Source organism: Enterococcus sp. MSG3290 (assembly GCF_050555565.1).
Taxonomy (GTDB): domain Bacteria; phylum Bacillota; class Bacilli; order Lactobacillales; family Enterococcaceae; genus Enterococcus_B; species Enterococcus_B faecium.
In genome coordinates this window covers 2,285,515-2,341,427 of the sequence record NZ_CP187862.1, presented here as the reverse complement: position 1 = coordinate 2,341,427, position 55,913 = coordinate 2,285,515, and the positions used below count along the sequence as shown (strand labels likewise).

74 protein-coding genes and 1 tRNA gene (2 of these 75 only partly in view) are annotated in these 55,913 nt (G+C 36.4%); 60 read left to right on the top strand and 15 right to left on the bottom strand.

Annotated features, from left to right (window positions below):
* Positions 1-468 carry the 5' portion of an ABC-F family ATP-binding cassette domain-containing protein gene (locus IGL31_RS11380; RefSeq protein WP_086300256.1) on the bottom strand. It extends 1,065 nt beyond the left edge of the window, so the window shows 468 of its 1,533 coding nt (coding positions 1-468); its start codon is at positions 466-468; its stop codon lies off the left edge, out of view.
* A 233-nt stretch (positions 469-701) separates the two neighbouring features.
* On the opposite strand from IGL31_RS11380, the gene nagB reads away from it, so the two are divergent.
* The 3 genes from nagB to IGL31_RS11365 all read left to right on the top strand — a co-directional run bounded on the left by nagB (position 702) and on the right by IGL31_RS11365 (position 3,822).
* Positions 702-1,403 (top strand): glucosamine-6-phosphate deaminase, encoded by a 702-nt coding sequence (gene nagB / locus IGL31_RS11375; protein WP_002287787.1) that lies wholly within the window; start codon positions 702-704, stop codon positions 1,401-1,403.
* 254 nt (positions 1,404-1,657) lie between these two features.
* Positions 1,658-2,371, top strand: coding sequence for an MgtC/SapB family protein (locus tag IGL31_RS11370; protein ID WP_002287788.1), 714 nt, complete (start codon positions 1,658-1,660; stop codon positions 2,369-2,371).
* Between the two features lie 311 nt (positions 2,372-2,682).
* A complete protein-coding gene (locus tag IGL31_RS11365; protein WP_002298514.1) occupies positions 2,683-3,822 on the top strand; it encodes an AI-2E family transporter in 1,140 nt (379 codons plus the stop codon).
* Between the two features lie 88 nt (positions 3,823-3,910).
* Here the strand turns inward: IGL31_RS11365 and nrdF are convergent, their stop codons facing one another.
* From nrdF to nrdH, 3 genes are all read right to left on the bottom strand, one after another.
* Positions 3,911-4,876 carry a class 1b ribonucleoside-diphosphate reductase subunit beta gene (gene nrdF, locus IGL31_RS11360; RefSeq protein WP_002287792.1) on the bottom strand — a complete coding sequence of 322 codons (966 nt, stop codon included), beginning with the start codon at positions 4,874-4,876 and terminating at the stop codon, positions 3,911-3,913.
* Positions 4,877-4,925: 49 nt separating this feature from the next.
* A complete protein-coding gene (nrdE, locus tag IGL31_RS11355; protein ID WP_002319007.1) occupies positions 4,926-7,085 on the bottom strand; it encodes a class 1b ribonucleoside-diphosphate reductase subunit alpha in 2,160 nt (719 codons plus the stop codon).
* A 158-nt stretch (positions 7,086-7,243) separates the two neighbouring features.
* A complete protein-coding gene (gene nrdH, locus IGL31_RS11350) occupies positions 7,244-7,468 on the bottom strand; it encodes a glutaredoxin-like protein NrdH (protein ID WP_002287795.1) in 225 nt (74 codons plus the stop codon).
* A gap of 400 nt (positions 7,469-7,868) precedes the next feature.
* Between nrdH and IGL31_RS11345 the strand changes: the two genes are divergently transcribed.
* The 11 genes from IGL31_RS11345 to IGL31_RS11295 all read left to right on the top strand — a co-directional run bounded on the left by IGL31_RS11345 (position 7,869) and on the right by IGL31_RS11295 (position 17,689).
* Complete coding sequence (locus IGL31_RS11345) at positions 7,869-8,342, top strand: FeoA family protein (RefSeq protein ID WP_002298509.1); 474 nt, start codon at positions 7,869-7,871, stop codon at positions 8,340-8,342.
* The gene (feoB, locus tag IGL31_RS11340; RefSeq protein WP_086300257.1) at positions 8,339-10,471 is read left to right on the top strand and encodes a ferrous iron transport protein B; all 2,133 of its coding nucleotides are present in this window, start codon (positions 8,339-8,341) and stop codon (positions 10,469-10,471) included. Before IGL31_RS11345 ends, feoB begins: the two co-directional genes overlap by 4 nt.
* A 1-nt stretch (position 10,472) precedes the next feature.
* Positions 10,473-10,607 (top strand): FeoB-associated Cys-rich membrane protein, encoded by a 135-nt coding sequence (locus tag IGL31_RS11335; protein WP_086300258.1) that lies wholly within the window; start codon positions 10,473-10,475, stop codon positions 10,605-10,607.
* Between the two features lie 93 nt (positions 10,608-10,700).
* Positions 10,701-11,345: a GntR family transcriptional regulator gene (locus IGL31_RS11330; RefSeq protein WP_002287801.1), complete on the top strand. Its 645-nt coding sequence runs from the start codon at positions 10,701-10,703 to the stop codon at positions 11,343-11,345.
* A gap of 186 nt (positions 11,346-11,531) precedes the next feature.
* Positions 11,532-12,725 carry a quaternary amine ABC transporter ATP-binding protein gene (locus IGL31_RS11325; RefSeq protein ID WP_002287805.1) on the top strand — a complete coding sequence of 398 codons (1,194 nt, stop codon included), beginning with the start codon at positions 11,532-11,534 and terminating at the stop codon, positions 12,723-12,725.
* A complete protein-coding gene (locus IGL31_RS11320; protein WP_002287807.1) occupies positions 12,718-14,445 on the top strand; it encodes an ABC transporter permease/substrate binding protein in 1,728 nt (575 codons plus the stop codon). The genes IGL31_RS11325 and IGL31_RS11320 overlap by 8 nt, the downstream gene beginning before the upstream one ends.
* A 393-nt stretch (positions 14,446-14,838) precedes the next feature.
* A complete protein-coding gene (locus tag IGL31_RS11315; RefSeq protein ID WP_002304799.1) occupies positions 14,839-15,036 on the top strand; it encodes a class II bacteriocin in 198 nt (65 codons plus the stop codon).
* A gap of 1 nt (position 15,037) precedes the next feature.
* Positions 15,038-15,349: a bacteriocin immunity protein gene (locus IGL31_RS11310; protein ID WP_002287810.1), complete on the top strand. Its 312-nt coding sequence runs from the start codon at positions 15,038-15,040 to the stop codon at positions 15,347-15,349.
* 103 nt (positions 15,350-15,452) lie between these two features.
* Positions 15,453-15,599: an EntF family bacteriocin induction factor gene (locus IGL31_RS11305; protein WP_002294600.1), complete on the top strand. Its 147-nt coding sequence runs from the start codon at positions 15,453-15,455 to the stop codon at positions 15,597-15,599.
* 75 nt (positions 15,600-15,674) lie between these two features.
* Positions 15,675-16,922 carry a sensor histidine kinase gene (locus IGL31_RS11300; protein ID WP_002348775.1) on the top strand — a complete coding sequence of 416 codons (1,248 nt, stop codon included), beginning with the start codon at positions 15,675-15,677 and terminating at the stop codon, positions 16,920-16,922.
* 14 nt (positions 16,923-16,936) lie between these two features.
* The gene (locus IGL31_RS11295; protein WP_002325334.1) at positions 16,937-17,689 is read left to right on the top strand and encodes a response regulator transcription factor; all 753 of its coding nucleotides are present in this window, start codon (positions 16,937-16,939) and stop codon (positions 17,687-17,689) included.
* Between the two features lie 703 nt (positions 17,690-18,392).
* On the opposite strand, the gene IGL31_RS11290 is transcribed toward IGL31_RS11295, so the two are convergent.
* Together IGL31_RS11290 and IGL31_RS11285 are read right to left on the bottom strand one after the other, a co-directional pair.
* Positions 18,393-18,608 carry a Blp family class II bacteriocin gene (locus IGL31_RS11290; protein ID WP_002307138.1) on the bottom strand — a complete coding sequence of 72 codons (216 nt, stop codon included), beginning with the start codon at positions 18,606-18,608 and terminating at the stop codon, positions 18,393-18,395.
* A gap of 18 nt (positions 18,609-18,626) precedes the next feature.
* Positions 18,627-18,863: a hypothetical protein gene (locus IGL31_RS11285; protein WP_002303465.1), complete on the bottom strand. Its 237-nt coding sequence runs from the start codon at positions 18,861-18,863 to the stop codon at positions 18,627-18,629.
* Positions 18,864-19,120: 257 nt separating this feature from the next.
* Between IGL31_RS11285 and IGL31_RS11280 the strand changes: the two genes are divergently transcribed.
* Genes IGL31_RS11280 through IGL31_RS11260 form a run of 5 tightly spaced genes read left to right on the top strand, consistent with a single transcriptional unit; the run spans position 19,121 to position 24,631 of the window.
* Positions 19,121-21,274 (top strand): peptide cleavage/export ABC transporter, encoded by a 2,154-nt coding sequence (locus IGL31_RS11280; protein ID WP_002307140.1) that lies wholly within the window; start codon positions 19,121-19,123, stop codon positions 21,272-21,274.
* Positions 21,243-22,658: an HlyD family secretion protein gene (locus IGL31_RS11275; protein ID WP_050497150.1), complete on the top strand. Its 1,416-nt coding sequence runs from the start codon at positions 21,243-21,245 to the stop codon at positions 22,656-22,658. Before IGL31_RS11280 ends, IGL31_RS11275 begins: the two co-directional genes overlap by 32 nt.
* Before the next feature lie 32 nt (positions 22,659-22,690).
* Positions 22,691-23,725: a signal peptide peptidase SppA gene (sppA, locus tag IGL31_RS11270; RefSeq protein ID WP_002294607.1), complete on the top strand. Its 1,035-nt coding sequence runs from the start codon at positions 22,691-22,693 to the stop codon at positions 23,723-23,725.
* Between the two features lies 1 nt (position 23,726).
* Positions 23,727-24,248 carry an RDD family protein gene (locus IGL31_RS11265; protein ID WP_002294608.1) on the top strand — a complete coding sequence of 174 codons (522 nt, stop codon included), beginning with the start codon at positions 23,727-23,729 and terminating at the stop codon, positions 24,246-24,248.
* Positions 24,245-24,631 (top strand): DUF4064 domain-containing protein, encoded by a 387-nt coding sequence (locus IGL31_RS11260; protein WP_002294609.1) that lies wholly within the window; start codon positions 24,245-24,247, stop codon positions 24,629-24,631. Before IGL31_RS11265 ends, IGL31_RS11260 begins: the two co-directional genes overlap by 4 nt.
* Before the next feature lie 496 nt (positions 24,632-25,127).
* Here IGL31_RS11260 and IGL31_RS11255 read toward each other — a convergent pair.
* Positions 25,128-25,200 (bottom strand) — tRNA-Lys (locus IGL31_RS11255).
* A 380-nt stretch (positions 25,201-25,580) separates the two neighbouring features.
* Here IGL31_RS11255 and IGL31_RS11250 point away from each other — a divergent pair.
* The 7 genes from IGL31_RS11250 (at position 25,581) to IGL31_RS11220 (ending at position 32,778) form a co-directional block, all read left to right on the top strand.
* Positions 25,581-26,150 (top strand): DUF1836 domain-containing protein, encoded by a 570-nt coding sequence (locus IGL31_RS11250; protein WP_002322652.1) that lies wholly within the window; start codon positions 25,581-25,583, stop codon positions 26,148-26,150.
* Positions 26,137-26,997, top strand: coding sequence for a DegV family protein (locus IGL31_RS11245; protein WP_002294132.1), 861 nt, complete (start codon positions 26,137-26,139; stop codon positions 26,995-26,997). Before IGL31_RS11250 ends, IGL31_RS11245 begins: the two co-directional genes overlap by 14 nt.
* Positions 26,998-27,186: 189 nt before the next feature.
* Entirely contained in the window at positions 27,187-27,891 is a 705-nt protein-coding gene (gene yycF, locus IGL31_RS11240; protein ID WP_002288850.1) for a response regulator YycF, read from the top strand.
* Between the two features lie 4 nt (positions 27,892-27,895).
* Positions 27,896-29,731: a cell wall metabolism sensor histidine kinase WalK gene (gene walK, locus IGL31_RS11235; protein ID WP_002294131.1), complete on the top strand. Its 1,836-nt coding sequence runs from the start codon at positions 27,896-27,898 to the stop codon at positions 29,729-29,731.
* Complete coding sequence (locus IGL31_RS11230) at positions 29,728-31,044, top strand: YycH family regulatory protein (RefSeq protein WP_002318504.1); 1,317 nt, start codon at positions 29,728-29,730, stop codon at positions 31,042-31,044. Before walK ends, IGL31_RS11230 begins: the two co-directional genes overlap by 4 nt.
* Positions 31,045-31,914 carry a two-component system regulatory protein YycI gene (locus IGL31_RS11225; RefSeq protein ID WP_002288853.1) on the top strand — a complete coding sequence of 290 codons (870 nt, stop codon included), beginning with the start codon at positions 31,045-31,047 and terminating at the stop codon, positions 31,912-31,914. It begins immediately after the preceding gene.
* Between the two features lie 54 nt (positions 31,915-31,968).
* Positions 31,969-32,778 carry an MBL fold metallo-hydrolase gene (locus tag IGL31_RS11220; RefSeq protein ID WP_002288854.1) on the top strand — a complete coding sequence of 270 codons (810 nt, stop codon included), beginning with the start codon at positions 31,969-31,971 and terminating at the stop codon, positions 32,776-32,778.
* A 102-nt stretch (positions 32,779-32,880) separates the two neighbouring features.
* Here IGL31_RS11220 and IGL31_RS11215 read toward each other — a convergent pair whose 3' ends face one another.
* Positions 32,881-33,510, bottom strand: a complete 630-nt coding sequence (locus IGL31_RS11215; RefSeq protein ID WP_002288856.1) for an NAD(P)-dependent oxidoreductase — start codon at positions 33,508-33,510, stop codon at positions 32,881-32,883.
* Between the two features lie 169 nt (positions 33,511-33,679).
* On the opposite strand from IGL31_RS11215, the gene IGL31_RS11210 reads away from it, so the two are divergent.
* Entirely contained in the window at positions 33,680-34,972 is a 1,293-nt protein-coding gene (locus tag IGL31_RS11210) for a PTS sugar transporter subunit IIC (RefSeq protein ID WP_086300259.1), read from the top strand.
* Positions 34,973-35,047: 75 nt separating this feature from the next.
* Here the strand turns inward: IGL31_RS11210 and IGL31_RS11205 are convergent, their stop codons facing one another.
* Positions 35,048-35,710 (bottom strand): CPBP family intramembrane glutamic endopeptidase, encoded by a 663-nt coding sequence (locus IGL31_RS11205; RefSeq protein ID WP_002299792.1) that lies wholly within the window; start codon positions 35,708-35,710, stop codon positions 35,048-35,050.
* A 224-nt stretch (positions 35,711-35,934) separates the two neighbouring features.
* Here IGL31_RS11205 and groES point away from each other — a divergent pair, with 224 nt between their 5' ends.
* Both groES and groL read left to right on the top strand, forming a co-directional pair.
* The gene (groES, locus tag IGL31_RS11200; RefSeq protein ID WP_002288862.1) at positions 35,935-36,219 is read left to right on the top strand and encodes a co-chaperone GroES; all 285 of its coding nucleotides are present in this window, start codon (positions 35,935-35,937) and stop codon (positions 36,217-36,219) included.
* 49 nt (positions 36,220-36,268) lie between these two features.
* On the top strand, positions 36,269-37,894 hold the full coding sequence (gene groL, locus IGL31_RS11195) for a chaperonin GroEL (protein WP_002290607.1): 1,626 nt from the start codon (positions 36,269-36,271) through the stop codon (positions 37,892-37,894).
* A gap of 88 nt (positions 37,895-37,982) precedes the next feature.
* Here groL and IGL31_RS11190 read toward each other — a convergent pair whose 3' ends face one another.
* The 5 genes from IGL31_RS11190 to IGL31_RS11170 form a co-directional block, all read right to left on the bottom strand.
* Positions 37,983-39,122 (bottom strand): tyrosine-type recombinase/integrase, encoded by a 1,140-nt coding sequence (locus tag IGL31_RS11190; protein WP_002290609.1) that lies wholly within the window; start codon positions 39,120-39,122, stop codon positions 37,983-37,985.
* Between the two features lie 103 nt (positions 39,123-39,225).
* Entirely contained in the window at positions 39,226-39,927 is a 702-nt protein-coding gene (locus IGL31_RS11185; RefSeq protein WP_002318510.1) for a hypothetical protein, read from the bottom strand.
* Between the two features lie 127 nt (positions 39,928-40,054).
* Positions 40,055-40,564 carry a PH domain-containing protein gene (locus IGL31_RS11180; protein ID WP_010722186.1) on the bottom strand — a complete coding sequence of 170 codons (510 nt, stop codon included), beginning with the start codon at positions 40,562-40,564 and terminating at the stop codon, positions 40,055-40,057.
* A gap of 132 nt (positions 40,565-40,696) precedes the next feature.
* The gene (locus tag IGL31_RS11175; RefSeq protein WP_002326797.1) at positions 40,697-41,128 is read right to left on the bottom strand and encodes an ImmA/IrrE family metallo-endopeptidase; all 432 of its coding nucleotides are present in this window, start codon (positions 41,126-41,128) and stop codon (positions 40,697-40,699) included.
* A gap of 17 nt (positions 41,129-41,145) precedes the next feature.
* The gene (locus IGL31_RS11170; RefSeq protein ID WP_002326798.1) at positions 41,146-41,469 is read right to left on the bottom strand and encodes a helix-turn-helix domain-containing protein; all 324 of its coding nucleotides are present in this window, start codon (positions 41,467-41,469) and stop codon (positions 41,146-41,148) included.
* Between the two features lie 291 nt (positions 41,470-41,760).
* Here IGL31_RS11170 and IGL31_RS11165 point away from each other — a divergent pair, with 291 nt between their 5' ends.
* From IGL31_RS11165 to IGL31_RS11050, 24 genes are all read left to right on the top strand, one after another.
* Positions 41,761-41,952: a hypothetical protein gene (locus IGL31_RS11165; RefSeq protein WP_002321800.1), complete on the top strand. Its 192-nt coding sequence runs from the start codon at positions 41,761-41,763 to the stop codon at positions 41,950-41,952.
* A gap of 14 nt (positions 41,953-41,966) precedes the next feature.
* A complete protein-coding gene (locus IGL31_RS11160) occupies positions 41,967-42,722 on the top strand; it encodes a phage antirepressor KilAC domain-containing protein (protein WP_002326799.1) in 756 nt (251 codons plus the stop codon).
* The gene (locus IGL31_RS11155; RefSeq protein WP_002318516.1) at positions 42,682-42,981 is read left to right on the top strand and encodes a hypothetical protein; all 300 of its coding nucleotides are present in this window, start codon (positions 42,682-42,684) and stop codon (positions 42,979-42,981) included. The genes IGL31_RS11160 and IGL31_RS11155 overlap by 41 nt, the downstream gene beginning before the upstream one ends.
* Positions 42,982-43,028: 47 nt before the next feature.
* Positions 43,029-43,313 carry a hypothetical protein gene (locus tag IGL31_RS11150; RefSeq protein WP_002323127.1) on the top strand — a complete coding sequence of 95 codons (285 nt, stop codon included), beginning with the start codon at positions 43,029-43,031 and terminating at the stop codon, positions 43,311-43,313.
* A gap of 20 nt (positions 43,314-43,333) precedes the next feature.
* Positions 43,334-43,522: a hypothetical protein gene (locus tag IGL31_RS11145; RefSeq protein WP_002311421.1), complete on the top strand. Its 189-nt coding sequence runs from the start codon at positions 43,334-43,336 to the stop codon at positions 43,520-43,522.
* Between the two features lie 138 nt (positions 43,523-43,660).
* A complete protein-coding gene (locus IGL31_RS11140) occupies positions 43,661-43,789 on the top strand; it encodes a hypothetical protein (protein WP_010723662.1) in 129 nt (42 codons plus the stop codon).
* A 55-nt stretch (positions 43,790-43,844) separates the two neighbouring features.
* The gene (locus IGL31_RS11135; RefSeq protein WP_010723663.1) at positions 43,845-44,186 is read left to right on the top strand and encodes a hypothetical protein; all 342 of its coding nucleotides are present in this window, start codon (positions 43,845-43,847) and stop codon (positions 44,184-44,186) included.
* A complete protein-coding gene (locus IGL31_RS11130; RefSeq protein WP_010723664.1) occupies positions 44,179-44,850 on the top strand; it encodes a DUF1071 domain-containing protein in 672 nt (223 codons plus the stop codon). The genes IGL31_RS11135 and IGL31_RS11130 overlap by 8 nt, the downstream gene beginning before the upstream one ends.
* A gap of 5 nt (positions 44,851-44,855) precedes the next feature.
* Positions 44,856-45,542, top strand: coding sequence for a putative HNHc nuclease (locus IGL31_RS11125; RefSeq protein WP_002375505.1), 687 nt, complete (start codon positions 44,856-44,858; stop codon positions 45,540-45,542).
* Positions 45,543-45,545: 3 nt separating this feature from the next.
* Entirely contained in the window at positions 45,546-46,295 is a 750-nt protein-coding gene (locus IGL31_RS11120) for a helix-turn-helix domain-containing protein (RefSeq protein ID WP_010723665.1), read from the top strand.
* An 11-nt stretch (positions 46,296-46,306) separates the two neighbouring features.
* The gene (locus tag IGL31_RS11115) at positions 46,307-46,576 is read left to right on the top strand and encodes a hypothetical protein (protein WP_010726894.1); all 270 of its coding nucleotides are present in this window, start codon (positions 46,307-46,309) and stop codon (positions 46,574-46,576) included.
* Between the two features lie 161 nt (positions 46,577-46,737).
* Positions 46,738-47,040 (top strand): hypothetical protein, encoded by a 303-nt coding sequence (locus IGL31_RS11110; protein WP_010723668.1) that lies wholly within the window; start codon positions 46,738-46,740, stop codon positions 47,038-47,040.
* Positions 47,037-47,198, top strand: coding sequence for a hypothetical protein (locus IGL31_RS11105; protein WP_002353308.1), 162 nt, complete (start codon positions 47,037-47,039; stop codon positions 47,196-47,198). Before IGL31_RS11110 ends, IGL31_RS11105 begins: the two co-directional genes overlap by 4 nt.
* A complete protein-coding gene (locus IGL31_RS11100; RefSeq protein ID WP_086300260.1) occupies positions 47,195-47,506 on the top strand; it encodes a hypothetical protein in 312 nt (103 codons plus the stop codon). The genes IGL31_RS11105 and IGL31_RS11100 overlap by 4 nt, the downstream gene beginning before the upstream one ends.
* Positions 47,500-47,790, top strand: coding sequence for a hypothetical protein (locus IGL31_RS11095; RefSeq protein WP_002321686.1), 291 nt, complete (start codon positions 47,500-47,502; stop codon positions 47,788-47,790). Before IGL31_RS11100 ends, IGL31_RS11095 begins: the two co-directional genes overlap by 7 nt.
* Positions 47,790-48,104 (top strand): DUF1140 family protein, encoded by a 315-nt coding sequence (locus IGL31_RS11090; protein ID WP_086300261.1) that lies wholly within the window; start codon positions 47,790-47,792, stop codon positions 48,102-48,104. Before IGL31_RS11095 ends, IGL31_RS11090 begins: the two co-directional genes overlap by 1 nt.
* Before the next feature lie 176 nt (positions 48,105-48,280).
* Positions 48,281-48,595, top strand: a complete 315-nt coding sequence (locus IGL31_RS11085; RefSeq protein WP_010723671.1) for a MazG-like family protein — start codon at positions 48,281-48,283, stop codon at positions 48,593-48,595.
* Positions 48,588-49,142, top strand: a complete 555-nt coding sequence (locus IGL31_RS11080) for a DUF1642 domain-containing protein (protein ID WP_010723672.1) — start codon at positions 48,588-48,590, stop codon at positions 49,140-49,142. Before IGL31_RS11085 ends, IGL31_RS11080 begins: the two co-directional genes overlap by 8 nt.
* Positions 49,139-49,465 (top strand): hypothetical protein, encoded by a 327-nt coding sequence (locus IGL31_RS11075; protein ID WP_010723673.1) that lies wholly within the window; start codon positions 49,139-49,141, stop codon positions 49,463-49,465. Before IGL31_RS11080 ends, IGL31_RS11075 begins: the two co-directional genes overlap by 4 nt.
* Positions 49,462-49,692: a hypothetical protein gene (locus IGL31_RS11070; protein ID WP_002335857.1), complete on the top strand. Its 231-nt coding sequence runs from the start codon at positions 49,462-49,464 to the stop codon at positions 49,690-49,692. Before IGL31_RS11075 ends, IGL31_RS11070 begins: the two co-directional genes overlap by 4 nt.
* 6 nt (positions 49,693-49,698) lie before the next feature.
* Entirely contained in the window at positions 49,699-49,902 is a 204-nt protein-coding gene (locus tag IGL31_RS11065; protein WP_010723674.1) for a hypothetical protein, read from the top strand.
* Complete coding sequence (locus IGL31_RS11060) at positions 49,899-50,195, top strand: hypothetical protein (RefSeq protein WP_008274596.1); 297 nt, start codon at positions 49,899-49,901, stop codon at positions 50,193-50,195. Before IGL31_RS11065 ends, IGL31_RS11060 begins: the two co-directional genes overlap by 4 nt.
* 76 nt (positions 50,196-50,271) lie before the next feature.
* Complete coding sequence (locus IGL31_RS11055; RefSeq protein ID WP_002318885.1) at positions 50,272-50,688, top strand: ArpU family phage packaging/lysis transcriptional regulator; 417 nt, start codon at positions 50,272-50,274, stop codon at positions 50,686-50,688.
* A gap of 261 nt (positions 50,689-50,949) precedes the next feature.
* Positions 50,950-51,105 carry a hypothetical protein gene (locus IGL31_RS11050; RefSeq protein ID WP_002339938.1) on the top strand — a complete coding sequence of 52 codons (156 nt, stop codon included), beginning with the start codon at positions 50,950-50,952 and terminating at the stop codon, positions 51,103-51,105.
* Positions 51,106-51,108: 3 nt separating this feature from the next.
* Here IGL31_RS11050 and IGL31_RS11045 read toward each other — a convergent pair whose 3' ends face one another.
* Complete coding sequence (locus IGL31_RS11045) at positions 51,109-51,375, bottom strand: hypothetical protein (protein ID WP_002339939.1); 267 nt, start codon at positions 51,373-51,375, stop codon at positions 51,109-51,111.
* Between the two features lie 185 nt (positions 51,376-51,560).
* Here IGL31_RS11045 and IGL31_RS11040 point away from each other — a divergent pair, with 185 nt between their 5' ends.
* The 7 genes from IGL31_RS11040 to IGL31_RS11010 form a co-directional block, all read left to right on the top strand.
* A complete protein-coding gene (locus IGL31_RS11040) occupies positions 51,561-51,734 on the top strand; it encodes a hypothetical protein (RefSeq protein ID WP_165481382.1) in 174 nt (57 codons plus the stop codon).
* 229 nt (positions 51,735-51,963) lie between these two features.
* A complete protein-coding gene (locus IGL31_RS11035) occupies positions 51,964-52,176 on the top strand; it encodes a hypothetical protein (RefSeq protein ID WP_002293005.1) in 213 nt (70 codons plus the stop codon).
* A gap of 6 nt (positions 52,177-52,182) precedes the next feature.
* Positions 52,183-52,410, top strand: a complete 228-nt coding sequence (locus IGL31_RS11030; RefSeq protein WP_008274584.1) for a hypothetical protein — start codon at positions 52,183-52,185, stop codon at positions 52,408-52,410.
* Between the two features lie 53 nt (positions 52,411-52,463).
* On the top strand, positions 52,464-52,715 hold the full coding sequence (locus IGL31_RS11025; protein ID WP_002322716.1) for a hypothetical protein: 252 nt from the start codon (positions 52,464-52,466) through the stop codon (positions 52,713-52,715).
* 29 nt (positions 52,716-52,744) lie between these two features.
* A complete protein-coding gene (locus IGL31_RS11020) occupies positions 52,745-53,200 on the top strand; it encodes a terminase small subunit (RefSeq protein ID WP_002311445.1) in 456 nt (151 codons plus the stop codon).
* Entirely contained in the window at positions 53,193-54,491 is a 1,299-nt protein-coding gene (locus tag IGL31_RS11015) for a PBSX family phage terminase large subunit (protein WP_002322715.1), read from the top strand. Before IGL31_RS11020 ends, IGL31_RS11015 begins: the two co-directional genes overlap by 8 nt.
* Positions 54,492-54,503: 12 nt before the next feature.
* Positions 54,504-55,913 carry the 5' portion of a phage portal protein gene (locus IGL31_RS11010; protein WP_010723676.1) on the top strand. The gene runs 90 nt beyond the window's last position, so only the first 1,410 of its 1,500 coding nucleotides appear in the window; its start codon is at positions 54,504-54,506; its stop codon lies off the right edge, out of view.

The window sequence follows — 55,913 nt, the reverse complement described above, 5'->3', positions numbered from 1 at the left end:
CAGTGAATCTAAACCTAAGACATCGATCCCCAACCCGCTGCTCATCTCAGCAACTAAGGTGTCGATTTGATAAAACACTCCTTGGTCTAATTCCGTTTGGAGTTTCCCAGCTTTTTCCAGCAAGGAATCATCGAAGGTCTCACTATATGTTTGGTAAAGAAAAGCAATTTTTTCTTCCTTTTCGTATTCTTTTGCGTACGCAGTTTTTAGAAATTCTTCGATTGTTAATGTTTCATCGACTTCCACATATTGATCGAGGTAACCTTTGTGAATATTTTTTTGCCAATGGATCTGTCCGTCATCTGGTAAGATCTCACCAGTGATGATTTTAATCAATGTACTTTTACCGGCTCCGTTTTGTCCAATCAGCCCAAGATGTTCGCCAGCATTTAATTGCAGATCGACACCTTCATAGAGGATTTTGTCGCCAAATTGCTGGGTAATGTTGTTTAATGTCAGTATACTCATAATAACTCCTTTTTCATAAAAAAACTGCAGACATAAAGCGTCCACAGTGAATCACTTGCTTGGTTTTCATGCAACATGGATTGTTTGATTGAACCATCTTATGAAACCTAACACGGATTCCTATTTATTGTCAAGAAAATGAAAAAAATGCAATTTGGTCTATACTAATTATTGTAAAAAGAAAAAAAAAATGCTATAATTGGGCTATACCAAAATACAAAGGAGCAATCACTATGGAAATCATTCGTGTAAAAAACGCTGAAGAAGGCGGAAAAAAAGCATTTGAAATCATCAAAGAAGGTATGAACAAAGGTGCAAAAGTATTAGGATTGGCAACAGGAAGCACACCAGTTACTTTATATAAAGAAATGACTTCAAGCGATTTGGATTTCAGTGAAATGACTTCTGTAAACTTAGATGAGTACGTTGGACTAGGCGGTTCAGATGAACAAAGCTACCGTCATTTCATGGATGTCCAATTATTTGATAAAAAACCATTCAAAGAAACGTTTGTACCAGATGGAAAAGCAGAAGATCTGGAAGCAGCATGCAAAAAGTATGATCAAATCATCGATGCACATCCAATCGATATCCAAATCTTAGGAATCGGGCAAAATGGACATATCGGTTTCAATGAACCTGGTGCTTCATTTGACGGAACGACTTCAGTAGTTGACTTAACAGAATCAACAATCAATGCAAACAAACGATTCTTCGATAAAGCAGAAGATGTACCAACAAAAGCTGTTTCAATGGGAATCGGTTCAATTATGAAAAGTAAAGAAATCGTCTTGATGGCATTTGGCGAAAGCAAAGCTGATGCAATCAAAGGGATGATTGAAGGACCTGTAACGAATCATTTACCAGCAAGTGTATTGCAAAACCACGACAATGTTGTTGTGATCATCGATGAAGAAGCAGCAAGTAAGTTGTAATTTTCAATAGTAGGCTAAAGAGGTTGTGAAATCAGCGTTTTGACCTGAGTATTAGAGAAGACAAAGGAAAAATAGCTCCCCATATTTTGCCGTTTGTTGAGCTAATACCGAGGGTCAGCTGATTGAACACCGTTTATTCATAAAAAGGACTATGACAAAAATTTTGTCACAGTCCTTTTTTCGTAAGAGGTAAAAATTGCACTTTTTTTGTCTGCTCCTTTCAGACATGATATATTGGACTGGAGGGTGTTTAGATGAATGATATGGTATTGACAATTCCAGAGATTATTTTACGTTTAGGGATCGCTATGCTATTTGGCGGAGCAATCGGTTTTGAACGACAATATAAAAATCGTCCAGCAGGTATGCGTACGCATATTTTAGTTTGTATGGGAGCATGTATCATTGCATTGATCCAAGTTGAGATCGCTAGTGGTGCATTAAGAGATGCTTTAGAGTATCCACAGCTTGCTGGAACGATTCGTTCAGATGAAGCAAGGCTGATTGCTCAAGTGGTGAGTGGTGTCGGTTTTTTAGGCGCGGGAACGATCATCGTCACGAAACAATCGGTGACGGGACTTACGACTGCCGCTTCTTTATGGGCAATTGCTGGATTAGGGATCGCCATCGGCATGGGTTACTATTCCATTGCGATCATCAGTTTTATCGGGATTGCTATTGCACTCACAGTAGTGAAACGCGTGATCCATGTACCTACGACTAAAAAGTTAGAAATCCAATTTATCCATAGAAAAGAAACCAAAGATTTTCTTACCGATTATTTTGAAGAGAAAAATATCGTAATCGAAGATGTGAATTTTGACGTAAAATTCGTTGATGACTACCGAGTGTACAAAAATATCTATACGATTGATCTTCCAAAAGGGCTCACTTATGCCGATGTGATCGAGGAGTTGTCCGTACACAAAAATATCACAAAGCTGCATTTAGTCAGTATTGCGCAATAAATGATCTGAGGTTGTAAAATAGATGTCCTACATCAAGTAATAAGCCCAGCCAAATAAAAATAGTTCCTTATATTTTTCGTTTGGCTGGGCTTATTACGAAGATGCAAGCTTTTGAACACCGTTTATTTGGAAAAAGGGACTGCAGTATAATTTTTGTCACTACTCCAAACCGTGTTTTTGTTTAAGTACTCGTCTACTCATTAAAATATGTTTATTTTTTTTTTGTTTTTTTTTAAGCAAATGAAAATCTCAGCGCGTAACTCTTTGTTAAATGATAGAATAGAAGTATCAAAGGACCTTGGAGGAGATGTATGCAATCACGTTTTAAACAATCAAAACTATTTTTCTGGACAGTGGAGCTAGTACTCACGATCATCGGTGTGTACTTTATTTTACAAATGCCGAATATTTTTAGTCCAATATTGAAAATGCTTTCGGCTATTTTTTTACCATTGCTTGTTGCTGGTTTTATCTACTATATGTTCGATCCAATCGTTGTTTTTCTCGAAAAGCATCGGATCCCGAGAGTGTTCGGTTTTTTATTGACGTTTTTGGTCGTAATCATTTTAGTTGTTTTAACTGTCATGAATGTAGTGCCTCAGTTAATGGAACAGACAATTCAATTGACCCAGAGCTTGCCAACGTATGCAGATGAAACAAGCAAATGGTTAAATGAATTGGCGCAGCGGGAAGAGTTTAAAAATTTCAATTTGGAAGAACAATTAGCATCAGCAAATTTATCTCTTAGTAATTTGTTCAATATCATATTAGTCAGTTTATCTGCAAGTGTCTCAAAAATCATTTCATTTATGATGCAATTTTTTATTTTGTTATTTACCGTTCCATTTATTTTGCTATTTATGTTCAAGGATGGGCACAAATTTATTGATGCGTTGTCTCACTTCTTTCCGAAAGCGATTCGTAAAGAGTTACGCCAAACGGTAAAAGAATTAAACGAAACATTATCTGCCTATATTAGCAGTACGATCTTAGATGCTTTGATTATTGGTGTAATGAGCTTTTTGGCAATGAGAATATTCGATCAGCCTTATAGCTTGTTGCTTGCGGTCATTTGCGGAATCACGAATATTATCCCGTATGTCGGCCCTTTTATTGGAGCGGTACCAGCAATCATTGTCGGTTTGTTTATCTCTCCATTTCAAGCTTTGTATATGGCGTTGTCGATTTTAGTGATCCAACAATTAGATGGAAATTTGATCAAGCCGTTGTTATTTGGGAAATCAATGAATATCCATCCTTTGACGATCATCTTGGTATTGATTGGAGCAGGAAGTGTCGCAGGAATATTAGGCATGCTGATTTGCATACCTGTCTATGCAGTGATTAAGACGATAATATTAAATATCCGGAAAATCTATTTATTGAGAAGAATGGAACATGTTTCGGAAAAGTTAGACAGTCCAAAAGTGCTGGAAGAAACAAGTGAATAAGCATAAAAAAGAGTTCAGTGTACATTTAAAATATCTGTACGCTAAACTCTTTTTATTTTTCGAAAAATTTTTGAATTAAAATAAATCCCTATTCCAATCCAATCAAATAATCGTCGTCTTTCATCGCTTCTACATGACCTAACAAATAGCCGTTTCCGACTTGTGAGAAGAAGTCATGGTTGCTTGTGCCTGTTGAAATCCCGTTCATTACGATTGGGTTGACATCATTGGCAGTATCTGGAAAGAGTGGATCCATCCCTAGGTTCATCAATGCTTTGTTGGCATTATAGCGTAGGAATGTCTTGACTTCTTCTGTCCAGCCGATTGGATCGTATAATTCTTCTGTATAACGTTCTTCGTTTTCGTAAAGCTCATAAAGAAGATTGTACATCCAGTCTTTTAACGTTTCTTGTTCTGCTTCAGGTAACTCGTTGAATCCTAATTGGAATTTGTAACCGATGTAGGTTCCATGTACAGATTCATCTCGGATGATTAGTTTGATGATCTCTGCTACGTTAGCCAATTTGTTGTTTCCTAAATAATAAAGAGGAGTATAAAAACCTGAATAGAACAAGAATGTTTCTAAAAAGACGCTGGCAATTTTCTTTTCTAGCGGTGTACCGTGTTTGTAGATTTCATTGATACGCTCAGCTTTTTTTTGCAGATAAGGATTCGTATTTGTCCAGTCAAAAATTTCTTCGATTTCTTTTTTCGTATTCAGTGTACTAAAAATAGAAGAATAACTTTTGGCATGAACGGATTCCATGAATTGAATATTGTTCAAAACGGCTTCTTCATGGGGAGTGCGGACATCTTTACGCAACTGATCCATGCCACTTTCAGATTGGACAGTATCTAGCAGTGTCAAACCGCCAAATACATGTCCTACTGTATCTTTTTCCAATTGAGACAATGTACGCCAATCATCTAGGTCATTTGAAAGTGGGATACGTGTATCTAGCCAAAATTGCTCTGTCAGCTTCTCCCAAGTGGATTTATCAATGATATCTTCAATTTCATTCCAGTTTATTGCTTCATAATATGTTTCTGACATGAGAATGCTCCTTTAATTAAAATATGAATAAGCGAATCTATCTATGATATTAGATCACGCAGCTTTCACATTGATTGCTTCCGATTTCTTCTGCATCATCAGTAAAGGTACGTACGTAATAAATGGATTTGATTCCTTTATGGAAAGCGTAATGTCTTAAAATATTCAAATCACGTGTCGTTTGCTTCGTTGTTGTCTTCCATTCATAAATGCCTTCTGGGATTTCAGAACGCATGAATAAAGTCAAACTCATGCCTTGATCGACGTGTTGTTGTGCCGTTGCATAAACATCGATTACTTTACGCATGTCCATATCATAAGCAGAAGTGTAATACGGAATCGTCTCATTGGATAGATAAGGCGCTGGGTAATAAATTTTACCGATTTTCTTCTCTTGGCGTTCTTCGATCATGCGAGTGATAGGATGAATACTTGCACTCGTATCGTTGATATATGAAATTGAGCCATTTGGTGCTACTGCCAAGCGATTTTGATGATACAGTCCATCTTTCATTACTGCTTGTTTCAAAGCATTCCAATCTTCAGCAGTTGGGATAAAAATGCCTTCAAACAATGCTTTGACTTTTTCTGATTTTGGCTGGAATTCTCCAGTTACGTATTTTTCGAAATAAGTGCCGTCAGCATAAGCTGATTTTTCAAAATTATGGAAAACTTGTTTTCTTTCACGAGCGATATTGTTGCTTTCAACAAGTGTCCAATAATTCAACAGCATGAAGTAAATATTTGTAAAGTCTAATGAATCCTCTGAGCCATATTCCATTTGTTCTTTTGCAAGATAAGTGTGTAAGCCCATGGCACCTAATCCAATCGTATGATTCAGCTTATTTCCGTTTTGGATCGGTGGTACGACATCGATATCAGATGCATCTGTAATAAATGTCAATGCACGAGTCATCGTACGCACAGATTGACCAAAGTTAGGGCTTTGCATCAAATTCACGATATTTGTCGAGCCTAAGTTACATGAGATATCTGTTCCTAATACTTCATATTCCTGTTTGCCGTTAATCACAGAAGGCGTTTGAACTTGTAAAATCTCTGAACATAAATTACTCATGATGATCTTGCCATCGATTGGATTCTCGCGGTTCGCTGTATCAATATTGATTACGTAAGGATAGCCAGATTCTTGTTGTAATTTTGAGATTTCATTTTCAAGATCACGCGCTTTGATTTTTTGTTTGCGAATGTTTGGATTTGCAACTAGATGATCATACTCAGCTGTAATATCTACATAAGAGAATGGGACACCATATTCTTTTTCGACACTATATGGACTAAATAAATACATATCTTCGTTTTTACGTGTCAATTCATAAAATTTATCAGGTACGATCACGCCAAGAGAAAGAGTTTTTACGCGAATCTTTTCATCTGCATTTTCTTTTTTTGCTGAAAGGAAAGCAATAATGTCTGGATGGAAAACGTTCAAATAAACCACGCCAGCTCCTTGACGCTGACCTAATTGATTAGAATAGCTGAAACTATCTTCGAATAATTTCATGACTGGAACGACACCACTCGCAGCACCCTCATATCCTTTGATAGGAGCGCCGGCTTCACGAAGATTTGATAAAGTAATCCCTACGCCGCCACCAATACGGGACAATTGCAAAGCAGAGTTGATTGAGCGCCCGATAGAGTTCATATCGTCAGTGACTTGAGTCAAGAAACAAGACACCAATTCGCCCCGACGTTTACGTCCAGCATTCAAGAAAGAAGGTGTAGCTGGCTGATATCGTTGATGGATCATTTCGTCTGCAAGAGCAAGTGCTAATTCTTCATCCCCGTTCGCAAAGTAAAGCGCATTGAAGGCTACTCGATCTTCATAAGTTTCCAGATAAGCGGAACCGTCGTTGGTTTTCAACGCATATTGAGAATAAAATTTGTAAGCAGCCATAAAAGATTTGAAAGAAAAATGTTGCTCGTCCAAAAATTGATATAGCTTTTCAATAAATGATGGTGAATACAATTGAATGAATTCTGCTTCTATATATTCTTGATCGATCAAGTAATTGATTTTTTCCATAATAGATGGAAAAGTCATCGTATTTGGTTTGACATTTTCCTCAAAAAAGGCAACTAAAGCTTCTTTATCCTTATTCAAAGGGATTTGACCATTGACTGGCCGATTGATTTCATTATTCAGCTTGAAATAACTGACATCTTGTAAATTTTTAAGACTCATACGTACGCCCAACCTTCATTTCGTATTTGATGATGCTTGATTGCAAATCATTGCATTGTTTTTAAGCTTTAAAAAAGGATTTGGAAGTTTGCGACAAAAACTGGTGCTGTCTCAAGCCCTTCAAATCCATGTATCACGTTTTGATTCTTTTAGTCATGTTAGCTGGCAAGTTTACGCAACTGATCAGGACGGAATCCGATAACTGTTTCTGCATCAGAAGTAATGACAGGAACACTTTGGAATCCTTGTGCTTTCAACCAGTCTACTGCTTCAGGCTGTTCATCGATATTGACTTCTTCAAAAGCAATTTGATTTTCTGTTAAAAACCGTTTGACCATCTTACATTGCATACAATTATTTTTAGAAAAGATTTTTACGTTCATGGTGAGTGCCTCCTCTAACACATTCTTATTATCTATAATAGATAGTATAAAACTCTTAGTAAAAAAGTCAAACAACAAACACTACATATTGTGTTGTGGAAACTGTGGAATACTAAGTTTTGTGTTTTTGAAAAAAGAGCTGAAAACAAGTATCGTGTGGGAAAATAGCAAATTTAATAGAGAAAAAATTGTGGAAAACTATGAAGAAATATTTTTTTCTCATTTTTATCTATCAATACTAAAGATTCGCTCATAATATCACAAGTATAATTGACATTCTCAATTACCGAGAGTATTCTATGTGAGAATGATTCTCATTTATTTGCGTAATACGTAAGAAAATTAGAACATATAATGAATGATTTTAATACATGATTTATTTCACAAGAGAGGAATCAATATGCAGACCTTAGCGCAGGCAAAGCAAAATTTCGTTTATCAAGTCGAACGAATCGAAACAGAAGAAAAAACAAAACGCCATTTGCAAAATATCGGGATCGTTGCCGGAAGTAAAATCGTCGTCGTCAATTTATCAGGCAACAATGCCATTTTACTGGTAAAAAGTCATCGAGTGGCAGTAAGTCGGGAAATACTAGGTCAAATCTTTGTCAATAAAAAGACTGCTTCCTCTGATAGCTGGACTTCTCTTGATCAATTAAAAGCAGGAGAGACTGGGATCGTCGTAGCAATCCACGGACAAGGCGCAGTGAAGCGACGGTTAATGGATATGGGATTGACGCGAAATGTAAAAATAGTTATCCGAAAACTAGCCCCTCTGGGAGATCCAATCGAACTGACAGTGCGAGGGTATGAACTGACGTTACGAAAGTCAGAGGCTGAACTAATCTTGATACAAAGGGAGGAAAAAGAATGAATATCGCGTTAGTCGGAAATCCAAACAGCGGGAAAACTAGCTTGTTCAATCTCTTGACTGGTTCGAATCAATATGTAGGGAATTGGCCGGGCGTAACAGTAGAAAAAAAAGAAGGATCGTTGAAAAAAAATCCGAACATTCATATTCAGGACCTACCCGGCATCTATTCTTTGTCTCCTTATACACCAGAAGAAGTAATTGCAAGAGATTATTTGGTTCAGGAACAGCCTAAACTGATCATCAACATTATTGATGCTACCAATTTAGAACGAAATCTTTATTTAACTACGCAGTTATTGGATTTAGACATTCCTATGATCATTGGTCTGAATATGATGGATGTCATCAAAAAAGAAGGAAAAAAAATCAACCTAGAAAAGCTTTCCTATGGTCTTGGTGTACCAGTTTTACCAATCAGCGTATTGAAAAAGCAAGGAATCGAAAAACTAATCGAAAAGATTCAGGAGTCTGCAAAAAAGCGGCCTTCTATTCCTGTTCCCTGTACATATGATCCACGTGTAGAAGCAGCTTTACATGAAATTGAAGATGTACTAGGAGAACAAAGCGGCAAGAAACGCTGGTATGCAATGAAATATTTTGAACGAGATCAGAAGGTAAGAGAGGATTACGAGATAGCAGTTTCTCAGCAAAAAGAAATCGAACAACTGATCCAGTTGACAGAGAAACTATTGGATGACGATAGTGAAACGATTCTAGTCAATGAACGGTATGAATTTATTACCCAATTATGTACACTCTGTGTTGTGTCAAATGATTCTTTCCAATTATCGATGAGTGACAAAATCGATCAGATTGCAACGAATCGTTGGTTAGCCTTGCCGATCTTCGCATTTGTGATGTGGCTGATCTATTATCTGGCTATTCAAACAGTAGGAACAATGGGGACAGATTGGATCAATGACACATTGTTTGGTACATGGTTACCAGAACATGTTGGCAGATTGTTAGCTGAATGGCAAGTAGCGGGATGGATGCAGGAGCTGATCTTGAACGGCATCATCGCAGGCGTGGGAGCAGTGTTAGGATTTCTACCGCAATTGATCATATTGTTTTTATGCTTGAGCTTTCTGGAAGACTGCGGATATATGGCGAGGATCGCTTTTGTCATGGATCGACTTTTCAGGAAATTCGGTCTTTCAGGAAAATCCTTCATTCCTATGCTGATTGCTACAGGATGTGGAGTGCCAGGCGTCATGGCCAGTCGCACGATTGAAAACGAGCAAGATCGTCGTTTGACGATCATGGTCACAACCTTCATGCCTTGTTCTGCAAAGTTGCCGATTATTGCCTTAGTAGCAGGGGCCTTTTTTCCTCATCAATCTTGGGTAGCTCCTTCTGCCTATTTTATTGGTATGACTGCAATTATTTTCTCTGGAATCAGCTTGAAAAAAACACGTTTGTTTGCTGGAGATACAGCTCCTTTTATCATGGAATTGCCCGCATATCATTTTCCTCAATGGTCAGCGGTCCTAAGACAAACCTATGACCGCAGCAAGTCTTTTGTTAAAAAAGCAGGAACGATTATCTTTGTTTCTAGTATCGTGATCTGGTTCAGCTCTTCTTATAATTTTTATGCTCAACCTGTTTCTGAAGACCAAAGTATCTTAGCCTTTTTCGGGCGAATCCTGGCAGTTGTTTTTCAGCCGCTTGGTTGGGGAAACTGGCAAGGAACAGTCGCAGCGATTACAGGATTGGTCGCTAAAGAAAATATTATTGGCACATTTGGTATTTTGTTTGGTCATGCGGAAGTATCCGAAAATGGCAGAGAAATCTGGCAAGTGCTACAACACACATATACTCCCGCAGCAGCTTATTCATTGTTAGCCTTCAATTTACTTTGTGCGCCTTGTTTTGCCGCAATTGGGGCTATCCATCGGGAAATGAATGCCAAGAAATGGACTTGGATCGCCATAGGCTATCAATGCGGTTTAGCTTATTTAGTTAGTTTTGTGATTTATCAGTTGGGACACTTATTGGAGGGTGGACAGGTAGCGTTAGGGACGTATCTTGCTATTTTACTGATGATAGGACTCGTTTATGTTTTGTTCCGTCAGCCAAAATCCAAGAACCAGTTTTATACTATATTGTCATTAGAAGGAGAGGAATAGGATGGCGACATTCTTATTAAGTGTGTTAATCTTTGGAAGTGCAGGCGCCATTGTCTATACTCGTTTAAAATCCGATAAGAATTGTGATGACTGTCAAACAGCTTGCCCAGTAAAAAAGGAACAGATCAAGCGATGATCAGTCGTTGCAAGAGGCTATTCTCCCCTTTTTTGCTTATTTTGCTAGAGCATAGTAAGATGAGGGAAAGTAAAAAAAGAAAGAGGAAAGAAAATGTCTGGAAAGAAAAAAATCGTCCGCCCGCGCTACCAGCAGATTGCTGTTGATTTAGCCGAACGTATCGTTGAAAACCGATATAAAGTGGGTGAGAAGATCCATGCCCGCTCAACACTTGCCAGTACGTACAATGCTTCTCCTGAGACTACCCGCAAGGCTATCAATGTGCTGGTAGATCTTGGAATCATGGAAGTACGGCATGGAAGTGGGGCATTTGTTGCTTCGAAGGAAAAAGCAAAAGATTTCCTATTGCAATATCAAGATGTACAATCCATCCAAGATACAAAAGCAGAAATCATGGCAAGTGTGGAGAAGCAACAAGATGAGCTGAATCATTTTTCTCAATTATTGGATCAGCTGGTCAATCAAACGAAGCGAATACATAAGATGAACCCTTTACTTCCGTTTGAATTATCTTTATCAGAAAAAGCAATGCATCTGGACCGTTCGATTAGCGAGTTGAATATCTGGCAGGCGACTGGCGCCACAGTTATCGCAATTTCTCATAATGAAGAACTGCTTGTTTCACCTGGCCCCTATGCTAAATTTACGGCAGGGGACATCGTTCATTTTATTGGAAATGAATATACGCTACAGCGTATGACAAACTTTTTTTACCCGGAGCATCAGCTTGCAGAATGATTGTGTGAAATATTAAAAAAATATTAACTTGGCTAAACCTTTTATTTACAAAGATTTAGCCAAGTTTTTTTCAGTTTGGACAAGCAAATTTCTTTCATTTTTGACAAAGTGACTACATGATGTTAACATAGTGTGGTCACTTTTTTCAGAAAGAAAAATGAATTTACATAAAAAAGGAGAATTTGTTTGGTAAAAGTAGAAGTAAAACATTTAACAAAGATATTTGGTAAAAAGACACAAGCCGCTTTAGATATGATGAATGATCACCAGCCGAAAACGGAGATTTTAAAGAAAACCGGTGCAACGGTTGGTGTGTATGACGTGAATTTTGACGTAAAAGAAGGAGAAATCTTCGTGATCATGGGGCTTTCCGGGAGTGGGAAATCCACATTGATCCGTCTATTGAATCGTCTGATTGAGCCAACTTCGGGCAGTATCTATATTGATGGAGAAGATGTATCGAAGTTAAGCAAAGAAGAATTGCGAGAAGTCCGTCGTCATAAAATCAATATGGTTTTCCAAAACTTCGGTCTGTTTCCACATCGAACGATCTTGGAAAATACAGAATACGGGTTAGAAGTCCGTGGTGTACCTAAAGAAGAACGACAAGAAAAAGCAGAAAAAGCATTAGAAAATTCTAGTTTGCTTTCATTTAAAGACCAATATCCTAGTCAGTTATCTGGTGGGATGCAACAACGGGTTGGCCTAGCCAGAGCTTTAGCAAATGATCCTGAGATCTTGCTGATGGACGAAGCGTTCTCGGCTCTTGATCCGCTGATCCGTCGAGAAATGCAAGACGAATTACTGGACCTGCAAGCCAATGTTCAAAAAACGATTATTTTCATTACCCATGATTTGAATGAAGCTTTACGGATTGGGGACAGAATCGCCTTGATGAAAGACGGCGAAATCATGCAGATCGGAACAGGTGAAGAAATATTGACCAATCCAGCAAATGATTATGTACGTGAATTTGTGGAAGAAGTCGATCGTTCCAAAGTGCTTACGGCTCAAAACATTATGGTACCTGCATTGACGACGAATATCGAATCTGATGGACCAAACGTTGCATTGACAAGGATGCGTAATGAAGAAGTCAGCATGCTGATGGCTGTTGACAGAAAGAGACACCTGAAAGGGATCATCACTGCAGATCAAGCGTTAGAAGCTAGGAAGCAAAAACGTCCATTGATCGACTTCCTAGATGAAAATGTGACGGTGATCGGGAAAGACATGGTGGTAAGTGATATTTTCAATATTATTTATGACTCACCGACTCCACTTGCAGTTGTAGAGGATGGAAAATTAAAAGGTGTCGTCATCCGAGGTAGTGTGATTGAAGCATTAGCAGAAACAAGCGAGGTGAGTGAACATGAATAATCTATTGAACTATCAATTACCAGTGGCAAACTGGGTAGAAAATATCACAGAATGGTTTACGACAACTTTTTCTGGCCTATTTTCATTTTTACAAACGATCGGACAGGCAGTGATGTCGGGGATTACAAATTTACTGTTAGTGATTCCAGCTCCTTTGTTTATCTTGTTATTGACGGTAGCAGCTTTCTTTATTTCTAAGAAACGTCCAGGACTTACGTTGTTCACATTAATCGGTCTATGGTTTATTTATAACCAAGGTCTATGGAATGATTTGATGAATACTGTCACACTTGTTCTTTTATCTAGTGTGATCTCGATCATCATTGGGGTACCATTAGGGATCTTGATGGCAAAAAGCAGTAAAGCCCAAAGTATTATCAAACCGATCCTTGACTTTATGCAGACAATGCCAGGATTCGTTTATTTGATTCCAGCAGTTGCATTTTTCGGTATCGGGATGGTTCCAGGGGTATTTGCCTCAGTCATCTTTGCTCTGCCACCAACCGTTCGTTTTACGAATTTAGGGATTCGACAAGTTCCTAAAGAATTAGTAGAAGCTTCTGATTCATTCGGGAGCACAAGTCGTCAAAAACTATTCAAACTAGAATTGCCTTTAGCTAAAAGTACGATCATGGCAGGGATCAATCAAACAACAATGCTGTCACTTTCAATGGTCGTTATTGCCTCTATGATCGGTGCACCCGGCTTAGGACGCGGCGTATTATCAGCATTGCAAAGAGCACAAGTCGGGAATGGATTTGTCAACGGGGTTGCATTAGTTATCTTAGCAATCATCATTGACCGTTTTACACAGCATTTGAACCAGCCAAACAATAAAAAAGCTGCAGGAGCAACAACACAGAAAAGTAAAAAACGTCAAGGACTGATCATTGGTGCTGTAGTAGTAGTGATCTTAGGTGCGATTGGTATAGGGAGTTTTTCATCTGCCAAAGAAACAAAACGTATCAACTTATCTTATGTTGAATGGGATACAGAAGTTGCTTCAACAAATGTAGTCGGTGAAGTATTGAAACAAATGGGCTATGATGTAACGATGACGCCATTAGATAATTCAATCATGTGGAAATCTGTTTCAAATGGCGAGTCAGATGCCATGGTTTCAGCTTGGCTACCTAAAACTCATGGTTCACAATATGCACAATATAAAGATCAAGTCGAAGACCTAGGTGCCAATTTGACAGGAGCAAAAGTTGGTTTAGCAGTGCCAGCCTACATGGATGTAAATTCGATCGATGAGTTAACCGATCAGGCAGGTAAGAAAATCATAGGAATCGAGCCAGGAGCTGGTGTAGTTACGGCTGCTGAAAACACGATCCAAAAATATGACAACTTGAAAGACTGGAAAGTAGAGACATCTTCTTCAGGAGCAATGACCGTTGCACTAGGTCAAGCGATCAAAAAACACGAACCAATTGTAGTTACAGGATGGACACCTCATTGGATGTTTGCCAAATATGATCTGAAATACTTAGAAGATCCTGAAAACGGAATGGGAAGCGAAGAGCAGATCCATACGATGGTTCGAAAAGGATTGAAAGAAGACCAGCCAGAAGCTTACAAAGTATTAGACAATTTCCATTGGTCAGAAAAAGATATGGAAAAAGTTATGTTGGAAATCAACAATGGAAAAGATCCACAGCAAGCAGCAAAAGACTGGATCAAAGAGAACCAAGAATTAGTCGAAAGCTGGAAAAAATAAAAAGACAGACACGAAATAAATGGAGCTTCCAAAATTGGATCAAATATCCAAATTTGGAAGCTCCATGTTCGTCTCTATCTTTTTTGTCTATAAAAAAAGAGAATGCGTAGCTCATCTTCGAAACGTCCAAAGACGCCGACAAACTATTATGAATTTATGGGTGCGAGTCAAAGAGATCGATCGTAGGTATGAAAGACTAATGTGATTAAAGTTTATTATGTACGAAGTGCATTCTCAAAAAATATTAAAGAATATACATAGTTTATATACTTAAAAGTGATTAAATTCTTATTCAGGAATTATTTTGCTACGTTTCAAGAAGGAATTGTTTTTTGAAATTTAATGAATGTTAGAATAATAGTCTAAAAACATTAATTTAGGGGTGATTAGATTATGAAACATTTAAAAATTTTGTCTATTAAAGAGACACAACTTATCTATGGGGGTACCACTCATAGTGGAAAATATTATGGAAATGGAGTGTATTGCACTAAAAATAAATGTACGGTCGATTGGGCCAAGGCAACTACTTGTATTGCAGGAATGTCTATAGGTGGTTTTTTAGGTGGAGCAATTCCAGGGAAGTGCTAAAATGAAAAAAAATGCTAAGCAAATTGTTCATGAATTATATAATGATATATCTATAAGTAAAGATCCTAAATATTCTGATATTCTTGAGGTTTTACAAAAGGTATATTTAAAATTAGAAAAACAAAAATATGAATTAGATCCCAGTCCTTTAATAAATAGATTGGTGAATTATCTATATTTTACTGCTTATACTAATAAAATAAGATTCACTGAATATCAAGAGGAATTAATAAGAAATTTGAGTGAAATTGGAAGAACTGCTGGAATAAATGGTTTATATCGAGCAGATTATGGAGATAAATCTCAATTTTAATGATACTTATAATATTAAATATGTCTCAAAATTTTTTGATTAGAAAAATAGGTATATTGAATCAGTGCCATAAAAGTATTTATAGTTTGTAGGGGGAATCGTAATGGAAGAAAAAAATAGACTAAATGCTAAACAATGTTCAGATCAAGAGCTTAAAAAAATTAAAGGAGGTGCTGGAACAAAACCTCAAGGAAAACCGGCATCAAATTTAGTGGAATGTGTTTTTTCATTATTTAAAAAGTGTAACTAAAATTTTTTTTATGATATCCTAAAATCAGGAGGGGATCTCTTGATTACTATCGATACAAAAGCTTATCTATTAAGAATGTTCGTGGGAAACTTTTTCTTTTTTCTCTTATTTTATATGACTAATACTGATCTTAACAAAAGAAAATATCTTTTTGTATGTTTATTGATACCACTCACTTTTTTTGTTGAATTATTTACTGATGTTTCCGCAGCTATACCTATAATCGGAAGTTATTTTATATTAAAGGAAAAGAAGAAAACTAATATAGTGCTTTTAAATAAATTACTATTATGTATGCTTATTGATGATTTCAGATCTATTATTACTTCCATGGTTATGACGTATATGTTTTCATTTGAAGGGATAAAAGGGTATGGTTATGTAGTATTCCAGATAATGCTTGATTCTTTGTTTTTGCTGATGTTTATTTGGTTATATAGAAAATTAGCTATAAATAGGATTGTTGAACAGTCCAGTTCTAAACTTACTGCTATATTCATGATTTATTTACTTACAATTGGTTTATTTGTTTCTTATGTTGCTCATCAATATCAAGTATTTGATCATTTTGTGTTTGGTGTCTTAATATTTTTAATCATTCAAATGTTTGTTGTTCTATTTTTATTTATTAGAATAACTATTAGGCAACGAGAACAATATGAACAGCAATTGAAAAGAAAAGAATTGGTTTATCTAAAAAAATATACTGATTCACTGGAAAAAGATCAAGAAAAATTTGCCAGATTTAGACATGACTATAAAAATTTATTGCTGAGTTTAAAAGAAATCGCTAATCAAAACCATGATTCGATATTGGAAAAAGAAATAAAAGAATTAGAGATCTATTCTAATTCTTATCTAACCAATAAGTTTGAATATCGTTATTTAAAAAATATAAAAAATGAATATTTGAAAAGTTTGTTGATAGCGAAGCTATACCAAGCAAATAACAATAAGATTTGTTGTAAATTCGAATGTCCAAGTACTATTATTGAAGTTCCTGTTCCAATATTTGACTGTATTAGGGTGCTTGGAATTATTCTCGATAATGCAATTGAAGCATCTATAGAGAGTCAAGATAGAGAACTGTCTCTAGCTATTTACCGAGATGATAAACAGATAGAAATTTCGATATCGAATAGTTGTAGAGAGATACTACTCTCTATAGATACTCTAATGAAAAAAGGAATAACAACAAAAAAGGGACATCAAGGGTTAGGTTTATCTAGTATAGAGGAAATCAATAAAAAGAATCCCAATATGTTTGTGAACTATCAAAACGATCCGTATCAATTTACTACTCAAGTTATTTTGTTGTTTTGAGGGAAGGAGGATTTATGAGTTATCCAATAATATTATGTGAAGATCAAATTATACAATTAAATCAGTTAGAACGAATTATTGATAATTTCATTCTTTTTCACGATGAAGTATTTAAGATAGTATTGAAAACACAAAGTCCGTTAGAAGTTAAAAAATACCTCAAACAATTCCGACCAAAGCAAGGAATATATTTCTTAGATATTGATTTAAATCATGAAGTTAACGGTATAGAATTAGCAGAAGTAATCAGAAAATATGATGTTCAAGCAAAAATCATTTTTACAACTACTCATGATGAGATGTTACCCGTAACAATAAAAAGAAGAGTTGAAACGTTAGGATTTGTAACAAAAGATCAAACACTAGATGAGTATCGAAACGAGATTGTTGAGTTATTGTTATTAGCGCAAGAAAGGATAGATGCAACAAAACAGGTTACGAATCAAGCATTTGTTTTTTCCATAGGTTCTCAAACATTTACTTTTGATATAAATGACATTTATTTTGTAGAAGCTTCAAAATTACCACATAGATTATCATTGTGTACTAAAGATGGGCAGTACGAATTTTATGGAAGAATTAGTGAGCTTGAAAAGAAATATCCTATGTTAACAAGAATTAGTCGAGCGTGTTTAGTAAATATCTTTAACGTTAAAGAAATAGATTTTAAAAAACGTTCACTATATTTTGATTCAGAGTTGGCCAGAAACTTTACTTTAGGGAAAGCACAAAAAATTAAGGAGAAGTTGAAAGAAAGCACTGTTTAGTGGTTTTTTCTTTAGGGAGATTGCATTTTTCTAATAAAATAGATTCCTTCACTAGTGCAAATTTTTCTGAATCCTATTAAAGTTGTACCAATTTTTATAGCTGTTATTAGTTACGTGCATAACAGCAATATTAGTTACTGGAGGAATATTTCTATGGTCTGGAACCAAAAAAGGGCCAAATGAATAGTTCTTTTCTTGTTTTTATTAAGTACCATAAAGGGGAATTAAAATTAAATGTATGGTGGAAGATGCGAAAGATTTGGCAAATTCTACTAATTTTTAGAAAGTGTTTTTCATTTTTTAGTTAAAAAATTTGTCCTGTCAAGTGCAATCCTATGATTGTACTTGATAGGATTTGAGATAATTACTTTCCTGTTTTTATAAATTTAACTTGCAGGAACAGGCTTTAATGCACATCCGACAAGTACATTACCAATACCTCCTGTAACGGCCGAAATAGGTCCTCCTGCAGCACCAACTACAGCGCCGCCAAGTCCTTTTGTAAAAATATCTCTACCATTACATTTCCAAAGAATTTTTATCTGACTTTAATAAAAGATAAAAATTTAATATAATTATAAAAACTAGCACAAGAAGCTTTAGTAAAAAGTTCTGTCCATTCCAAACTTTTGAAAAGATAAAGAACATACCTATGTTCGTAATCGACACAAACCAATCTTGAGGTTTGATATTTTTTAATTGTTTACGCACCGGTCCACATGCCGAATCCAGCACCTAATAAAGCTCCACCTACACCACAAGCAGCTATTGCATAAGGTCCTCCGGCTGAACAAAGTTTTACTCCTGCTGTTGCCCCAGAAAAAGTAGTGCCTAAAACTCCCACGGCACTCCCACCTTGAATATTTTTCAACTCTTCTGAAGATAATATAAATGTTGTTTTTGTGTTTTTAATATGCATACTACTTATTCTCCTTTTTTATTTTTTTCGAGCATCCCAGCCAGCTGCAGCACCTCCAGCGACAGCTCCATATAACCCTCCAACAACACCGCAAGCTGGTCCACAAATTGCTGTTCCTAAACCTGCACCACCTACTGCCCCTGTGGTAAGTCCACCTACAACTTGCCCCAATTTTCCCCAAGCATTATTGCCTCCACCAACAGTTTGTGCATTTCCACAATACTTAGTTCCTTTACATTTTGCATGTTTAAACACGCTTCTTTAAATAATATTTTTTACGGTGCTACTGTAACATACGTATTTGATTAACAGTAAAAATCTTCCTGAAACTTATCAAGTTTATTCTTGAATAGTAAAATTTCCAAAATAAATTTGATTCAGGAATGAAAAAGTTAGTGTTCAAGAACTGTTTTCAAAGTTTTTGTGGAATTATGAGACAATATTTTCACTGTATTAAAGCTATATTGAGAATTTTTCTATAAAAATTTTTTAGAAGGAGTTGTGTTAGATAAGTGATAAAATCATTTCCTTTTGTGCAGCAACAAGATGAAAAAGATTGTGGTGTTGCTTGCCTTTCGATGATTTTAAAATATTTTAAAACTGATATCCCGATTCATAAATTACGGGACCTATCTGGGACTGATTTAGAGGGTACTTCAGCATTTGGATTGAAAAAGACATTTGAAAAATTGTCTTTTGATTGTATGGCTATTCAAGCAGATAGTGAGATCTGGAAAGAAAGAGATCTTATCTTACCATTAATTGCACATATATTGGTTGATAACAGCTATATGCACTACGTTGTAATTTATAAAACGAAGGGAAACGTACTATGGATTGCAGATCCCGCCAATGGAAAAAATAGAAAAACGATTGAAGCGTTTCAAAAAGAATGGACAGGTATTCTTTTATTACCTATGCCTAGAGAAACTTATATTCCTATTAAAGAAAAAGTAGCTGGATTAAGTTCTTTTTTGCCTATAATTTGGAAACAAAAAGGATTAGTATTCCACATCGTTTTAGCATCGATTTTCATTACGTTTTTTGGCATAGGAAGCTCATATTATTTTCAAGGTATTCTTGATTTTTTCATCCCTAATCAAGCACGTTCAACTTTAAATATAATTTCCATTGGCTTGATCGCTGTCTATTTATTTCGGGTATTGTTTGAATATAGTCGTAGTTATCTTCTTATTATTTTAGGACAGCGAATGAGTATGGCAATTATGCTTCAGTATTTCAAACATGTGTTAACTTTACCAATGAATTTTTTTGCTACGAGAAAATCAGGGGAAATTATTTCTCGTTTTCTTGATGCCAGTAAGATTATTGATGCTTTAGCAAGTGCTACGTTATCAATATTTTTAGATATTGGTATGGTGTTGCTTGTTGGGGTTACGTTAGCTATTCAGAATAGTACGTTGTTTTTAATCACTCTATGCTCTTTGCCTTTTTATGTAGTTGCAATATTCGCTTTCGTGAAAAGCTATGAAAAATCGAACAGGGAAGAAATGGCAGCCGGTGCAGCTGTAAATTCTAGTATCATAGAAAGTCTTAAAGGAATAGAAACAATTAAAGCATATAGCGGTGAAGAGAAAGTATATAACCGTATAGACCATGAATTTGTTAAATTAATGAAAAAATCATTTCGTACGGTTACGCTTGATAATATTCAACAAGGAATTAAACATTTGATTCAATTAATTAGCAGTGCATTAATTTTATGGCTAGGCTCTTATTTTGTTATGGATAATAGAATTAGTCTAGGTCAACTTATCACATACAATGCTTTACTAGTATTTTTCACAGATCCTTTACAAAACATTATTAATTTACAAGTGAAAATGCAAACGGCTCAAGTTGCAAATAATCGTTTAAATGAAATTTTCGCGATTGATTCAGAAAAATCGAACCAGTCTTTTGAATATATGCTTTCTGAACAATTATTTCAACAAGATATCACTGTAAAAAACGTTTCATTCTCGTATAGCATGAAGGCCCCAACGTTGAACGAAATTTCATGTACAATTCCTTCGCACAGTAAAACGGCTATAGTTGGAGTTAGTGGTTCTGGAAAATCAACTCTTGCAAAGTTATTTGTTCGTTTTTATGAAGCATCAGAAGGATCGATCCATTATGGAAACATTAATCACTTAGACATTCCTTTTCAGATATTACGCGATCGAGTGACATATTTGCCTCAAGAGTCATTTTTCTTTAGTGGAACAATCATTGAGAATCTTATATTCGGTTTAGATAGCCCACCAAGTTTCGAACAAATAATAGAAGTTTGTGAGATAGTCCAACTAAATGAATTTATTAATCAACAGCCATTACGTTACGAGACATTGTTGGAAGAAGGTGGAAATAATCTTTCAGGAGGGCAACGACAACGATTAGCCATAGCACGGGCTTTATTAAAAAATCCGGACATATTAATTTTAGATGAAGCAACTAGTGGATTAGATACCTTGTTAGAACATGCAATTATGAATTATCTCCTCAATTTAAAAGAAAAAACGATTATTTTTATTGCGCATCATTTACCAATAGCAAAAGCATGTGATCAAATTTTAGTTCTCCATGAAGGGCATTTGGTAGAAAAAGGAACGCACGATGAACTTCGTTTTGCCGATGGTATCTATCAAAAATTATGGGAAATCTAGGAGAGGGAAACAATTTATGCAGAATAATAATTGGTTCGAACATTCTAGTATCTATACTAAACAACATCATAGCTTCTACCGTTGGGTGTTATACCCTGTAATTCTTTTTTTATGTATTATTGGATTGTTTTTAACCTTTGCTAAAAAAGAGGTTGTTATTCGGACAACGGCTCAATTGAACCCCGAAAAAATAGAGAAGTTACAAGTGCCATTAGAAGCTAAAATAATGGAAAACTTCCTAAAAGAAAATCAATTTGTTCATAAGGACGATGTGTTGGTTAGATTGGATTGTTCTTTAATAGAGAATGAAAAGGCTCAGATAGAACAAGAAAACCAACGTATTACTCAACAAATAAAGATGGCTCAGCTATTTATTGAAAGTATAAGTAAAGGAGAAAATTTATTTTCAACGGATGACAGTTTTGGCTACAGTAATCAATTAAAGAGCATGTTGTCAGAAAAAGAATCACTCCGCTACGCTTTGAAGCAAAGTGAATTAAATGATCAAAAGCAATTAGAAGTATACGAAAAGACAAAAAGACAACTAGAAAAACAAATTGAGAGTTCAGATAGTAAATTACAAGAATGGCAACAAGTACAGGTAGCTTGGAGTAATAATCAATCATTAAAAGATTTTTCAAAAGAAATGATGGCAAACTATGAGAATTGGCAAGAACAACTAAATAATGTTTCTGATGATCAAAAAAATCAAGTGAAACTGACAATTTCAGCAAGCATAAATGAACAAATTGAGCAACTAAAAAAAGAAGTAGAACAGTATCAGTCAGAAAAAGCTAAATTAGTTAAACCAACTACTTCTGAGAATGACAGAATTAGTCAAACGGAAAAAGGAAAGCAAGAGCTAGAACAAGCAATAACAACTGTAAAACAAACAGTTACAGAGCTAAATGAAAAACAAGAGAAGAACCAGTCAGTTATCAAAAGTTTGGACGATCAACTTTCAAAAGGAATACTAAAAGCTCCTGTATCTGGAACGGTTCATTTAAATGAAGAAACAAAGGGACAAGCAGAACTAGCCAAAGGAACAGTGCTTGCAGAAATTTATCCGATCCACGAAAAATCAAAAATGAAATTTACAGCACTTTTACCTGCGAATGAAAGTACCTATATTAAAGAAGGGATGAAGGTTCATTTTAAATTGGATCAAAAAGGTGGGGCTCCGATTACGATCGACGGAACTTTAGATGAAATTTCAGAAAATTCTACTGCCACTGAGAAAGGTGTTTTTTATGCAGTGAAAGGAACGTTAAAAACAACTCAATCGTTTCCGTTTCGTTATGGATTAACTGGAGAGTTGTCTTTAATTGTAGGAGAAAAAACATATTGGCAACAAATTGTCGATGTGTTTCTAAATAAAAAATAATTATTTTTACTAAGAATATAGGAGGAGTTTATATGAATAAAAGAAGATGGATTGCTGTGGGAGTAGCGTGCGGATTATTGTTACTATCCATTATCGTCGCGCTAATTCCAGGAAAAGATAAAGAGGAAGCATCAAATACAACCTTAACAGGAATAAATAAGATTTTTTACGGATCTAACGAAATCACAGAAGAAACGTTAGAAGAAGGCGCATCAAATAAAAAGATTGTCAAACTATCCGTCAATGGAGTTATTGCAGATACAGGTGAAAGCAATCTTTTTAGTAGGGAACAATATAACCATCAGAATTTTTTAACACAGCTAAAGAAAATTCAAGAAGACAAAGCGGTTAAGGGAGTGTTATTAGAAGTAAATTCACCTGGGGGAGGAATATATGAAAGTGCTGAGATTGCTAAAGAAATGGCAAAAATTAAAAAGCTAGATATTCCTATCTATACTGCATTTAAAAATACAGCGGCAAGTGGAGGGTACTACATTTCTGCTGGTTCAGATAAAATATTTGCTACGGAAGAAACAACAACTGGATCAATTGGTGTCATTATTTCTGGTTTAAATTATTCTGGCTTATTAGAAAAACTTGGCGTAACTGATGCGACGTATAAAAGTGGTGCATTAAAAGATATGATGTCACCTCAACACAAACCTTCAGAGGAAGAGAATAAAGTTATACAGGAATTTGTGATGAGTGCTTATGATCGTTTTGTCAATGTTGTAGCAAAAGGAAGAAATATGGATACTAATGCAGTGAAAGAACTTGCGGATGGAAGAATTTATGATGGTAACCAAGCAGTAGAAAATGGGTTGGTGGATCAAATTGGTTACTCTGAAGATGCATTAGATTCCCTAAAAAAAGAGAAGAAATTAACTGATGCGACGGTTATAGAATATAAAAATGACACAACTGGCTTTGCTTCTTCTTGGTTAGGTAATAAGATTGCTGAATGGCAAGGGCTAAAGGCAACTACATCAGATCGTGTAATTTCAGTTTTTGAAAAACTTGGATTTTCTGATACTCCAAAACCAATGTATTACTATGGAGGGCTATAAAATGAATAAGAAGAGTGGCATTGAAACTTTGCCTAATTATGTATTTGCGGGATTTTGGTTACGATTTTTTGCTTTTCTTATTGATTTAATTTGTATTAGCATCATCACCCATGCTACTATAGGTCTCTTTTACAAAATCATGGGACTGGAATCTGACAAATCCATTATTACTTTTTATGGTATAGCGTCATTAGCTATTTATTTAACCTATTTTGTACTTTTGACTAAGCTGAATTCAGGACAAACAATTGGGAAAATGATTTTTGGGATAAGAGTAGTGAGCTTTGAGGAAAAAGAGCTAAGTTGGCAAACTATCTTTATTCGTGAGTGTATATGTAGGTTTATATTAAAAAATTTTGTATTTCAAATTGGGTATTTGGTGGCTGCTTTCACGCCCAAGAAACAACATATTGGGGATTATTTTTCTAACACGTCAGTGGTTGTTATTCGTTCATTAGAAGCTATTAACTATGGTCAAAAAATTTCTAATTCTAAAACACTTAATCTGGAGAGAATTAAATGAATAAGAGAAAAACAGAGTTTATTTTGATTTTAATTAGTGGAATAACAGGGATTTTATGTAGTCTTTTAGCATTGATGGGTGGTATGTTTCTATCTTCTATTGATTCAACTACTTTAAATACTACAGAACTAACCAGTAAGGATATAGATATGTTAGTCAATCTAAGCGGGAATGTTGTTTTATTTGGAGGAATTACCCTAGTTTTTTCGATAATGATTTTCATAATAGGTTTTTTAGTAAGAAAAAATCAAAAAACAGTGGTCTATGGTATTAGTTTACTCATTTTATCTATTATTCCATTTTTTCTTTTAACATTATTGTGGGTAATTCCTGGAGTTTTAGGTATTATTGCGGGATTGATGCTTCTAATAAGAAAGTCTTAATTAGGCAATGTGTAGACAACGTGAAACGAATTAATCAATTAAAAGCTAAATACGTTTTGAGAAATGATAACTTGTAGTCGATGGAAGACATGTAGATAAAAAAACTACGTGTCTTTTATTTATTCTAATTTTTTCGAAAAAAAGACACTCTCTGATTGTTGTATTAATGGAAAAGGGGAAAGCAGCAAGTAAATTTAGTTTTTCTATTAAATATTCTTCACTTTTTAACCTTTTATAGTACTTAGATTTAATCCTATATGTTTAGAGAGTTCATTGGCAGCATGATTTTGCAAAACTTCTCGAATTATTGTTATATTAGAAACTTTACTGTTCATAATTATGCTTCTTTTTTAACTCAAAGTCCAAAGGGCTACAGTGGACTTTGAGTTAAAAATAAAAAGCCCTAGTTATTTTGAAAAATAAAAAAAGAACAGCGTAAATGTTTTCGAAATGCTTTCGCACCAACATTTACCTGTTCCGTGGGTTTGGCACCCAATGGGCCGTGAGGGGCTCGAACCCGCGACCCGCTGATTAAGAGTCAGCTGCTCTACCAACTGAGCTAACGGCCCGTACAAAAAGTACTTAATAATAGTAGCACTAAGAATTTTAAAATGCAAGACTACATTTAAAGAAAATCAGAAAAATCTTTACTTCCTTATAGGAAATCATTCATAGATTATTCACATTTGCTCGCTATTATATAAGCATACCAACAAACAAAGTTCTTGCAAGAGAACAAACCCTAACACTTTTTTCATTTTTTACTCCTTTCCCGCCGTCTCCCCGGCGGGTCTCCTGTTCTTAACGATAAAAGACAAGAAGGCTTAGCCTTCTTGTTTTTTGTTTTCATGGAATCCCGCTAATCAAATCACCTAGTTAAAGCAACTAGATTGAATGTTTATCATAAGTCTGATATCATGTTTATGAAATGAAAAAAGGAGCGGTTATGATGGAAAAAATGCGTCAGCAATTAATGGAGTGGGGGAAGGAACTAGAAACATTCCGTCTGCCTCACTGGGAAGAACTCCCTGACTTAGAACTTTATATGGACCAAGTCAGAACGTTAGTTGATCGTTATCTTTCACCTGTGATACAAGGAGAAAAGCATCCATTGCTTACCTCTTCTATGGTAAACAATTACGTTAAACTAGGTTTGATACCAGCACCAGTTAAAAAAAGATATAACAAAGAACACGTAGCATTTTTACTTGCAATCACTACGTTGAAACAAGTATTGACTATTCCTGAAATCAAAGAAGGGATATTGTTCCAAGGAAAAACAGTAGGAATTCGTGAAGCCTATAATCTATTTTGCGATGAACAAGAAGCAGCTGTGTGGATGGTCAGCCAATTAGCACAAGGTAAATCTCATCCGCAAAAATTCGACCAGGCAACCCCTGTAGAATATATTGCTGTAAGAGCGGCAACTTTATCGTTTGCAATGAAACTTCTTGCGGAAAAAACGATTGTTCTAGAAACCGAATATTTAAAAGAGGAGAAAACAAATGAAAAACAATAAAATCGCAATTTTAGTAGATTCAGGTACGGATGTGCCAGAAGAATTGATAAAAAAATACGAGATGTATATGATCCCATTGAAAATTATTTATAAAGATCAGGTATATACAGATAAAATTGACATTACCCCTGAAGAGATCTATCAACGTTTGCCAGAGGAAATCCCTGGTACATCTTTGCCGGATGGTGAGTCGATCACAGAAATCTTTGAGCAAATCAAAAAAGACGGTTATGAAAAGGTACTTGCGGTAACAATTTCCAGTGGATTGAGCGGGACATATAATGTGGTTCGTTTAATTGCACAACAGCAAGAAGAATTGGAAGCATATGTACTAGATACGAAAAATATTGGTATTGGTGCAGGTTTTTCTGCGATCCAAGCAGCAAAATGGCTGGAAGAAGGAGTAGAATGGGATCAACTGATCAGTAATCTGAATGAGTTAGTCGAAAGAACAAAAGTTTTCTTTAATGTTGCGACATTGGAATATCTTCAAAAAGGTGGACGGATCGGTTTAGTTGCTTCTATTGTAGGAACCGCTTTAAAGCTTAACCCAATCATCTCATGTAATGAAGAAGGGATTTATTACACAGTAGGAAAAGCTAGGGGACGTAAAAAAAGTTTGGATAAAACGGTTGCTTACGTCAAAGAAAAAATCGGTAATGCAAAGGTCTTCAACTTAGCTGTTGCCCATGGGGATGCGAAAGAAGAAGCAATTGAAATGGAAGCGAGACTTAAAAGAGAGTTCCCACAAGCAAACCAAATCTACTTTGGCCAGATTTCTCCGGCATTAGTAGTCCACACTGGTCCGGGATTATTGGGTGTCGGTGTACAAGTTTTAGAAGGATAAATCAAAAAAAGGAAACACTGAGGTGAAAATCAGTGTTTTCCTTTTTTATTGAAGTTAGAACAAAAAATAATAAAGTATTTTGCACTTTCATTTTAATTTTCTCTTTTGTTTTATAGGCAAAGATGAAACAAAAGCAGAAATACGGTATAATGAGAAGGTATGACAATAATATATAAGAGGTGGCTCTTTATGAAAAAAGTTTTAGTTGTCGATGATGAGAAGCCGATTTCGGATATCGTCAAATTCAATTTAGCCAAAGAAGGCTATGATGTTTATACTGCATATGATGGGGAAGAAGCCTTGGAAAAAGTTGCTGAGGTAGAACCTGATTTGATTTTACTTGATTTGATGCTACCTAAAATGGACGGCTTAGAAGTTGCTCGTGAGGTACGCAAAACTTATGATATGCCGATCATTATGGTAACAGCCAAAGATTCTGAAATTGATAAAGTCCTAGGCTTAGAGTTAGGCGCCGATGATTACGTGACCAAGCCATTTTCCAACCGAGAATTAGTTGCACGTGTCAAAGCAAATCTTCGTCGCGGTGCCACGGCTGCGAAGGAACCAGAAGAGGCAGCACCTGCGGAATTGACGATTGGTGATTTGACGATCCATCCAGAAGCTTACATGGTGACGAAACGAGGAGAAACAATCGAGTTAACACATCGTGAATTCGAACTACTCTTTTACTTGGCGAAGCACCTTGGACAAGTGATGACAAGAGAACATTTATTACAAACGGTTTGGGGTTATGATTATTTTGGAGATGTACGAACAGTGGATGTAACTGTACGTCGTTTGCGTGAAAAGATCGAAGATAATCCAAGCCATCCAAATTATTTAGTGACACGTCGTGGTGTCGGTTACTATTTGCGTAACCCAGAACAGGAGTAATTGGATGAAAAGAAAAGTCCGCTTTTTTCGATCAGTCAATTTTAAGATCGCTATTACCTTTATTCTGATTTTATTGATCTCGATCGAAATTATTGGTGCCTACTTTATACGTGGTTTAGAACGTTCCACGATCAATACATTTATTAAAGATATGAATCAAACGGTGGAATCATTAGCAACAACAATCAGCCCGGAATTGAATCGAAAAGATAATGCAGATGATGAAGAGGTAAATGCGAATATCAAAAGATTTATTGAAAACAGTGCGACTAGCGATATCATCGAAATACGGGTCGTTGACGAAAAAGGGATCATCCGAGGAACAACCGATGTCAATGAACAAAGCGCTGTGGGAAAGAAAAATGATTATGTTGATATCAATGATTTCACGACTAAACGTTATGTTGCTTTAGATAACGACGATAAACGGGTGAATATCAATGTTCAACCGATCCTGTCCCCGACCGGCGATGCCGTTATCGGGGCTCTTTACGTCAAAAGTAATATCGAACAAAAATATTCGGAAATCAATAACACAGCAGTCATTTTCTTTACTGCCTCACTAATTGCGGCATTTATTTCAATGATCGTATCTGTTTTAGTTGCTCGTTCGATTACACAGCCGATCGGTGAAATGAGAGAACAAGCCATTCGAATCGCTAGAGGAGACTACAGTCGGAAAGTCAAAGTGCATGGACAAGATGAACTTGGACAGCTGGCTGATACCTTCAATCAGTTAGCTGAACGTATTGAAGAAGCTCAAGATACAATGGAAGCTGAACGCAATCGTTTGGATAGCGTGCTATCCCATATGACAGACGGCGTCATTGCGACAGATCGCAGGGGTAAAGTCATTACGATCAATGATATGGCTGTTTCCTTGCTAGATATCAAAAACGAGGAAGCAATCGGACAATCGATTTTGACACTTTTAGATATCGAAGAAGAATATACGTTGCGGAAATTATTAGAAGATCCAAACGAAATGGTACTTGACCGTTCAACCAGTACATTGGAAAGTGATCAGATGATCTTGCGAGTAGACTTTTCTATGATCCGTCGCGAATCAGGTTTTATCAGCGGATTAGTAGCTGTCTTGCATGATGTGACAGAACAAGAAAAAACAGAACGGGAACGTCGTGAATTCGTCTCTAATGTTTCCCATGAACTTCGTACACCGTTGACAAGTATGCGTAGTTATATCGAAGCATTGAGCGAAGGTGCGTGGAAAGACGAGGAAGTAGCACCAAATTTTTTGAAGGTAACGCTAGATGAAACAGACCGAATGATTCGAATGATCAATGACCTCTTAAATCTATCTCGCATGGATACAGGTAATACCCAGCTTCAATTAGAATATGTCAATTTCAACGAGTTAGTGAATTTTGTTCTTGACCGGTTTGATATGATGGTGGGAAATCAGGAAAAAAATTATAAGATCCGTCGTGAATTTACGCAAAGAGATCTTTGGGTCGAAGTAGATACAGATAAAATCATCCAAGTAGTCGATAATATCATGAATAACGCGATCAAGTATTCACCAGATGGGGGAACGATTACTTGTCGCTTATTAGAAACGCATAATAACGTGATTTTAAGTATCACCGATCAAGGATTGGGGATTCCTAAAAAAGATCTGAACCGAGTGTTCGAGCGGTTCTATCGAGTAGATAAAGCACGTGCAAGAGCACAAGGTGGGACAGGACTTGGATTAGCTATTTCTAGAGAAGTGATTAAGGCGCATCGAGGCGCTATTTGGGCAGAGAGCAAGGAAGGAAAAGGGTCGACTTTTTATATCTCGCTGCCATATGAACCTTATGAGGAGGAATGGTGGGAATGAGAATCTCTGAAAAAGTCGTTCGTATAGGACTCATTTTGATGGTTGCGTTAAGCATATACTTCTCTTATGCAATCTGGCTGAGCCCAGCAGGAAAAAGTTCAATCAACGTAGATGAGACAAACACTCAAATGATCGAGTCTCAAAGCAATCGAAAAACTTCCGAAGTCTTTCTTCCGCTTCATGTTACATGGCACCATTCGGGAACGATCCAAGAAACCAACAGTGAAAATCTCGTGTACCGATTGCAATTGATCATCGATAAAGCAAGATTTGGAAAGCTTTCTGAAGTAGTTTCAGGAGACAAATCACAGTTTGAACAAGTGAAAAATCTGAACTCTGGTTTTGAGTTGGCCTATAATGCGCCTTTTTTGCTAAGAGAATACAAGGAAGCATTTGATTTAGATTTAGATGTGTCGAACTTGGCAAAAGAAAGCGAAAATATGTATTTTACTAGAATACAATTCGATCAAGGAAATAAAAAAATCCGATTTTTGAATTATTCGAACCATCTCGTATATGAAGCAAATATTTCGTTGAATTGGACAGATATCAATAAAGAATTAACAGCAAAAGACACAAAATGGACAGAAATGACAACAGAACCATCGACGATCGACACGCAATATGCTACGAAACATTCGATCAAACTGAAAAAGTATAGTTATATCCTGTCACAGCAACCCTATACACTTTTTAGAAATGCTTTTTTCCAGAAACCAGATAGCGTGAAGAATAATGATGAAAGCAATGAATTGATTTTTTACGGTGGGAATGAAACAATGTCTATCCATTCGGAAACGCAAGTAGTTGATTTTCGTGGAGAGCTGCCAGAGAAAAAAGAAAATGCTAGTGTATTTTCTGAAAGTTTCCCCTATATTAGCAAATTAGGCAGTTCTTTAGGGAACCTCAGATATTTTGACCGCAGTGACAATACGATCGATTATCGGATATTCGTGGAAGGCTTCCCGGTTTTTGGGACAGACAGCAGAGGACAGATTGGTGTGGAAGTTGGCGGTGAAACGAATGGTTCTGTGCAAGTGAATATCCAAACCAGTTTGAATACGATTCAAGTGCCGATACCTTCAGACGAAGAAGTAGAACTTGCAAGTACGAATGAAATCATCCAGCAGTTAAAAGCTAAGGGAGCAGATAGCAACAAGATTGGTTCAGTGATCGTTGGCTATACATGGCAAAATGTCAAAGAAACGAATCGTGTTGTTGATCTCTTACCTGAATGGTATGTGAAATATAAAGATAACTGGTATTCAGCTAACGACCTTCTGGAAAAATTACCTGGATTGGAGGCGAATTAATTGGATTTCAAAAAAATCGAATGGATATTTTTCGTCGCTTTTTTAGGGTTGAATGTGTTTTTATTCAGCAGTTATCATGACGCGGTATACCAAGAAAACAATGTCATTCGCTCTAATCAGACTGAATCAATCCAACAACGTCTGGCTAGCGACGATATCACTTACACGGGGAAGATTTCGTCTGAGAACAAGCAAGGCTATTATCTTAGCGCGGAGCAGACCAATCTTAGCACTTCATTAGCGAATTATCGCAAGGCTGGTAAAAGCGGCTTGCTGGCAAGTGGTGTGTTTTTAGACGGTGATGTTTTGACGAAATCTTTATCCAGTTCAGATGCTGAAAAGAACGTGATCGATCCAGATAAAATTAGTAGTTCCTTGGAAGATTTTTTATCTAACAAAGACAATATTTTATTCGGTAATGATTATGTGTACACGAAAAACTTTTCTCATTTAGAAGAAGAACCACTAGAAATCCAAGCAAGCCAAGAGTATGAAGGCATCCCATTCAATGATGATACAGCAAAAATCGTTCTTTCTTTAGAAAAAAACGATAATGATTATAGCATCACGAAATACATGCAGACGCATTTATCTGATATCGAGCAGCTGCGCGAAAAGACGGAACTGTATACGGAAGAGGAAGCAATCAATACATTGTACATCAATAACAAAATACCAAGAGGATCAAAAATTTTATGGCGTCAGCTAGCTTATTCCTGTATTCTGAAAGTCCGGGAAAAAAATGTGTATGTTCCTGTTTGGCATGTAGCGATCGAAACAAGCGATAAAGTGGTCCAAATCGAGAGCGTCAACGCTTTCAGCAATACGATCGTGACAAACAATACTGTACCAAAAGTGGAAGATCAATAAAAAAGCGAGTATAATGAAAAAAGTTTACAAAGTAAGAAGGGAAGTAGGAGTCAAATGGCTGAAGAAAAACCAGCTTTTAAAATCAGTATCCTAGCAAGTGGAAGTTCGGGTAATTCACTTTATATCGAAAGTGAAAAAAAACGGCTTTTGGTCGATGCAGGACTTAGCGGTAAAAAAATCACTTCCTTGATGGCTCAAATTGATCGGACACCGGACCAATTAGATGGAATACTTGTGACGCATGAACATCGAGATCATATACATGGCGTGGGTGTCTTGGCTCGTAAGTATCATTTGGATGTTTTTGCCAATCAGCAGACTTGGGAAGCGATGGAACCACTGATTGGAAATGTACCAGTGGAACAAAAACATCTATTTGAGATGGGGAAAGTCAGAACATTCGGCGATATCGATATTGAGAGTTTCGGCGTCTCCCATGACGCAGCGGCTCCGCAATTTTATCGTTTCCATAAAGAAAATCGGTCATTCGTCATGTTGACGGACACCGGATATTGCAGTGATTATATGCGAGGTGTCATTGAAAATGCCGATGGTTATTTGATGGAAAGTAATCATGATCTTGAGATGTTACGCATGGGACCTTATCCGTGGAATTTAAAACAGCGTATTTTAGGAGATAGAGGACATCTTTCCAACGAAGACGGTGCACTTGTCATGACTGATGTGATCGGTAATCGGACCAAACGAATCTATCTTGGCCATCTTAGCAAGGAAAACAATATGAAAGAACTTGCTCATTTAACAATGGAAAATGTTTTGAAAGAAAAAGATTTTGGCGTTGGACATGATTTTGAAATCTATGATACAGATCCAGATGAAGCAACTGAGCTATTTTCGATTTAAACAGTTCAATCAATAAAAATATAAAAAGCAGAAGATAAAATCAATCAGGGTTGGTTTTATCTTCTATTTTTATTTTTTTAGCATATTAAAAAAATAACCGTATTATCGACTGACTACACTGATGTGTTGCTTTTCATGTTTCTCATCCAGTATCTCATCTACTAATGCAATCGCGTAATCTGCCATGCTGATCGTACTGTCGCCAGCAGCGTTTCTTTGTAAATAATCATCACTTAACAAATAAGTACCTGTACGTTTGCCATGTGGATCAAATAAAGAAGCTGGACTGATATAAGTCCAATGTAGATTTTTAGATTGTTTCAATTTTAACAATCCTTCGTACATATTGAAAGCTGTTGGATAGAAGGGTGCATTTTTAGGTACTTGGTCAATCATACGAGTCGTCTTTTCTGTATCTAAGAATAACGAAGAGGCACCCCCAACGACAATTAAGCGTGTATCGGTTCCTTCAAGCATCTCAATCAAATGGGACAAAGAAGTTTGATGCATTTCTTCTTTTCCTTTGGGAGCGTTGAAAGCATCAACGACAACATCAAAAGATGCAAGATCAGTAGTTGTCAACTCAAATAAATCCTTTTGTATAAACGGAACATCTGATGGCAATTTTTCTGGATGACGCACGATTGCCGTCACGTCTAAATCTCTGGACAATGCTTCGTCTAAAATAAATGAACCTGCATGACCAGTAGCTCCAATGAGTGCAATTTTCATAAAAAACCTCCTTTTTTATTCCTGTCCATTGTAAGCAGTTGCTGAATATTCGTCAAAGAATCCGATTTTTGAAAAGCTCAGTGCGCATTCCTTTCATGGTTCGTGATCATTGGGTATAGTTAAATTAAGAAAACTGATTGATAAAAATAGAAGTTGAAGGAGATAAGAAATGAAAGAGTGGTTAGATCGTGCCTTTTTACCAATGATAACATCTGTTGTGAATCTTAGACCCTTAACTGCTTTGCGTAATGGAATGACTTACACGATCCCAATAATTATTGTTGGCTCGCTGTTTTTCTTATTTGCTCATTTTCCTGTGGATTACATCGCTCAGTGGATAGACAAAGCAGGATTTTCTATGTATTTTACACAAGTATACCAGGCTACATTTGATGTGATAGCCTTTTGGATCGTTTTTGCCATTGCATACGCTTATGCAAAAGAAGAAGATATCGATCGCTTACCAGTCGGCATAACAGCCTTATCTGCTTATCTACTGCTTATTCAGCCACTAAATACTCAGATAGATACTGTCTGGACAGGTGCTGAAGGGATACTAGGAGCAGTTACAACTGGGCTCATCATCGGATGGGGCTATGCACGTTTAGTAAGACTTGCGAAAGGGTGGAAGCAAAGAGAGAAGATACCTGAAAATGTTTGGCAGTCTTTTACTTCATTGATTCCAATCATTGTTATAGTCACTTTTACGCTTATCGGTTCAGCGGTTTTTCAACAGTTGTTCAGAATGACTGTTGTTCAAGGAGTATGGACATATGTCCAGCTTCCCATTCAATCGTTCATAGACACGTTGTTTGGTGTGCTTTTATTAGGTTTTTTTGTTCCGTTTTTATGGTTATTTGGTCTTCATGGATCTGCGATGGTCAATGGGTTGGTTAGTCCCATCTTGCAAGCGAATTCATTAGCAAATGCAGAAATCTTAGCCTCAGGACAAGAGTTGACGGTGGCAAATGGCGGACATATCGTTACTCAGCAATTTCTCGATCAGTTCATGACGGTTACGGGTGCTGGGTTGACGTTAGGGGCTGTATTTTTTATGACGGTTTTTGCGAAATCGAAGAAATACAGAGAATTAGGAAATATTGCTCTTTTACCAGCCTTTTTCAACATCAATGAATCGATTATTTTTTCCACACCGATCGTGATGAACCCGATGATGGCTGTTCCTTTTATTTTCGCACCGGTCGTTTCAGGATTGATTACCTATTCCGCTTTATATTTTGGATTCGTTCCTTTATTTACAGCAGTCCAAGTCCCTTGGACAACACCGCCGATCCTCTCGGGTTTTTTAGTAGGCGGAGTGCCTGCAGCGATTTTACAAGGTATCGTGTTGTCAATTAGTTTTTTCATTTATTTCCCATTTTTGAAAAAAATAGATTCTGCAAACTGCAAAAAGGAAAGACAGACAAAAAATGATGGAGCAGCAGAAAAGATGAACGACTAAAAAACAAAAATACTCCTGTCGCTTTAGATTGGGAAAATCACCAATCTAGGATGACAGGAGTATTTATAGTCATGTTTATACTAGCCCTTTTTGGACAGCTAATTGAACAAGAACAACTAATGTGTTCATTCCAACGTGTGTGATCATCGATGTCCAGATCCGACCAGTTGCTTTGTACTCTAGGCTGAAGAAGAAACCTAGGAAAAAGTAGATTAGCAGATGACCATCATTATGAGCAAACGCAAACAGCAAAGAGCTGATCACTGCTCCGACCCAAAAATTTGAATATCGACTGATGATCCCCAGTATACTGCGGCGGAATACGAACTCTTCCATGATGGGTCCAGCAACAGTTGTCGCCAAAATAAAAGCGGGTGCTTCCATGATCATCTGGATGATATTTTGTGTATTCTCGGAAGGGGTTGCTTCGCCAAACAATACAGATTCTAACATGACAGCGATGCTTTGCAGAATCAATGCGACAAAGATTCCAACCAATCCATAAATAACAATCTTTGGAGCAGAAGCTTTTTTTACCGCTGATTCGATCGCTAAGGGTTCACGTTGCTTAAAATAAAAAATAGCTAGGACAACGGCGCCTAGTATATACATGACTGCAGTTGCTGTGATCAATTCAGACGTAGATTTTACAAGTCCTATCGAAGCTAGGATCAAGGGTGAGATAAAAATTAAACCATAGCAAAAAATGCTGAGGAAGCTATATTTTTTTAAAGACATGTAATTCCTCCTTTTAAGGGATAACAAGCATGCAAGGCAAGCTTATATCGATTGATTTCAATTATATCATAATTTCAATAAGCAGCTGTCAGAATAAAATTTCTTTTCTTTGATTTAAAAGCTTGCAAAAAAGAGGGAGAATGAGTATTATTAAAAATGTAGGTTAGCACTCGAAGGTTAAGAGTGCTAACAGATTAAAAAAAGAGTTATCGGAGGGATTTATCGTGTTAAAACCATTAGGTGATCGCGTCATTATCGAAGTCGCAAAAGAAGAAGAAAAAACTGTCGGAGGAATCGTTTTAGCTTCTGCTGCTAAAGAGAAACCCCAAACTGGGACAGTTGTTGCAGTCGGTGAAGGCCGTTTGTTAGAAAACGGTGAAAAAGTTCCTGCCGCTGTAAAAGCAGGCGACCAAGTTATGTTCGAAAAATACGCCGGTACAGAAGTAAAATACGAAGGAAAAGAATATCTGATCGTCGCAGGAAAAGATATCATGGCGATTGTTGAGTAAATTTTGAAGATAAAAAATAATCAAAAATAATCAATGAGGTGAATCAATCATGGCAAAAGAATTGAAATTTGCAGAAGACGCACGCGCAGCTATGTTACGCGGGGTAGATAAATTAGCAGATACAGTGAAAGTAACATTAGGACCTAAAGGCCGAAATGTCGTACTAGAAAAATCTTACGGCTCTCCATTGATCACAAATGATGGTGTGACGATCGCAAAAGAAATCGAATTAGAAGATCATTTTGAAAACATGGGTGCAAAACTTGTATCAGAAGTAGCATCAAAAACAAATGATATTGCAGGAGACGGTACAACGACAGCAACTGTTCTGACACAAGCAATCGTTCGCGAAGGTTTAAAAAACGTAACTGCAGGTGCTAATCCTCTAGGCATTCGTCGCGGGATCGAATTGGCAACAAAAGCAGCAGTAGAAGAATTGCATAATATCTCAACTGTTGTTGATTCAAAAGAAGCCATTGCACAAGTAGCAGCTGTTTCTTCGGGTTCTGATAAAGTTGGACATTTGATTGCTGATGCAATGGAAAAAGTTGGAAACGACGGTGTCATCACAATCGAAGAATCAAAAGGGATCGAAACAGAACTAGATGTTGTAGAAGGTATGCAGTTTGATCGTGGTTACTTATCACAATATATGGTAACAGATAACGACAAAATGGAAGCTGTTCTAGAAAACCCATATATCTTGATCACAGACAAAAAAATCTCTAACATCCAAGATATTCTGCCATTGTTAGAACAAATCTTGCAACAATCACGTCCATTGTTAATTATTGCTGACGATGTAGATGGTGAAGCATTGCCAACTCTTGTATTGAACAAAATCCGTGGAACATTCAACGTAGTAGCTGTAAAAGCTCCTGGTTTCGGCGATCGTCGTAAAGCAATGCTTGAAGATATCGCTATTTTGACAGGTGGTACAGTAATTACTGACGATCTAGGTTTAGAATTGAAAGATGCAACAATCGAAAACTTAGGAAATGCTTCTAAAGTTGTTGTAGATAAAGACAATACAACGATCGTAGAAGGTTCTGGAGAAAAAGAAGCAATCGAAGCTCGTGTGCAATTGATCAAAAACCAAATTGCTGAAACAACTTCTGATTTTGACCGCGAAAAATTACAAGAACGCTTAGCTAAATTAGCAGGTGGTGTAGCTGTTGTTAAAGTTGGTGCAGCTACTGAAACAGAATTGAAAGAATTAAAATTACGCATTGAAGATGCATTGAATGCTACACGTGCCGCAGTAGAAGAAGGAATGGTCTCAGGTGGTGGTACAGCTCTAGTGAACGTTATCAGCAAAGTTTCTGCTGTAGAAGCAGAAGGAGACGTGGCAACAGGTATCAAGATCGTTGTTCGTGCTTTAGAAGAACCAATTCGTCAAATCGCTGAAAACGCTGGTTATGAAGGATCAGTGATTGTTGATAAATTGAAGAACGTGGAACTAGGCACTGGTTTCAATGCTGCTACTGGAGAATGGGTAAACATGGTTGAAGCAGGTATCGTAGACCCAACTAAAGTAACACGTTCTGCCTTGCAAAATGCCGCTTCCGTTTCTGCCTTGTTATTAACGACAGAAGCAGTCGTTGCAGATAAACCAGAACCAGCAGCGCCAGCAGCTCCTGCAATGGATCCATCAATGATGGGCGGTATGATGTAGTAATTAAGAAAGAACCCTATTTTAACAGGGTTCTTTCTTCTTTTTTTGTTTTATTTTAAGCAAAAGGGGCAAAGAAGGGGCAAAAATATCAAAGGCTATTTAGTTTATCAATTACTTGTTGTTTGGCTCTTTTTGTTACATGGTTATAAATAGACAGAGTTGTGTTTGCATCAGAATGCCCTACACGCTCCATAATGGCTTTAAGAGGTACGCCTAATTCAGATAATAGTGAAACGTGGCTATGTCTGAATATATGTGAGGATAGACTTTTTTCTAATTCCAACTCTTCCTCTACTTTATGGAGTATAGCGTTAAATGAGTGCAGCGCAAGCGGAGTGCCACTTGTAGATATAAATATATATTGATCGGGATCTGTGGGTCTACCTGCAAGAATATTGTCAGCTATCACACTTTCAATCAATTCTTTTGCACGATTGGGTAATTGCACTTCACGTTGCGAATAAGTATTTTTTGGAGTTGTTTTTATAGCATTATCCATTTTCACAGATGTGTAATCTAAGGTCCCATTAATGGAAATTTTCCCATCCTCATAGTCCTTCATTTGCAAAGCTAGCAATTCCCCATATCTCAAACCAGTTAAATATAGAAACTCAGCTATTATGCCGTGTAGTTTTCTGCGAGGATTGGAGTATAGCTGTTTCAGTATTTGATCAATTTCTTCTTTCTCCAGATATTTTTTATTCATAGAAAGCCTTCTTTTTTCTTCTTCCACTTTTTTAGGATGGATTTTAACTGCTAGCGCAGGGTTTCTTTGAATGTATTTTCTATCGATTGCATAGTTTAGCATAACAGATAGAGTTGTTTTTGTTTGTTTTGTGTAGTTCAGTGAGAGGTCACCAAACGTATACATATCTTCAATTATCTTATTAATGAGTGTCTCATCAATGTTTCTAACGATCGTATCATCGCTTATGTGCTTAGAAACATGTTTCATCATCATTGGAACCTTCAAATAGCTAGTACGTTTAACATGCTGCTTATAATATTCATACCATTCTTTATACAGCTCACCAAAAGTGATATCTGATTTATTGTAATCTTCGAGTGCTTCTTTAATTTTTTTATCTAGAATTTTCTGAGCTTTTTTCCACGCTTGTGGTGAATTACTTGTAAGTGTTGTAGATTTTTTCCGTGTTTTTTCTGTATAAGGATCTACATATCTTTCAATAAACTTGAATCGCCCATCTTTGGTTTGTTCAACCCACACTTTTAACATCTCCTATCATTTGCTATAATAGGCATAACAAATAGACCTATATAGGTTTGTTTTCTAAAAGCACGCTCTTACTCTGGACGGTGGGGCGTGTTTTTTAGTGTGCTTCAAAATCTTTATTTAATATTCTATTTAAAATCACATTGAACTCTGTCGCGTCAAAATCACGCAGTAATATAATTTTTCCGGATTCTCTATACAGGTGTGTTCCATCTGAGAAGGCCTTTATACCAACTATATTAGAAAGGTTAATAACTTTCATTCCATTCTCGTTAACAAAAATTATTCTTTTATTAGTCAAAAATGGTACCCCAATAAATACATCGTTCCATTCTGTTACTTTGTTCGAATTATGTTTAATTGATCCCATTCTATAATTCAAGCCTTTAGCAATTCTAATATTAGAAGATAATCCTGAATAATTAGTTCGAACCGTTCTAGTTTTCTGCTCTTGCCATTTGACTCTCTGTTTAGGCGTATAGTAACAAAATTCATTAGATTTTAGATTGACCCCATCAATTAATGCTGCTCTTTTGGATAAATCCTCTTTTTCAAGTTGCCTAATCATTCTATTTAGTTCTTCTTTTTGCTCTTTTTCTGCCAGTTCTTTTTCTTCTTTTTTTCTTTTTGCAATTGTTCCATCAAGGTATTCAACTGGTTTTAAACCCATAAAAATTAAAAAAATTCCAAGGGGTAAAAAAACAAGTGTGACAGGCAAAACAATGAATGACATTAGACAAGATAAAACTCCTATAATAAGTGCAAGATATTTGAGTATTGTCACAAAAAATTTTTTCAAAGATTTTCCTCCTTTGATATAATAGATTTCCCGATCTTAAAAGAGGTTAGGATAGTCCGTGTTGCGGCACGAGCTTTTTTATTTAACAAGCTCGCTTTGAACAGTGAAATGTAGAAATGTATTTTTTCTATAATCCTAATAATTCTTTTTTCTTCTTTTCAAATTCATCTGTAGTGATGATGTCCATATCAAGCAATTCTTTTAGTTCTTTCACTTTTTGGATAGGAGAAGTTAAGCTTTGATTTTGTTCAGTATGATCGTGATTTTTAGCTTCCATTTTTTCTTTAACAAAGTTTACAAAGGAATTTATATCTCCAATGCTTATCCATTTCATATTTACTTTATTTCCTGAAGCATAGAAAGAGATTTTATATCCCATAGCTTTTTTAGCAAATTCAAAAGAGGAAATATTGGAATAGGGGAAAGATTCACTATCAAAACCGAAAGTTCTTTTACCAAAAAAGAAAAGTCTTTTATTCGTCGCTAAAAATACCCCATTCTTTATTGTATCTGTACCCATGGATTTTGTTTCATACGTTCCAAATACACCTTCAACCACTTTTTCTCCGGGTTCTAGATATTCTTGAGCATATTTCAATTGCTTGGAAAATTTTTTGTTTTTTGTATCTAGTGTCATTTTAAACTCCTCATTTCTATGGTATTATTTATGATGTAGAATCTTAGAAATAAGGTTTTTGTGTCCGTGTTGCAGCACGGGCTTTTTTTAATGTATTACTGAAAACGATTTCTTTAATAATTCTTGATGTATTCATACATATTGCCTTGCGTAAGAATATTTTTTCTTAAAATAGCATTGGCAGACAGCATAACAAGTGTATCTGAGCTTATTCTGAATAGAATAATATTCCATAAATTTTTCGAGGTTAAACTGAGATTCATCAGTCAGTTCGTTCTCAATATAGATATTTAATAAAATTAGAATAGCTATTTTATCTGCTTCTGTTTCAAATTTTGAGTGAAAAGTTGTAGAAGTATCGTACAAAACTGAAAATTCAAAATGAGAGGCGCTGAAATGTGCAAGTTCATGAGATAAATGAAAGGCTTCTGCAGTTTCACCGTATAGATTTTCATTCAAAAAAATGATTCTGGGTTTTGGATAGTAGAAACCAGACTCTTTCATTTCCATATAAACTACTTTCAAATTGTATTCGCTCAACATTTCTTTCAATTTCAAATACATACAAACTATCACTCCAACTATTCATTTTCTTCTAAAGCTTTAGCAATTGCAATCGCTTTACGCATTGTCTCCTTAGATATTTCTTTTCCGTCAAAAGAAAATACAGTATCATCTTCTGATAAATCCACAAATTTAGGCGTTTCTCTTTCTTCTCTACCTAGAAGGTAGTCTATAGAGACATTGAAATAGTCAGCAATTTCTTGCAATTTTTCAGCGGATGGTTGTTTTCCACTTTTTAAACTATAGAAATAGTTTTCACTGTATCCTAAATCAGTTGTTACTTGTTTCATTGTTTTTGAATGTTTTTTTGCAAGAAATTTTATCCGCTCAAATACTGTCATACCAGCATTCTCCTTTTTTCTTTACAAAAAACCAATAAAAAAGTGTAGTTTTGCGTTGACGTAAACAACACTATAGTGTATATTGGTTTTGTAAGTTAATTGGATAGAAAAAAAGCAAAGTAAAAACACACCTTATAGCATTAAGTTTGGCGACCGAGTGCGATAAAAAGGCTTGTTATATGCTTATTTAACTATGACTATATACTACACTATAGTATAGTTTTCAGTCAACTAAAAATATACTTTTCTATCCAATTTTCTTTCTAAATAAAAAGAAAGGAAGTGTGTGAAGTGAGTAATATCGATAATGGGCGGGAAGCCATTAAAGAATTTATGAAAGCAAATAATATTTCAGAATACGATTTGGCCACTGCATATGGTAGATCGAGAACTTGGATTCAGCGTGTTTTAAGTGGAAAAGATAAAGGTCCAGCTGTTAACGCCTTTATTCTGGAAGTTATTCGCGATCATAAAATTCGATAGGAGGGGGAACAAAAATGAAAGAACTAATCAAAGTAACAACAAACGAGAACAACGAACAGTTAGTAAGCGGTAGAGAGCTGCATGAATTTTTGGAGGTGGCAACAGAATACAAAAAATGGTTTAGCCGTATGGCAGAATATGGTTTTGTTGAAAATATAGATTTCGTAAGGGTGACCCAAAAATGTCCGACCCCTGGAGGAATTCAGAATATTACCGACCATGCAATGAAATTGGACATGGCAAAAGAAATCTCAATGATCCAACGAACAGAAAAAGGTAAACAAGCGCGTCAATATTTTCTTCAAGTGGAAAAAGCGTGGAATAGCGAAGAAATGATCTTAATGCGAAGTCGGCAAATCCTCGAAAGAAAGGTAGAGACGTTACAACTTGAAAATGAAGAAATGAAGCCCAAAGCATTATTTGCTGATTCAGTTAGTGCGAGTCACACGAGTATTTTAGTTGGTGAATTAGCAAAACTCATAAAGCAAAACGGTGTTGATATTGGTTCTAAACGACTGTTTAGTTGGCTACGTGAAAAGGAATATTTAATCAAACGTAAAGGAACTGATTGGAATATGCCAACTCAAAAAGCGATGGATCTAGGACTATTTGAAATAAAAGAGACAACAATTTCTCATTCTGATGGTCATATTTCTATTAATAAAACTCCAAAAGTCACAGGCAAAGGACAAGTATATTTTGTTAATAAATTTTTAGGAGGGGTAATAAGTGAAAAAACCAACACTTTCAGAGTTGATAGAAGCTGCTGAGAAGGCAGTAAAACCAGACGACTGGTACCGACAAAGTTTAATCTTGGAGAAGTTCCACGGCATGTCAAAAACTACTTTAGTTGAATACTGCAAGGAAATGGAAACAATTCCTGAATTTTCAGAAGGAATTGTTCGTCCAGGACATTCAACCACATTTATTCATTACCACACTTTTATTTGGTTTTTAAAATGGAAAGACGCAAATAAATATCGTGTAAAAATATTATCTCCTTCAGATGTTTTGAAGGAAGCAAGTTGATTATTTTCAGAGTAAAAAGTAAACAAAAATATTAGGAGGAAAATTTGATGAAGATTACAGTACCAGATGAATTGATAGCAGATGAGTTGACAGAACAAATAGTAAGAAAGGTTTTAGATGCACTTGATGAACGACTGAAGGTAATGAACAAGTCAGTGGAGCTTCCTCCGTATCCAAACAAATCAGAGGTGAAAAAAATTTTAGGCATTGGTGATGACAAATTAACACATTGGATAAACCTAGGCTTAAAAACACAGCAGTGGAGCAAGTTAGACATCAGAATTGAACGATCGGAACTCCAAAGATTTTTGAAAGAAAACTTTGAGTTCTAAAGGCAAAGGAGAATGATTTTATGTCCTACACATTGCAACAAGAACATCAAATTCTAGGTCTGATTAAACAGCGTAGAAAACAATTACAAGATGATCGTGCAGCGCTTAGAAAAGCCGATGAGCTATCAGATAGACAAGCTGAACTAATTGCTTCTGAACTTGAGGATTTGAGAATGCTAGAAATAAAAAATAGGGAGATTAGATTATGAAGAAGACAGACACACTTTTTATAGGATTCATTTTGGGGTTATTAGTGATTGTAGCGCACAAAAGTATTATTGGGGGAAGCTTGTTCGCAGCATTGATGGTTTTAATCAATCTGCTTGATTCAAAAGAAAGGAGCAACTATGGCACGAGAAGAAGCGCTAAAAATCGGTAAAGTGATTGCTGATAATTGGTGGACCAATAACCGCCCTATTATTTTAAGCAAGCAACATATCGAAAAGCAAAAATCATGGCAACAAATAAAAAAGTGACTCAGCCGACAAGCAATGAGTCACATACAAAATACATCTAAGGAGATGTTACCACATGGAAAATGAATTTTCCACTCTAGATCAATATTTGACTGATCCTAGTTGGGGCAAATCGAATATCAAGGAAACAATCAATCGAAAAATCAGACGAAATCTTTTGACAAATGAAGAACTAGCATGTGATCAAGATGACTTGGGAAATTTTGTGAGTATTTGGGATCATGTTTACCTTATCCATTTATCGAAGCGGTCCAGAAAACCTGAATATATCTATGTTATCGAAGATGGCTTGATTGATGCGCTAGAAGAGTACGACAGAGATAACTTGATTGATATCTCTTATTACGGACCAGGTAAGAAATACATTGCTGAAATGGAGGCAGAATTTGATGAGTGAAAGCAAAGGGACAACGAATTTTGAAAAACTTTTTAGTCGCAAGTTAAATAAAATTCTCAAGAAAAAAGGAAATTTTGATTATTTATCTTGGGCTCACGCATGGGAGATTATGAAAAAGAATGATCCACAGGCAACGGTAACTATTAATGAGTACAAACACTACAGAGTTGTTTCTGGAACTCATCAAGACTTTCTTGTTGAGGAATACAAACCTTTTCTTATGGACGAAACAGGGACTTATGTATCTGTCTCAGTAATGGTTAAAGGACACACGGAAACCGAGTTATTTCCTGTTTTAGATTATCGAAACCAACCAGTTGTTAAACCAAATGCTATGCAAATCAATAACTCATTGAAGCGATGCTTTGTGAAAGCATTGGCTCTACACGGACTGGGATTATATGTATTTCAAGGGGAAGATATTCCAACACCACCTAGAATCGATACAAAGAAATTAAACATGCTAGAGACGATTATAGAAGCTTTCAATGAGCAGATGGGTAAAGATATGACCAAAACCTTAATCGAATATGTTAATGAGCAGACAGATAAATTAGGGCTCTTAGCTGATAACGTTGAAACTATTGAACAGTTAAGCTATGAGCAATGTGCCTTGATGGAGCGAGCAATAGCAGCTAAGAGAAAAGAATTAGATAAGAAGTGATATGAGTGTTTAAACCATTAATCGATTCATATTCAGCGGTTCTGAAAAAGTTCAAAGGAAAAGACATAGGTGCAACTATTAATGAAGAAGTGAACATCGAACGTTTGAAGACGATGTACGACGGATATGATGGCGATCGGATTATTGAAGTTCGATTTATTGATCCACGTCGATTTACTGTGCAGCAACGAAACTTCATCTATGCGCTGATAGGCGATATTTTCATCGATACAGGCATGCCAACGGACTTCTGGAAGGAATTCTTCTACTTCCGTTTTGAAGGTGTCACAGGGCGCAAAATAAGCCTCAAAGACGAATCGAATACAACTGTGAGTGATGCTAATGTCTTAGCAAATATCATCTTAGATTTCATCTTTGAACATCATATTCCTTTCAAAGAAGGCTATGAGATTTTACCAGCGAATCAAGAATATTACTTCTACAAATGCATTACAAAAAGAGTTTGTTGCATCTGTGGCAAAACAGGAGCTGACATCGATCACTTTGACAAAGCGTTAGGAAGACGAAAGCGCAAAGAAGTTGATCATTCAGAGTACACATTTGCAGCACTCTGCAGAATCCATCACACAGAGAAACACAAAATAGGTGTGATCAATTTTAAAAATAAATACCAGATTAAGGGCATTAAGTTAAACCAAGAAACAATCAAAAAGTTAAATATTGGAGGGTGAGAAATGGCAGAGCATCGAAGTTATTACGCGATTATACCAGCCAATGTAAGGTACGACCAAAGACTTAAGCCGAATACCAAGTTGTTATACGGAGAAATAACCGCCTTGTGCAACGAGAGAGGTTTTTGTTGGGCAGGTAACGAGTACTTTGCTGATTTATATGGTGTGAATAAGGAGACTATATCTAGATGGGTAAGTGATTTGATTAAGTTTGGATACTTGAATCGGGAAATAATTTACAAAGAGGGTACCAATCAAATAATCAATAGGTACCTACGAATTAATCAATACCCTATTGACGAAAAACGCAATACCCCTATTGACGAAAAAGTCAAAGATAATAATACATCTATTAATAATACATTTAATAATACAAAAGAATATATAAGAGACTTACCGCCTTCGAAAAAATCGAAGGCTAAGCCCATCCGTCATAAATACGGAGAGTATAAGAATGTTCTTTTGTCAGATGAGCAGATGGAGAAACTCAAAATAGAATTCCCTAATGACTATCAAGAACGAATAGAACGGCTATCTGAGTATTGTGAATCATCTGGTAAGACTTATAAAAACTATTTGGCAACTATTCGAAGCTGGGCAAGAAAAGAAAAAAATGAATCTAAGAGCGCAAGCAGTGGATACAAGCGCACAGGGAGACGAGAGAAGCTTCCTGAGTGGGCAATCGACCAAGAAGCCTATCTTAAGAAAAAAGCGCTAGAACGAGCTAATAGACAATCAAAAGCACCATTCTAAGAGGTGGAAAATTGAAAATCGATTATCTAGAACTAATTAATGAAATAGCAAAGTATAAAACTGGTGAGGAAATAGAGATTCTGAGAGACGTTTATGAACAACTTGATGAAGCTGGAATCGAACGAATTAAGAATGATCGTTCAAGTTGGAGTAAACTCAGATACTATTTCGCACTTTATATCGATGCAACACAATTAAGAAATTTAGCTTATACAAAATTACTATTTGTTGATTGCGTTAAAGGATTGCAAAAACATCTTAGTGAACTTGAGCAGGTGTAATCAGATGGATCTAAAAACATTTACAGCACAGATCGAACTAATGCATCAAGAAGCTTTAAGACAAAGCGCCTCGTACGAAGACAAGTGGCTCAACACGTTCCATGGTGGACGTGAGAGCGCACTTGATCAAGTACTCAAATTATTGAAAGGGGAACGTCGGGATGGATAAGAAAGCGGCAATGCAGCTAATTATCGAATTGACTTATTCAGAAGATTGGCAAAATGACAAAGAAGCTGCTTCGGAAGTGATGAGACTTGGAAGAGAGATGTGGGCAGACAAGAGCAACAAGCCAAGACCGCGAAAAATCGCAATCTGGCATGGCGACAAAATTCTAGTCACAGGAACTGCCCAGCAGTTAGCAACTCTCACAGGATTGCACGAGAAAATCGTGAGAAAGAGAGCTAGGTGTGGATACACAGACGTTAAGAAGAGAACGTTTAGGTACGTGGAGGAATCATCATGACAACAGAAGAAGTGATTCAAATGCGTATTCGAAGCATTCAACGTGAAATTGACGAACTGGAGCGGACAAAGGCAGTGATGGTCAATGAAACGGCGAGAAAGGCAATCGATTTACACATAGAGAACTTAAGAAGGGAAATTCGTAGATTGGAGGAATGAGCGTGGATAAGAAAGCAGCAATGAAACGAATTGCTGAATTAACCAAGTCAGAATCTTGGCAAGAAGACAAAGAAATAGTTGCAGAAGTCCAAAAGCTCGGTAAATCAATGTGGACTGAAAAAACCAAACGGAGAACGCCGAGAAAGATTGCAATCTGGCATGGTGACCGAATTCTAGTAACGGGTACTGCTGAACAGTTATCTGAAATTACTGGTCTGAGCAAAAATATTATCTGGGATAGAGCTAGGAGCTTATGGATTGATTCAAAAGGACGACAGTTTAAGTATGTGGAGGAGAAAAAATGCTAGACATGAGAATCGAAGATTATCGAATTACCAGTGATTCTAGAAACATTGTTTTATCGAAGGTAAGACGAGACGAAGAAGGAAATATCCGCTACACAGAAGCAAAAGAAGAATCACGAGCAGATATTGGATACTTCCAAACTGTCTCATCGTGTTTAAAGGCGATACAACGCGATTACGTGTTAAGTGAAGAAAGAACGATAAAAAGTATTATCGAGTACAAAAAAGCGTTAGAAAACATCACTAGACAGTTTGAACAGGCATGTGAGATTGAGGAGGAGAAATAATGGATCTCATTACACAATACAGTGATATTATCCTCAAAAAAATCATGGCAAAGATTCAGAAAGATAAAAAATCAAAAGAACGAGCGGAATTAGTTAAGTTGGAAATGGCTGAAACAGGAGCAGGAGTGCGAAGTAGCAGGCATTGGAAAGCAGCAGCAAACATTGAATTTTATTACAACGAAATTCAAAAAGGGTTCGATCAGATGCGTGAGCTGGATCGGCAAACAAATTGGAGCAAGAAACTTCATCAAGATCGTTTCAAATTTGTAGAAAAGTATAGAGAGATACTGAATGAGTATTTCGAGGAGGACTAGATGTTTAATTTAATGTTAGCGTCAATTCACTTTTTATTCTATATAACGATATTTGTAGCTATATTAATTAATACGATAAAAAGCGGTTTTTTAACACCGATCGGCACAATTTTAACATTAGCTTCATTTGTTACAAGTTGTATTATCCAACTTAAATATATAAAGGAGAATGAATAATGGACGAACTAATCACAAAAGTAGAGCAGTGGGCAAAAGATAAGGGATTAAACCAGGCAGATCCAAAAGCACAATTTTTGAAAGTAGCTGAGGAATTCGGAGAAATCGCTTCAGCAATGGCAAGAAGTAATGATGAGCTATTTAAAGATAGCGTAGGAGACGTTATCGTCACGCTGATTATCCTTTCTATGCAAAAAGGGACAAACGTACAAGAGTGTTTAGAAATGGCATACAACGAAATCAAAGGACGCACAGGGAAAATGGTAGATGGTGTATTCGTGAAGTCGAGTGATTTGGAGGACAGCGATGAATAAACAGGAATTGATTGAGACATTAGCTAAGCGTATAAGTACGCTTGAAGATTTTAGAGGTATAAGTGGTTTTCATGATGGTAACTATGCAGGTTTAGAATACGCATTAAATTTAATTCAACAACTAGACGAACAACAGAAGCTAATTCTGCCGAAATGTGCAGAGCAATGGATAGAAGGGCACTGTGCGCCATCTGATGTAGTCAATTTATTTATAGAAGTCACTTGCGCAACAGATTCCGATGGTTTCATTGACAGTAAGTGGAGGTGGTCTACCGATTTTTACGAATGGTTAGCTAACGATGCTGACACGCTTTATATACTGTGTGATGCGTTGCGATACGGCTACGAGGTTGAGAAAGAGCCGTTATGGGCAATAAAGAATGCCGATGGAAACTATCTTACTAAATGTGCTTTATGGGGAAAAGATGGAGTAAATTATAGTTTTGAATGCAATCCATCTCATCGATTGCTTTTCACTGATAAAGCAACAGCGGATGCTGCAGCATTGTTGGTGAATGGAACAGTGGAAGAAGGGGCAGAAGGATGAGCAAATTTAAAGAGAAAGTATTGTCAGAAATATCTTTTGCGATGGTTGACGATGCACCAGACTTACAAAAATTATATGACAAGGTAGCAGCTACTGATGAGCATTCGGAACTCAACGACAATCAGAAAATCGTGTTGGAGTGGTTGAAACTAACTGCGCCAACAGGAAAGCCAATGCAAGTTGTATTTTGGATGATGAATAATTCAGCATGGGGGCATTTAGACGAATTAAGGGATCCTTTGATGGAATTAACAGACAAACAGCAATTCGAAGTCCTAACAGCATTCGCTCAATGGGGATTAGAACAGGAGGAAGCGGAATGAAATACGAAATACCACTAAGTGAAGCGGGCATTCAAGCAATTATCAATGGTCGGGAGGTTAACATAGAACTTCCTGATGGTACTGAATTAGTCATCAGACAAAGTTATTTGAAAGATATGGCAGCTCCAGTATTAATTGATCGTTTTAACGTGACTGATTCTGTGGTAGAGAACCACTTAAAAGAATTTCGATCAAGTATAGACGACACTTTCAGATTAGGGAGTTGATTGACAATGAACAACAGACACCGCAGAGTAGCAAAACTAAGAAAACAGGAACTGAATGTACTAAAGACAAAGTTTGAAAAAAAATACGGAGTTTCTGTAAAAGAAGCATATAAAGTTTTGAGTCAGTGTGTTGCTGATGAGAGTAATGCTATTCGTAAGTTTGGAATTTCTATATTAAATGATGATTATAAATGGGAGGAAATGAGATGAAACTAAAAGACGGATTCTACGCTAGTAGTCATGGTATCGGCGGTTTAATGCTAGATATGCCGACGAAGAACCCTAAAACACGTAAGAAACCAAAATTCAAAGTCGGTGACATGGTTCGCTGCGAAGCAGAGGAGTTCATCTATCCGTTTCGTGGATATGTAGAGCAACTCTATAATCACTCAGCGATCATTCGTATTGAAAACACGATGGAATGTGACAAGTGGTTAGCGAAAAGCAAAGAGAATTTAGCTGTAGCGAGATTGGTGGATATTGAACTAATCAATGACAAATAAAAAAGCCGGATCGCTCCGACTGATGTAATAAATCCGACAAGTTTATTATATCACATAAAAGGAGCGGTTTGACTTGATGCAATTGTTACGAGAGGTAGATTTCAAACAGACAAGATGTAATGCGAGAGATGTGCTGAAGAACTTTCGGCGTTTGGAGCGGATGGCAGGTCGCTCTTTGATAGATATTAAGTCGCCGATTATTACGGATATGCCGAAGGCACCGAAGCACGGCAATAAGGCAGAGGACGCGATTATCCAGATGATGGATATAGAAGCAGAGAGAGACGCGATTTTAGCGGCTTTGATGGCTCTTAGTCTAATTAGCCGTCAGATACTCTACTACAGCTTTTGTGACGTAAATAAGCACTCTAATTATGAAATAGGTCAATTGATAAGAGGATACGGAGAGAAGAATGTAGAGAAGCTGAAATCTATCGCGCTGATCGAATTTGCAGAAGCATACAAAAAAGGCGTGTTAGTTCAGTATCGTTAATTTTGTAGGGTTTTTGTAGGGATAGTGTAGGGTTTTTGAGCAGTTTAACGTGATATTATGATAGTGTCGAAAGATTAGTGATAGGTCTGAGACAAAATAATAATAAAAGGAACATCGTTTTATTATTGTTTCACAATTAAGCTTCGATAGACAGCAACGGAAATATTAAGAATAAGGATGTGAATTTCAACTCCTTCTAAATTATTCTTATTATCTATCATCCGTTGCTGTCTATTAATTTATGTATTGGAGGGAAAAGAAATGGCTATTTTAATCATAGACGAAGGAATTCAAGGAGAAAAATATGTTGATTTAACAACAGATGAAATGCGAAATGAAGTATTGAAAGTGTTGGATGATCGAATAATTCAGGTTGAAATATCAAAAACCCCGTTGCAGAAAAGCAACGAGGAGTGAATTTTACAGATGTTCTTGTAAATGTTGGCTACTACAAATCGTATTATGCCATGCGGCAGCACCGGTAAGTTTTGCTACAAAAAGGCTGTCATCTTTATCCATTACGGATTTTAGATCGTCTCTAATTTCGGGGCATTTTTTATTACTTTTAAAAAACCAAACAGATTCATTAATCTTAGCCCATTTCGAGTAAGTTTTGATTTTTTTGATTAAATCATCGTAATTCTTGCCTGAATTATTTAAATCATAACTTATGATAAAGCTGTCCATTAGGATTACCTCCATGTCATTATTTCAGCGGACCACTCGCTGATAACTAAAATTATACGCTTAGTATTTATTGTCACAATATTAATTTGTCACTATGGCGGAAAGGGTAGACGCTTAAAAATAAGGTCAATACGTCGAGGGATAGCCTTAACGTTTTATGATTTGACCATGCAAGGTTCGATTCCTTGCCAGTGACATTAAATGCCTATGACGGTTACGACTACCGAAAAAAGATCGTTAAGAAGCTATACGGTGCTACGTACGGCAATGTAGTAAGTGTGCTATCTGTACACCACCAAGCTTCGGTCACTGTGGCGGAAGTAGAGAGACGCAACGGTAAATGGCGAGTAGCCTCGTGAGAGCCTAGTAAGTTCTCGTGTGTGGTGCGATTCCACTCCAGTGACTTTAGCAACTGAGGGTTGGAAATGGGCGCTCAAAGTACACGAGCAAGGCGAGGTCGATAGTAATCGATGGAATCGGTGTAGGTTGCTTGATAGAGCTATAACTGCATCTCATTGTTGAGATGTAGTTTTTACATATTAGATCACTCATCGAGTGGTCTTTTTATTTTGGAAGGGGAGTAAACAAATGAACGAAAACCAATTAAGAGAGTTGTTTAAAACGAATGAAGCAAACAAAACAATGGAGGCGACATTCTACGAAACTCAAAAAAGCTTAGCGTTAATCGCAAAACAAGCTAAGTATTTCTACGATCAGCTTATTCTGCAAGGATTTAATGAAGGACAGGCTATGGAATTTATGATGCGAACCTTTTCTGCCAGTAACCAACAGAAAGAGTGATACATAATGAGAAACTACTGGTATATATCGCTAACTAATGAATATCCTCGAACCATTGATGATTGTTCAGTGCGTGTTGTGCGTTCTGTACAAATCAAAGGGAAGTACTCCATTGTTGAAATGACCAGAGAAGCTACGCCAAATGAAATTGATAAATGCAAACTTATTTATTGCGGTCATGGATATTGGAAAGACGAATATATTCAGAAAAATATTAGGAGGTACTTATCATAAAAAATTTTTATGAAGCTGTTCTAAAAACAACAGTAAGCAAAGAGTTATCAAAAGTGTATAAGAAAGCATTGGAAATTGAAAACGATCGTAAATGGGTAGAAAACTCTATTACTGCTAATGGAGAAACCACCATTGAAATTAAACCGGTTTGGGGCGGTTGTTATGCGAACGTAGATATCACAGAAATCGGAGAAGGTAAAGCTGTGTTGATTCTAACTCTAGTATCAAGAACTTTACCTAATTTGAAAGAAACAGTTAGAAGTTATGAACTAGACGGAATGGAAACTATCCATACCAGTTATTAATTACACATATTGAAAGGTGGTGATGGAAAATGAGTAAGTTGAATCCTAAGCAACAAGCCTTTGCTGATGAGTACATCATCACAGGCAATGCTTATCAGTCAGCGCTGAAAGCTGGCTATAAAGAAAACTACGCTAAGAACGCACAAGAAAAATTGGTGGAAAAAGGTGGAAAAGTATCCGACTACATTCAAGAGAAGCTAAAAGAAGTTCAAACTAAGAGGCATTTAACAATGGAAGAAGCTTTGGCTATTACTGCTTCTATTGCAAAAGGAGAACCACAACGCTTTGAAGTTGTTAAGAGAGATCCTTATACAAACGAAATCATAGAACGTGAAGTGAGTGAATATTCAGCAGGTTTCAAAGAACGTAACCAAGCACTTGAGCATTATTATAAAATAAACGCAGCATTTGTAGATAAGCAGAAAGTTGAAATTTCTGAAATACCTACTTTCATTGATGATATAAGTAGTGATGATGATGGCTAAAAAACTATCTGAATTTCTTCCGCCGAAGTTTCATTCAGTATGGAGAGCGACTTTAAATCAAGACATTCTTAATATAGTTTGTAAAGGTGGCCGGGGGTCAGGAAAATCATCGGATATAGCGCATATCGTTACTCAGTTGCTTATGAGATATGCAGTGAATGCTGTAGGTATACGTTATGTTGATAATACACTTGAGCAATCTATTTACGAGCAAATGAAATGGGCAATTGAGAAGCAGGGAGTATCGCGCCTATTTAAGTTTAATAAGTCACCACTTAAAATTACCTATCTTCCAAGAGGGAATTATATGATATTTCGTGGTGCTCAAAACCCAGAACGAATCAAGTCTTTAAAAGATAGCAAGTTTCCATTTGCTATAGGTTGGATTGAAGAATTAGCAGAATTTAAAACAGAAGATGAAGTCACGACTATCACGAACTCCCTTTTACGTGGAGAATTAGATGATGATCTTTTTTATAAGTTTTTTTACAGCTACAATCCACCTAAGAGAAAACAATCTTGGGTAAATAAAAAATATGAGACTTCTTTTCAACCAGACAACACTTTTATTCATCACTCGACCTATCGGGATAATCCATTCATCTCTAAGGAATTTCTGAAAGAAGTTGAGGCAACTAGAGCAAGGAATCCAAGAAGGGCTGAGTGGGAATATGATGGTAAAGCTGTGGGGTCAGGAGTTGTACCTTTTGATAATCTACAAGTTAAGAAAGGTTCTATTACAGATGAAATGGTCTCTAACTTTGATAACATCCGCAACGGTTTGGACTATGGATATGCAACGGATCCTTTAGCGTTCGTCAGATGGCATTATGACAAAAAGAAAAACGGTATTTATGCAATCGATGAAATTTACGGCGTGAAGATCAGCAATAGAGAATTTGCAAACAAAGCTAAATCTAAAGGTTACCAAAATGAGGAGATATTTTCAGATAGCGCAGAGCCAAAGAGTAATGCTGAATTAGTTAATGAACATGGCATGAAAGGAATAAAAGGCGTGAAAAAAGGACCTGATTCTGTTGAGTACGGTGAACAGTGGCTAGATGATTTGGCTTTTATTTGTATTGATCCACTACGCACTCCGAATATTGCTAAGGAATTCGAGAACATCGACTATCAAACAGATCGTGATGGAAATCCTAAGCCAAGGTTAGAGGATAAAGACAACCATACGATTGATGCGACAAGATACGCCTTCAACGAAGACATGTGGGCCAAAAAGAAATCAACCGTTACTAAAGAGCAGCGGAACAAAATCAAGAGGATGTTTTAAGGAGAGTGAACAATGGATAAGGTAAATGAGTTTGAACATGGATCTGATATACATTATTCTAACGACGTGAACACAAATTATGTAAAGTTTAGCGTAGACTCAAATCTTCACTATAGATTTAGCTCAGCAGAAGATTTACTAAACGATTCAGATACTTTAGCAGCAATGATAAAACATCATCATGAATATCAGGTAAAGCGGCTTAGTGTATTAGATGATTATTACAAAGCTAGAAATACAAATATCATGGATAACCGTAGACGTAGAGAAAAGGAAAAAGCGGATCATCGATCAGCACATAACTTTGGAAAAGTTCTTTGTACGTTTGATGTTGGGTACAACACAGGCAATCCTATAAAAGTGCAAATCGAGGACACAAATCAACAAAAAGAAATCGAAGAGTTTAATACTAATAATGACATAGATGGGTTAAATGCTGAACTCTGGCTTGATATGGATAAGTATGGGAGAGCCTATGAGATTATCTATCGAGATTCAGATGATACAGATTATGTTGATTTGGCTAATGTATTTGAAACGTTTGTTGTATATGATACTACAGTAAAACGAGAGCCTATTTTGGCTGTACGGTATCCTAAGACAAGATTCAACAAGGATGCTGATAAACAGTACATTCAACCAATCGTATACACAAAAGAAAAAAGTATCACTTATGATGAGACGACACTAACAGCAATTGAGTTAAAAAATCCCCAGGATGAACCGCATGAATATAAAGAGGTACCTATTACAGAGTATTCTCCTAATCGTTTTCGGATGGGCTTGTATGAAGATGTACTATCTTTGATTGATCTATACGATGCAGGGCAGTCTGATACCGCCAACTATATGACTGATCTAAACGATGCTCTTCTAGTTATTAGTGGTGATATTGAAGCAGCAGGACTATCCACAGAGGACGCCATCAAGCAGAAAGAAGCGAATATGCTTTTGCTTGAATCTGGAACTGATGTGAACGGTAATAAAACAAGTGTGACTGCAGGATATATTTACAAACAATATGATGTGAGTGGTGTAGAAGCATACAAAGACAGAGTGCGCAAGGATATTCACGAAATCTCAATGGTTCCTGATCTTACAGATGACAATTTTTCCGGAGTGCAATCAGGAGAAGCAATGAAATATAAATTGTTTGGATTTGAACAAATGACGGCAACAAAGCAAAGGCTATTCAAAAAAGGCCTTATGCGGCGTTATCGTCTTTTATTTAGCCTAAAATCAAGTATTTCTGAAATGGATAACTCCGATTTGAAAGGCTTACGTGTAATATTTACGCCTAATCTACCTAAAGCCATTCTGGAAGAGTTGAAATCTTTGGTTGATGCTGGAGCTGAACTCAGTCAAGAGACGATCTTAGGACTCGCTTCTTTTGTTCCAGATGTACAGGCAGAGTTGAAACGA

Coding starts and splice junctions, on each gene's coding strand:
- nagB (WP_002287787.1), top strand. CDS start 702: ATGGAAATCATTCGTGTAAAAAACGCTGAAGAAGGCGGAAAAAAAGCA.
- IGL31_RS11370 (WP_002287788.1), top strand. CDS start 1,658: ATGAATGATATGGTATTGACAATTCCAGAGATTATTTTACGTTTAGGG.
- IGL31_RS11365 (WP_002298514.1), top strand. CDS start 2,683: ATGCAATCACGTTTTAAACAATCAAAACTATTTTTCTGGACAGTGGAG.
- nrdF (WP_002287792.1), bottom strand. CDS start 4,876: ATGTCAGAAACATATTATGAAGCAATAAACTGGAATGAAATTGAAGAT.
- nrdE (WP_002319007.1), bottom strand. CDS start 7,085: ATGAGTCTTAAAAATTTACAAGATGTCAGTTATTTCAAGCTGAATAAT.
- nrdH (WP_002287795.1), bottom strand. CDS start 7,468: ATGAACGTAAAAATCTTTTCTAAAAATAATTGTATGCAATGTAAGATG.
- IGL31_RS11345 (WP_002298509.1), top strand. CDS start 7,869: ATGCAGACCTTAGCGCAGGCAAAGCAAAATTTCGTTTATCAAGTCGAA.
- feoB (WP_086300257.1), top strand. CDS start 8,339: ATGAATATCGCGTTAGTCGGAAATCCAAACAGCGGGAAAACTAGCTTG.
- IGL31_RS11335 (WP_086300258.1), top strand. CDS start 10,473: ATGGCGACATTCTTATTAAGTGTGTTAATCTTTGGAAGTGCAGGCGCC.
- IGL31_RS11330 (WP_002287801.1), top strand. CDS start 10,701: ATGTCTGGAAAGAAAAAAATCGTCCGCCCGCGCTACCAGCAGATTGCT.
- IGL31_RS11320 (WP_002287807.1), top strand. CDS start 12,718: ATGAATAATCTATTGAACTATCAATTACCAGTGGCAAACTGGGTAGAA.
- IGL31_RS11315 (WP_002304799.1), top strand. CDS start 14,839: ATGAAACATTTAAAAATTTTGTCTATTAAAGAGACACAACTTATCTAT.
- IGL31_RS11310 (WP_002287810.1), top strand. CDS start 15,038: ATGAAAAAAAATGCTAAGCAAATTGTTCATGAATTATATAATGATATA.
- IGL31_RS11305 (WP_002294600.1), top strand. CDS start 15,453: ATGGAAGAAAAAAATAGACTAAATGCTAAACAATGTTCAGATCAAGAG.
- IGL31_RS11300 (WP_002348775.1), top strand. CDS start 15,675: ATGTTCGTGGGAAACTTTTTCTTTTTTCTCTTATTTTATATGACTAAT.
- IGL31_RS11295 (WP_002325334.1), top strand. CDS start 16,937: ATGAGTTATCCAATAATATTATGTGAAGATCAAATTATACAATTAAAT.
- IGL31_RS11290 (WP_002307138.1), bottom strand. CDS start 18,608: ATGCATATTAAAAACACAAAAACAACATTTATATTATCTTCAGAAGAG.
- IGL31_RS11275 (WP_050497150.1), top strand. CDS start 21,243: ATGGTATCTATCAAAAATTATGGGAAATCTAGGAGAGGGAAACAATTT.
- sppA (WP_002294607.1), top strand. CDS start 22,691: ATGAATAAAAGAAGATGGATTGCTGTGGGAGTAGCGTGCGGATTATTG.
- IGL31_RS11265 (WP_002294608.1), top strand. CDS start 23,727: ATGAATAAGAAGAGTGGCATTGAAACTTTGCCTAATTATGTATTTGCG.
- IGL31_RS11260 (WP_002294609.1), top strand. CDS start 24,245: ATGAATAAGAGAAAAACAGAGTTTATTTTGATTTTAATTAGTGGAATA.
- IGL31_RS11250 (WP_002322652.1), top strand. CDS start 25,581: ATGGAAAAAATGCGTCAGCAATTAATGGAGTGGGGGAAGGAACTAGAA.
- IGL31_RS11245 (WP_002294132.1), top strand. CDS start 26,137: ATGAAAAACAATAAAATCGCAATTTTAGTAGATTCAGGTACGGATGTG.
- yycF (WP_002288850.1), top strand. CDS start 27,187: ATGAAAAAAGTTTTAGTTGTCGATGATGAGAAGCCGATTTCGGATATC.
- walK (WP_002294131.1), top strand. CDS start 27,896: ATGAAAAGAAAAGTCCGCTTTTTTCGATCAGTCAATTTTAAGATCGCT.
- IGL31_RS11230 (WP_002318504.1), top strand. CDS start 29,728: ATGAGAATCTCTGAAAAAGTCGTTCGTATAGGACTCATTTTGATGGTT.
- IGL31_RS11220 (WP_002288854.1), top strand. CDS start 31,969: ATGGCTGAAGAAAAACCAGCTTTTAAAATCAGTATCCTAGCAAGTGGA.
- IGL31_RS11215 (WP_002288856.1), bottom strand. CDS start 33,510: ATGAAAATTGCACTCATTGGAGCTACTGGTCATGCAGGTTCATTTATT.
- IGL31_RS11210 (WP_086300259.1), top strand. CDS start 33,680: ATGAAAGAGTGGTTAGATCGTGCCTTTTTACCAATGATAACATCTGTT.
- IGL31_RS11205 (WP_002299792.1), bottom strand. CDS start 35,710: ATGTCTTTAAAAAAATATAGCTTCCTCAGCATTTTTTGCTATGGTTTA.
- groL (WP_002290607.1), top strand. CDS start 36,269: ATGGCAAAAGAATTGAAATTTGCAGAAGACGCACGCGCAGCTATGTTA.
- IGL31_RS11180 (WP_010722186.1), bottom strand. CDS start 40,564: ATGACACTAGATACAAAAAACAAAAAATTTTCCAAGCAATTGAAATAT.
- IGL31_RS11175 (WP_002326797.1), bottom strand. CDS start 41,128: ATGTATTTGAAATTGAAAGAAATGTTGAGCGAATACAATTTGAAAGTA.
- IGL31_RS11170 (WP_002326798.1), bottom strand. CDS start 41,469: ATGACAGTATTTGAGCGGATAAAATTTCTTGCAAAAAAACATTCAAAA.
- IGL31_RS11160 (WP_002326799.1), top strand. CDS start 41,967: ATGAAAGAACTAATCAAAGTAACAACAAACGAGAACAACGAACAGTTA.
- IGL31_RS11150 (WP_002323127.1), top strand. CDS start 43,029: ATGAAGATTACAGTACCAGATGAATTGATAGCAGATGAGTTGACAGAA.
- IGL31_RS11145 (WP_002311421.1), top strand. CDS start 43,334: ATGTCCTACACATTGCAACAAGAACATCAAATTCTAGGTCTGATTAAA.
- IGL31_RS11140 (WP_010723662.1), top strand. CDS start 43,661: ATGGCACGAGAAGAAGCGCTAAAAATCGGTAAAGTGATTGCTGATAAT.
- IGL31_RS11135 (WP_010723663.1), top strand. CDS start 43,845: ATGGAAAATGAATTTTCCACTCTAGATCAATATTTGACTGATCCTAGT.
- IGL31_RS11130 (WP_010723664.1), top strand. CDS start 44,179: ATGAGTGAAAGCAAAGGGACAACGAATTTTGAAAAACTTTTTAGTCGC.
- IGL31_RS11120 (WP_010723665.1), top strand. CDS start 45,546: ATGGCAGAGCATCGAAGTTATTACGCGATTATACCAGCCAATGTAAGG.
- IGL31_RS11110 (WP_010723668.1), top strand. CDS start 46,738: ATGGATAAGAAAGCGGCAATGCAGCTAATTATCGAATTGACTTATTCA.
- IGL31_RS11105 (WP_002353308.1), top strand. CDS start 47,037: ATGACAACAGAAGAAGTGATTCAAATGCGTATTCGAAGCATTCAACGT.
- IGL31_RS11100 (WP_086300260.1), top strand. CDS start 47,195: ATGAGCGTGGATAAGAAAGCAGCAATGAAACGAATTGCTGAATTAACC.
- IGL31_RS11095 (WP_002321686.1), top strand. CDS start 47,500: ATGCTAGACATGAGAATCGAAGATTATCGAATTACCAGTGATTCTAGA.
- IGL31_RS11090 (WP_086300261.1), top strand. CDS start 47,790: ATGGATCTCATTACACAATACAGTGATATTATCCTCAAAAAAATCATG.
- IGL31_RS11085 (WP_010723671.1), top strand. CDS start 48,281: ATGGACGAACTAATCACAAAAGTAGAGCAGTGGGCAAAAGATAAGGGA.
- IGL31_RS11080 (WP_010723672.1), top strand. CDS start 48,588: ATGAATAAACAGGAATTGATTGAGACATTAGCTAAGCGTATAAGTACG.
- IGL31_RS11075 (WP_010723673.1), top strand. CDS start 49,139: ATGAGCAAATTTAAAGAGAAAGTATTGTCAGAAATATCTTTTGCGATG.
- IGL31_RS11070 (WP_002335857.1), top strand. CDS start 49,462: ATGAAATACGAAATACCACTAAGTGAAGCGGGCATTCAAGCAATTATC.
- IGL31_RS11065 (WP_010723674.1), top strand. CDS start 49,699: ATGAACAACAGACACCGCAGAGTAGCAAAACTAAGAAAACAGGAACTG.
- IGL31_RS11060 (WP_008274596.1), top strand. CDS start 49,899: ATGAAACTAAAAGACGGATTCTACGCTAGTAGTCATGGTATCGGCGGT.
- IGL31_RS11055 (WP_002318885.1), top strand. CDS start 50,272: ATGCAATTGTTACGAGAGGTAGATTTCAAACAGACAAGATGTAATGCG.
- IGL31_RS11050 (WP_002339938.1), top strand. CDS start 50,950: ATGGCTATTTTAATCATAGACGAAGGAATTCAAGGAGAAAAATATGTT.
- IGL31_RS11045 (WP_002339939.1), bottom strand. CDS start 51,375: ATGGACAGCTTTATCATAAGTTATGATTTAAATAATTCAGGCAAGAAT.
- IGL31_RS11035 (WP_002293005.1), top strand. CDS start 51,964: ATGAACGAAAACCAATTAAGAGAGTTGTTTAAAACGAATGAAGCAAAC.
- IGL31_RS11030 (WP_008274584.1), top strand. CDS start 52,183: ATGAGAAACTACTGGTATATATCGCTAACTAATGAATATCCTCGAACC.
- IGL31_RS11020 (WP_002311445.1), top strand. CDS start 52,745: ATGAGTAAGTTGAATCCTAAGCAACAAGCCTTTGCTGATGAGTACATC.
- IGL31_RS11015 (WP_002322715.1), top strand. CDS start 53,193: ATGGCTAAAAAACTATCTGAATTTCTTCCGCCGAAGTTTCATTCAGTA.